At 73.6% G+C, this 56,036-nt stretch carries 52 protein-coding genes, 2 tRNA genes and 1 pseudogene (2 of these 55 only partly in view); 37 read left to right on the top strand and 18 right to left on the bottom strand.

Going from position 1 to position 56,036, the window contains the following annotated elements:
* From EMA09_RS09755 to nudC, 4 genes and pseudogenes are all read left to right on the top strand, one after another.
* Positions 1–443: the 3' end of an ATP-dependent DNA helicase gene (locus EMA09_RS09755; RefSeq protein WP_129840674.1), read on the top strand. Its footprint begins 2,812 nt before the window's first position; 443 of the gene's 3,255 nt are visible here — the last part of the coding sequence; its start codon lies beyond the left edge, outside the window; the stop codon is at positions 441–443.
* Positions 444–546: 103 nt separating this feature from the next.
* Entirely contained in the window at positions 547–1,209 is a 663-nt protein-coding gene (locus EMA09_RS09750) for a sensor domain-containing protein (RefSeq protein ID WP_240796329.1), read from the top strand.
* Between the two features lie 37 nt (positions 1,210–1,246).
* Positions 1,247–4,608 (top strand): annotated as a pseudogene (locus tag EMA09_RS09745) (ATP-dependent DNA helicase).
* A gap of 44 nt (positions 4,609–4,652) precedes the next feature.
* Positions 4,653–5,603 carry an NAD(+) diphosphatase gene (gene nudC / locus EMA09_RS09740; protein WP_129840672.1) on the top strand — a complete coding sequence of 317 codons (951 nt, stop codon included), beginning with the start codon at positions 4,653–4,655 and terminating at the stop codon, positions 5,601–5,603.
* 62 nt (positions 5,604–5,665) lie between these two features.
* Here the strand turns inward: nudC and EMA09_RS09735 are convergent, their stop codons facing one another.
* Complete coding sequence (locus tag EMA09_RS09735; RefSeq protein WP_129840671.1) at positions 5,666–5,920, bottom strand: mycoredoxin; 255 nt, start codon at positions 5,918–5,920, stop codon at positions 5,666–5,668.
* 132 nt (positions 5,921–6,052) lie between these two features.
* Between EMA09_RS09735 and EMA09_RS09730 the strand changes: the two genes are divergently transcribed.
* The 4 genes from EMA09_RS09730 (at position 6,053) to EMA09_RS09715 (ending at position 9,598) form a co-directional block, all read left to right on the top strand.
* Positions 6,053–8,326 carry an ATP-dependent DNA helicase UvrD2 gene (locus EMA09_RS09730; protein WP_240796328.1) on the top strand — a complete coding sequence of 758 codons (2,274 nt, stop codon included), beginning with the start codon at positions 6,053–6,055 and terminating at the stop codon, positions 8,324–8,326.
* Positions 8,327–8,468: 142 nt separating this feature from the next.
* Positions 8,469–8,786: a hypothetical protein gene (locus EMA09_RS28270; RefSeq protein ID WP_168220682.1), complete on the top strand. Its 318-nt coding sequence runs from the start codon at positions 8,469–8,471 to the stop codon at positions 8,784–8,786.
* 117 nt (positions 8,787–8,903) lie between these two features.
* The gene (locus EMA09_RS09720) at positions 8,904–9,263 is read left to right on the top strand and encodes a WhiB family transcriptional regulator (protein ID WP_129840669.1); all 360 of its coding nucleotides are present in this window, start codon (positions 8,904–8,906) and stop codon (positions 9,261–9,263) included.
* Entirely contained in the window at positions 9,260–9,598 is a 339-nt protein-coding gene (locus EMA09_RS09715; protein ID WP_129840668.1) for a hypothetical protein, read from the top strand. The genes EMA09_RS09720 and EMA09_RS09715 overlap by 4 nt, the downstream gene beginning before the upstream one ends.
* Before the next feature lie 98 nt (positions 9,599–9,696).
* Here EMA09_RS09715 and EMA09_RS09710 read toward each other — a convergent pair whose 3' ends face one another.
* Together EMA09_RS09710 and EMA09_RS09705 are read right to left on the bottom strand one after the other, a co-directional pair.
* Positions 9,697–11,097 carry an AarF/ABC1/UbiB kinase family protein gene (locus EMA09_RS09710; RefSeq protein WP_129840667.1) on the bottom strand — a complete coding sequence of 467 codons (1,401 nt, stop codon included), beginning with the start codon at positions 11,095–11,097 and terminating at the stop codon, positions 9,697–9,699.
* 88 nt (positions 11,098–11,185) lie between these two features.
* Positions 11,186–12,280, bottom strand: coding sequence for a ThiF family adenylyltransferase (locus EMA09_RS09705; RefSeq protein ID WP_129840666.1), 1,095 nt, complete (start codon positions 12,278–12,280; stop codon positions 11,186–11,188).
* Positions 12,281–12,631: 351 nt separating this feature from the next.
* Here EMA09_RS09705 and EMA09_RS09700 point away from each other — a divergent pair, with 351 nt between their 5' ends.
* From EMA09_RS09700 to EMA09_RS09685, 4 genes are all read left to right on the top strand, one after another.
* Positions 12,632–13,276: a M48 family metallopeptidase gene (locus EMA09_RS09700; protein WP_206305928.1), complete on the top strand. Its 645-nt coding sequence runs from the start codon at positions 12,632–12,634 to the stop codon at positions 13,274–13,276.
* Between the two features lie 103 nt (positions 13,277–13,379).
* Positions 13,380–15,017 carry a TerD family protein gene (locus EMA09_RS09695; RefSeq protein WP_129840665.1) on the top strand — a complete coding sequence of 546 codons (1,638 nt, stop codon included), beginning with the start codon at positions 13,380–13,382 and terminating at the stop codon, positions 15,015–15,017.
* 12 nt (positions 15,018–15,029) lie between these two features.
* Positions 15,030–15,713 carry an AIM24 family protein gene (locus tag EMA09_RS09690; RefSeq protein ID WP_129840664.1) on the top strand — a complete coding sequence of 228 codons (684 nt, stop codon included), beginning with the start codon at positions 15,030–15,032 and terminating at the stop codon, positions 15,711–15,713.
* Positions 15,714–15,732: 19 nt separating this feature from the next.
* On the top strand, positions 15,733–16,485 hold the full coding sequence (locus EMA09_RS09685) for an AIM24 family protein (RefSeq protein WP_129840663.1): 753 nt from the start codon (positions 15,733–15,735) through the stop codon (positions 16,483–16,485).
* Positions 16,486–16,520: 35 nt separating this feature from the next.
* Here the strand turns inward: EMA09_RS09685 and EMA09_RS09680 are convergent, their stop codons facing one another.
* Positions 16,521–17,057, bottom strand: coding sequence for an NUDIX domain-containing protein (locus EMA09_RS09680; protein WP_129840662.1), 537 nt, complete (start codon positions 17,055–17,057; stop codon positions 16,521–16,523).
* Entirely contained in the window at positions 17,054–18,508 is a 1,455-nt protein-coding gene (locus EMA09_RS09675; protein WP_129840661.1) for a zinc-dependent metalloprotease, read from the bottom strand. The genes EMA09_RS09680 and EMA09_RS09675 overlap by 4 nt, the downstream gene beginning before the upstream one ends.
* Before the next feature lie 146 nt (positions 18,509–18,654).
* Between EMA09_RS09675 and EMA09_RS09670 the strand changes: the two genes are divergently transcribed.
* From EMA09_RS09670 to EMA09_RS09660, 4 genes are all read left to right on the top strand, one after another.
* Positions 18,655–19,803, top strand: coding sequence for an SDR family oxidoreductase (locus EMA09_RS09670; RefSeq protein ID WP_129840660.1), 1,149 nt, complete (start codon positions 18,655–18,657; stop codon positions 19,801–19,803).
* A 54-nt stretch (positions 19,804–19,857) separates the two neighbouring features.
* Positions 19,858–20,316, top strand: coding sequence for a molybdenum cofactor biosynthesis protein MoaE (locus tag EMA09_RS09665; RefSeq protein WP_129840659.1), 459 nt, complete (start codon positions 19,858–19,860; stop codon positions 20,314–20,316).
* Between the two features lie 93 nt (positions 20,317–20,409).
* On the top strand, positions 20,410–20,583 hold the full coding sequence (locus EMA09_RS28265) for a hypothetical protein (RefSeq protein WP_168220681.1): 174 nt from the start codon (positions 20,410–20,412) through the stop codon (positions 20,581–20,583).
* A 25-nt stretch (positions 20,584–20,608) separates the two neighbouring features.
* A complete protein-coding gene (locus EMA09_RS09660) occupies positions 20,609–21,703 on the top strand; it encodes a PDZ domain-containing protein (protein ID WP_129840658.1) in 1,095 nt (364 codons plus the stop codon).
* Between the two features lie 39 nt (positions 21,704–21,742).
* On the opposite strand, the gene EMA09_RS09655 is transcribed toward EMA09_RS09660, so the two are convergent.
* Entirely contained in the window at positions 21,743–22,318 is a 576-nt protein-coding gene (locus EMA09_RS09655; protein ID WP_206305927.1) for a PPA1309 family protein, read from the bottom strand.
* Between the two features lie 129 nt (positions 22,319–22,447).
* Between EMA09_RS09655 and EMA09_RS09650 the strand changes: the two genes are divergently transcribed.
* On the top strand, positions 22,448–25,477 hold the full coding sequence (locus EMA09_RS09650; RefSeq protein ID WP_129843940.1) for a UPF0182 family protein: 3,030 nt from the start codon (positions 22,448–22,450) through the stop codon (positions 25,475–25,477).
* Between the two features lie 289 nt (positions 25,478–25,766).
* The gene (locus tag EMA09_RS09645) at positions 25,767–27,392 is read left to right on the top strand and encodes a tetratricopeptide repeat protein (protein WP_240796644.1); all 1,626 of its coding nucleotides are present in this window, start codon (positions 25,767–25,769) and stop codon (positions 27,390–27,392) included.
* A 23-nt stretch (positions 27,393–27,415) separates the two neighbouring features.
* Here EMA09_RS09645 and EMA09_RS09640 read toward each other — a convergent pair whose 3' ends face one another.
* Positions 27,416–28,015, bottom strand: a complete 600-nt coding sequence (locus EMA09_RS09640; protein WP_129840655.1) for a TetR/AcrR family transcriptional regulator — start codon at positions 28,013–28,015, stop codon at positions 27,416–27,418.
* 47 nt (positions 28,016–28,062) lie between these two features.
* Here EMA09_RS09640 and EMA09_RS09635 point away from each other — a divergent pair, with 47 nt between their 5' ends.
* From EMA09_RS09635 to EMA09_RS09620, 4 genes are read left to right on the top strand one after another with little or no spacing between them, the layout of a single operon-like run.
* The gene (locus EMA09_RS09635; protein ID WP_129840654.1) at positions 28,063–29,670 is read left to right on the top strand and encodes a carboxyl transferase domain-containing protein; all 1,608 of its coding nucleotides are present in this window, start codon (positions 28,063–28,065) and stop codon (positions 29,668–29,670) included.
* 30 nt (positions 29,671–29,700) lie between these two features.
* On the top strand, positions 29,701–31,707 hold the full coding sequence (locus EMA09_RS09630) for a biotin carboxylase N-terminal domain-containing protein (protein WP_129840653.1): 2,007 nt from the start codon (positions 29,701–29,703) through the stop codon (positions 31,705–31,707).
* Complete coding sequence (locus tag EMA09_RS09625) at positions 31,704–32,654, top strand: hydroxymethylglutaryl-CoA lyase (protein ID WP_129840652.1); 951 nt, start codon at positions 31,704–31,706, stop codon at positions 32,652–32,654. Before EMA09_RS09630 ends, EMA09_RS09625 begins: the two co-directional genes overlap by 4 nt.
* A 2-nt stretch (positions 32,655–32,656) precedes the next feature.
* The gene (locus tag EMA09_RS09620) at positions 32,657–33,814 is read left to right on the top strand and encodes an acyl-CoA dehydrogenase family protein (protein ID WP_129840651.1); all 1,158 of its coding nucleotides are present in this window, start codon (positions 32,657–32,659) and stop codon (positions 33,812–33,814) included.
* A 41-nt stretch (positions 33,815–33,855) separates the two neighbouring features.
* Here the strand turns inward: EMA09_RS09620 and EMA09_RS09615 are convergent, their stop codons facing one another.
* Positions 33,856–34,050 (bottom strand): hypothetical protein, encoded by a 195-nt coding sequence (locus EMA09_RS09615; protein WP_129840650.1) that lies wholly within the window; start codon positions 34,048–34,050, stop codon positions 33,856–33,858.
* Positions 34,051–34,055: 5 nt separating this feature from the next.
* Here EMA09_RS09615 and EMA09_RS09610 point away from each other — a divergent pair, with 5 nt between their 5' ends.
* Positions 34,056–35,192, top strand: a complete 1,137-nt coding sequence (locus EMA09_RS09610) for a hypothetical protein (protein WP_129840649.1) — start codon at positions 34,056–34,058, stop codon at positions 35,190–35,192.
* A 98-nt stretch (positions 35,193–35,290) separates the two neighbouring features.
* A complete protein-coding gene (locus EMA09_RS09605) occupies positions 35,291–35,752 on the top strand; it encodes a hypothetical protein (protein WP_129840648.1) in 462 nt (153 codons plus the stop codon).
* Between the two features lie 7 nt (positions 35,753–35,759).
* Here the strand turns inward: EMA09_RS09605 and EMA09_RS09600 are convergent, their stop codons facing one another.
* Positions 35,760–36,431, bottom strand: coding sequence for a hypothetical protein (locus EMA09_RS09600; protein WP_129840647.1), 672 nt, complete (start codon positions 36,429–36,431; stop codon positions 35,760–35,762).
* Positions 36,432–36,435: 4 nt separating this feature from the next.
* Positions 36,436–37,341 carry a LysR substrate-binding domain-containing protein gene (locus EMA09_RS09595; RefSeq protein ID WP_129840646.1) on the bottom strand — a complete coding sequence of 302 codons (906 nt, stop codon included), beginning with the start codon at positions 37,339–37,341 and terminating at the stop codon, positions 36,436–36,438.
* Between the two features lie 122 nt (positions 37,342–37,463).
* On the opposite strand from EMA09_RS09595, the gene EMA09_RS09590 reads away from it, so the two are divergent.
* From EMA09_RS09590 to glmS, 3 genes are all read left to right on the top strand, one after another.
* The gene (locus tag EMA09_RS09590) at positions 37,464–38,291 is read left to right on the top strand and encodes an oxidoreductase (protein WP_129840645.1); all 828 of its coding nucleotides are present in this window, start codon (positions 37,464–37,466) and stop codon (positions 38,289–38,291) included.
* Positions 38,292–38,360: 69 nt separating this feature from the next.
* A complete protein-coding gene (locus EMA09_RS09585; RefSeq protein ID WP_129840644.1) occupies positions 38,361–38,639 on the top strand; it encodes a hypothetical protein in 279 nt (92 codons plus the stop codon).
* Positions 38,640–38,680: 41 nt separating this feature from the next.
* Positions 38,681–40,501: a glutamine--fructose-6-phosphate transaminase (isomerizing) gene (gene glmS, locus EMA09_RS09580; RefSeq protein ID WP_129840643.1), complete on the top strand. Its 1,821-nt coding sequence runs from the start codon at positions 38,681–38,683 to the stop codon at positions 40,499–40,501.
* 348 nt (positions 40,502–40,849) lie between these two features.
* Here glmS and EMA09_RS09575 read toward each other — a convergent pair whose 3' ends face one another.
* Positions 40,850–41,371, bottom strand: a complete 522-nt coding sequence (locus tag EMA09_RS09575; protein WP_129840642.1) for a universal stress protein — start codon at positions 41,369–41,371, stop codon at positions 40,850–40,852.
* A gap of 732 nt (positions 41,372–42,103) precedes the next feature.
* On the opposite strand from EMA09_RS09575, the gene EMA09_RS09570 reads away from it, so the two are divergent.
* The 3 genes from EMA09_RS09570 (at position 42,104) to EMA09_RS09560 (ending at position 44,048) form a co-directional block, all read left to right on the top strand.
* Positions 42,104–43,216 (top strand): helix-turn-helix domain-containing protein, encoded by a 1,113-nt coding sequence (locus tag EMA09_RS09570; protein WP_129840641.1) that lies wholly within the window; start codon positions 42,104–42,106, stop codon positions 43,214–43,216.
* Positions 43,217–43,300: 84 nt separating this feature from the next.
* Positions 43,301–43,897, top strand: coding sequence for an oligoribonuclease (gene orn, locus EMA09_RS09565; RefSeq protein ID WP_129840640.1), 597 nt, complete (start codon positions 43,301–43,303; stop codon positions 43,895–43,897).
* 78 nt (positions 43,898–43,975) lie between these two features.
* Positions 43,976–44,048, top strand: a tRNA-His gene (locus EMA09_RS09560).
* 69 nt (positions 44,049–44,117) lie between these two features.
* Here the strand turns inward: EMA09_RS09560 and EMA09_RS09555 are convergent.
* Positions 44,118–44,756: a DUF2637 domain-containing protein gene (locus EMA09_RS09555; RefSeq protein ID WP_129840639.1), complete on the bottom strand. Its 639-nt coding sequence runs from the start codon at positions 44,754–44,756 to the stop codon at positions 44,118–44,120.
* 218 nt (positions 44,757–44,974) lie between these two features.
* Here EMA09_RS09555 and EMA09_RS09550 point away from each other — a divergent pair, with 218 nt between their 5' ends.
* From EMA09_RS09550 to rsgA, 3 genes are read left to right on the top strand one after another with little or no spacing between them, the layout of a single operon-like run.
* Positions 44,975–45,688, top strand: coding sequence for a M50 family metallopeptidase (locus tag EMA09_RS09550; RefSeq protein WP_129840638.1), 714 nt, complete (start codon positions 44,975–44,977; stop codon positions 45,686–45,688).
* A 51-nt stretch (positions 45,689–45,739) separates the two neighbouring features.
* Positions 45,740–47,092: a 3-phosphoshikimate 1-carboxyvinyltransferase gene (aroA, locus tag EMA09_RS09545; protein ID WP_129840637.1), complete on the top strand. Its 1,353-nt coding sequence runs from the start codon at positions 45,740–45,742 to the stop codon at positions 47,090–47,092.
* A 16-nt stretch (positions 47,093–47,108) separates the two neighbouring features.
* Positions 47,109–48,128: a ribosome small subunit-dependent GTPase A gene (gene rsgA / locus EMA09_RS09540; protein WP_129840636.1), complete on the top strand. Its 1,020-nt coding sequence runs from the start codon at positions 47,109–47,111 to the stop codon at positions 48,126–48,128.
* Positions 48,129–48,156: 28 nt separating this feature from the next.
* Here the strand turns inward: rsgA and EMA09_RS09535 are convergent, their stop codons facing one another.
* Positions 48,157–49,134 (bottom strand): beta-lactamase family protein, encoded by a 978-nt coding sequence (locus EMA09_RS09535; RefSeq protein ID WP_240796327.1) that lies wholly within the window; start codon positions 49,132–49,134, stop codon positions 48,157–48,159.
* 5 nt (positions 49,135–49,139) lie between these two features.
* A complete protein-coding gene (locus EMA09_RS09530) occupies positions 49,140–49,343 on the bottom strand; it encodes a hypothetical protein (RefSeq protein WP_129840634.1) in 204 nt (67 codons plus the stop codon).
* 299 nt (positions 49,344–49,642) lie between these two features.
* On the opposite strand from EMA09_RS09530, the gene hisN reads away from it, so the two are divergent.
* Positions 49,643–50,437 (top strand): histidinol-phosphatase, encoded by a 795-nt coding sequence (hisN, locus tag EMA09_RS09525; RefSeq protein ID WP_129840633.1) that lies wholly within the window; start codon positions 49,643–49,645, stop codon positions 50,435–50,437.
* A 120-nt stretch (positions 50,438–50,557) separates the two neighbouring features.
* Here hisN and EMA09_RS09520 read toward each other — a convergent pair whose 3' ends face one another.
* Positions 50,558–52,009, bottom strand: coding sequence for a catalase (locus tag EMA09_RS09520; protein ID WP_129843939.1), 1,452 nt, complete (start codon positions 52,007–52,009; stop codon positions 50,558–50,560).
* Between the two features lie 185 nt (positions 52,010–52,194).
* Between EMA09_RS09520 and EMA09_RS09515 the strand changes: the two genes are divergently transcribed.
* The 3 genes from EMA09_RS09515 to EMA09_RS09505 all read left to right on the top strand — a co-directional run bounded on the left by EMA09_RS09515 (position 52,195) and on the right by EMA09_RS09505 (position 53,748).
* Complete coding sequence (locus EMA09_RS09515; RefSeq protein WP_129840632.1) at positions 52,195–52,617, top strand: Fur family transcriptional regulator; 423 nt, start codon at positions 52,195–52,197, stop codon at positions 52,615–52,617.
* A 59-nt stretch (positions 52,618–52,676) separates the two neighbouring features.
* Positions 52,677–52,750, top strand: a tRNA-Met gene (locus tag EMA09_RS09510).
* Between the two features lie 107 nt (positions 52,751–52,857).
* Entirely contained in the window at positions 52,858–53,748 is an 891-nt protein-coding gene (locus tag EMA09_RS09505; protein WP_129840631.1) for an acyl-CoA thioesterase II, read from the top strand.
* Between the two features lie 68 nt (positions 53,749–53,816).
* Here the strand turns inward: EMA09_RS09505 and EMA09_RS09500 are convergent, their stop codons facing one another.
* The 3 genes from EMA09_RS09500 to EMA09_RS09490 form a co-directional block, all read right to left on the bottom strand.
* A complete protein-coding gene (locus EMA09_RS09500; RefSeq protein ID WP_129840630.1) occupies positions 53,817–54,797 on the bottom strand; it encodes a hypothetical protein in 981 nt (326 codons plus the stop codon).
* Positions 54,794–55,273 carry a hypothetical protein gene (locus tag EMA09_RS09495; protein WP_129840629.1) on the bottom strand — a complete coding sequence of 160 codons (480 nt, stop codon included), beginning with the start codon at positions 55,271–55,273 and terminating at the stop codon, positions 54,794–54,796. Before EMA09_RS09495 ends, EMA09_RS09500 begins: the two co-directional genes overlap by 4 nt.
* Positions 55,274–55,457: 184 nt before the next feature.
* Positions 55,458–56,036, bottom strand: partial view of a phosphatase gene (locus EMA09_RS09490; protein ID WP_129840628.1) — the 3' portion only. The gene runs 210 nt beyond the window's last position; the window shows 579 of its 789 coding nt (coding positions 211–789); its start codon lies beyond the right edge, outside the window; the stop codon is at positions 55,458–55,460.

Here is a 56,036-nt window from a genome sequence, read left to right as displayed (position 1 = left end):
CGGCGGGCCGGCACGAGGTGCGCATCCGGGGCGTGCTCGACCGTGTGGAGCGGGACACCGAGGGCCGGGCGTACGTCGTGGACTTCAAGACGGGCCGCCGCAGGCCGACACGGGCCGAGGTCGAGCACCATCCGCAGCTCGCCGTCTACCAGCTCGCCGTGCGGCACGGCGAGGAGGACGCGCGGCTCGCGGGCGCCGAGCTGGTGCACCTGCGTCAGGGCGCGCCGAAGAAGGAGGGCGGGGACGCGCTGCCCGCCGTGCAGCGGCAGCAGCCCCTCGGCGCGGACGGCGCCGACGGGGCGTGGATCGGCGACCTGCTGGCCACGGCTGCGGGCCGGGTGCTGGACGAGCGGTTCAGCCCGCGCGCCGGGCAGCACTGCGGGACGTGCGCGTTCCACGGCGCGTGCAGTGCGCGGCCGGAGGGGCGGCACGTCGTCGAGTGACGGCGTCACCCGGCCGGGGGTGGTGCCGGCACCACCCCCGGCCGGGTGCCTGGGCGGCTGTGCGGCGGCCCCCGCCGACGGGAGGCTGGGGACCATGACGACGATGACGCACACAGCGACGGCACAGGCGACGACGGCAGCACGTGAGGCGGTACGGGAGCCGGCCGCGCGGGGGGAGACCGGCGGCTTCGGCGGACGGCTCGGCTACCTCCTGCTCGGACTGCCCTTCGGCATCGCGGCGTTCACCGCGACGGTCGTCGCCCTCTCCCTCGGCGCGGCCGGCTTCGTCCTGGTCGCCGGCATGCCGGTCCTGATCGGCGCCCTGAGCCTCGCCCGCGCCCCGGCCGGGACGGAGCGGCGGCGCGTCGCACGGGTGACGGGCCGCCCCGTCCCCGAGCCCCGCTACCGCGAACCCGAGGGGCACGGCATGGCGCGGTGGCTCTCGGCCCTCGGCGACCCGCAGGCGTGGCGCGACGTCCTCCACGCGGTCGTCTCCTTCCCCCTGCGGGTGACGGGCTTCTGCTTCGCGCTGACCTGGACGCTGGGCGGCCTCGCGGAGACCCTGTACGCCACCTGGTCCTGGTCGCTGCCCAAGGAGCCGGGCGAGAACGGCCTGCTCGACCTGGCGTTCGGCATCGACTCCACGCTCGCCGACATCGCGTTCAACACCGCGATCGGCCTGCTGATCCTGGCCACCGCGCGGCCCGTGGTGCGCGGCATGACGGCGCTCCAGACCGGCCTGTCCCGCGCCCTGCTGGCCGGGTGACGAGGGCGCTGTCAGTGCCCGGGGTTAGGCTCCTGACGTGCCCGGTCCTGTCCTGGAACGGCCCGAGCAGCTCCGTGACCTGCTCGGCATCCCGTTCACCCGCGAGCAGCTTGCGTGCGTCACCGCGCCGCCGGCGCCCCAGGCGATCGTGGCGGGCGCCGGCTCGGGCAAGACGACGGTGATGGCGGCCCGCGTCGTCTGGCTCACCGGCACCGGCCAGGTCGCCCCCGAGCGCGTCCTCGGCCTCACGTTCACCAACAAGGCGGCCGGCGAGCTGGCCGAACGTGTCCGGGCCGCCCTCGCGCTGGCCGGCATCGGGGGCGTCCGGGACGAGGCGCCGCGCGGCGCCGGCGACCCGCCCGGGGACGAGCCCCCCGGCGAGCCCCAGATCTCCACCTACCACGCGTTCGCCGGGCGCCTCATCACCGAGCACGGGCTCCGCCTCGGCATCGAGCCCGCGGCACGGCTGCTGGCCGACGCCGGCCGTTTCCAGCTCGCCGCCGAGGTCCTGCGCACCGCGCCCGCCGACTTCGACCCCCCGAACGCCGGGTTCACCGCCCTCGTGACCGACCTGGTCGCGCTCGACGCCGAGCTGTCCGAGCACCTCGTCACGCCGGGGGCGCTGCGCGCGTTCGACACCGCCCTGCTCGCCGAGCTCGACGGCGCCCACCTCTCCAACGCCGAGCTGCGCCGCGTCCCCGAGGCCGCCGCGGGCCGCGCCGCCCTCCTGACCCTCGTCGAGGAGTACCGGCGCCGCAAACGCGCCCGCGACCTCCTCGACTTCGGCGACCAGATCGCCCTGGCCGCGACCCTCGCACGGGACGTCCCCGAGGTCGGCCGGGCACTGCGGGAGCAGTTCGGCGTCGTCCTGCTCGACGAGTACCAGGACACCTCCGTCGCGCAGCGCGTCCTGCTCGCCGGCCTCTTCGGCGACGGCACCGGCCACCCGGTCACCGCCGTCGGCGACCCCTGCCAGGCCATCTACGGCTGGCGCGGCGCATCCGTCGCCAACCTCGACGACTTCCCCGAGCACTTCCCCCACCGCGACGGCACCCCCGCAGCCCGCTTCAGCCTCAGCGAGAACCGGCGCAGCGGCGGCCGTCTCCTCACCCTGGCCAACGACCTGGCCGCGCCGCTGCGCGAGCGGCACCCCGCCGTCGTCCCCCTGCGCCCCGCCGACGGCGCCGAGCGGGCGGGGCGCGTCCGCTGCGCCCTGCTGCGCACGCACGCCGAGGAGCTGACCTGGCTCGCCGACTCCGTCGCCCACCTGGTCCGCACCGGCACCCCGCCCGGTGAGGTGGCCGTCCTGTGCCGTACCGCCACGGACTTCGCCGCCATCCAGCGCGAGCTGGTCGCCCGCGACGTCCCGGTCGAGGTCGTCGGTCTGTCGGGGCTGCTCCACCTGCCCGAGGTCGCCGACCTGGTGGCCGTCCTCGAAGTCCTCGCCGATCCCACGGCCAACGCCCCCCTCGTCCGGGTCCTGACCGGCCCGCGCTGGCGGATCGGCCCGCGCGACCTGGCGCTGCTCGGGCGCCGCGCCCGTCTCCTGGTCCGCCGGGGGCCGCTGCCCGGGGACGCCGACGCCGCCGCCGACGGCCGGCTGGCCGCCGCCGTCGAGGGCACCGACCCGTCCGAGATCACGTCGCTCGCCGACGCGCTCGACACGTTCGTCGAGGGCGGCCCGGCGCAGGAGGGCGCCGAGGGGGACGGGCTGCCGTTCTCCGCGGAGGCGCGGGTGCGGTTCGCGCACCTGGCGGCGGAGATCCGCGAGCTGCGCCGCTCCCTCGGCGACCCGCTGATGGACATCCTGCACCGGGTGCTCGGCGTCACCGGCCTGGAGGTCGAGCTGGCCGCGTCACCGCAGGCGCTGGCCGCGCGGCGCCGCGAGACCCTCGGCTCCTTCCTGGACCTCGCCGCCGCGTTCGCCGCCGGCCGTACCGGCACCGCCGTGGACGGGGAGGCCACCCTGCCCGCCTTCCTCGGCTTCCTGCGGGCCGCCGCGCAGTACGACAAGGGGCTCGACGGCTCCCTGCCCGGCGGCGAGAACACGGTGAAGGTCCTCACCGCCCACAAGGCCAAGGGCCTCGAATGGGACGTCGTGGCGATCCCCGGGCTCGTCGCCGAGGGCTTCCCGGCCAAGGCGTCGCGCGACTCCTGGCTCAGGCAGCCGCGCGCCCTGCCCCACCCGCTGCGCGGTGACGCCGCCACCCTGCCCCCGGCCCCGAGTGGACGTCCGCCGCCCACAAGGAGTACGTCGCCGCCGTCGCGGAGCACCTGGCGCTGGAGGAGCTGCGCCTCGGCTACGTCGCCTTCACCCGGCCGCGGACGCTGCTCCTCGGCTCGGGCCACTGGTGGGGGCCGAGCCAGAAGAAGCCGCGCGGCCCGTCGGACTTCCTCGAAGCGCTGCGCGGACACTGCGAGGCCCGGCCCGACCACGGCGAGGTCGAGGTGTGGGCCGATCCGCCCGCCGAGGACGAGGACAACCCGGCCCTGGCCGACGCCGACCGGGACCAGGAGTGGCCGCTGCCGCTCGACCCGGTGGCCCTCGCCCGCCGCCGCGAGGCCGCCGCCGCCGTGCTCGCCCGGCTGCGCGACGGCGCGCTGCCCGCTCAGCGCGCCGGGGCCGACAGCGGCGGTGACGTCCCGGCGGACGAGGGACCGGCCGAGGACCCGGACGACGGCCTCACCCCGGAGGAGCGCCGCACCGTCGCCTCGTGGGACCGCGACCTGTCCGCGCTCACCCGCGAGCTGCGCCAGGCCCGCGCCGTCACGCGTGACATCCCCCTGCCCGTCTCGCTGTCGGCCACCCAGGTGCAGCGCCTCGCCTCCGACCCGGAGGGTTTCGCCCGCGAACTGGCCCGCCCCATGCCCCGTCCGCCGCAGCCCGCCGCCCGGCGCGGCACGCGGTTCCACGCCTGGGTCGAGTCGCGGTTCGAGGAGCTGGCCCTGCCCATGCTCGGCCCGGACGAGCTGCCGGGCGACGACCCGGCGGACGACGAGGCGATCCGTGACGAGCGGGAGCTCGCCGCCCTGAAGGAGGCGTTCCGCCGCACCCCGTACGCCGGCCGCAGGCCCCACCGGATCGAGGCGCCGTTCCAGATCGAGCTGGCGGGGCGTGTCGTCCGGGGCCGCATCGACGCCGTCTACCGGGGGCCGAACGGCACCTTCGAGATCATCGACTGGAAGACCGCGCGCCGCCAGGACGCCGACCCGCTCCAGCTCGCGATCTACCGCCTCGCCTGGGCCGAACGCCACGACCTGCCGCTCTCCGCGGTGACCGCGGCGTTCCTGTACGTGCGCAGCGGCGAGCTGGTGCGCCCGAGCGTCCTGCCCGGCCGGCGCGGTCTTGAGCGGCTGCTCCTCGGTGAGGACTCCTGGGAGCCGAACGACCCCGGCTGACCCGCGACCACCGTGATCACCGCCGACGGATTAGGCTTTTCATCATGCGTACAACCCCGGCGTCTCCGGACAACGTCGTCCCGCCGATCCCGCTCACCGGCACCGGTGGCATCGACCGTGACGCGGGTCACCGCCTCGACGAGGCATGGCTGGCGGCGGCCTGGAGCCACCCCACGACGCGGGTCTTCGTCGTCTCCGGCGGTCAGGCGCTGATCGAGGACACCCCGGACGGCGGCACCGAGCTGGTGACGATGCCGTCCTTCGACGCGCCCCTCACCGAGGCCCACCGCTACTTCCTCGGCACGGACGCGGACGGCGTCAAGTACTTCGCCCTCCAGAAGGACTCCCTGCCCGGGCGCATGGACGAGGCCGCCAGGCCCGCGGGACTGCGCGAGGCCGCCCTGCTGCTGTCCGAGCGCGACAGCGAGCTGCTGGTCCACGCCGTCGCCCTGGAGAACTGGCAGCGGCTCCACCGCTTCTGCTCCCGCTGCGGCGAGCGCACCGTCATCGCGGCGGCCGGGCACATCCGCCGCTGCCCCGCCTGCGGCGCCGAGCACTACCCGCGCACCGACCCGGCCGTGATCATGCTGGTCGTCGACGACGACGACCGCGCGCTCCTCGGCCGGCAGCTGCACTGGCCGACCGGCCGTTTCTCGACGCTCGCCGGCTTCGTGGAGCCGGGCGAGTCGATCGAGCAGGCGGTGGTGCGCGAGGTGCGCGAGGAGACGGACGTCGAGGTCGGCGAGGTGCAGTACGTGGCGAGCCAGCCGTGGCCCTTCCCGTCCAGCCTGATGCTCGGCTTCATCGCGCGGGCCACGGACGCCCGGGTGCGGGTGGACGGCGAGGAGATCGACGAGGCCCGCTGGTTCTCGCGCGACGACCTGCGGGCCGCCATGGACGCCGGCGAGGTCCTGCCGCCGTCGGGCGTCTCCATCGCCGCCCGGCTCATCGAGCTGTGGTACGGCAAGCCGCTGGCGTCCGCCGCCCCCTGGTGACCCCGTGACAGCGCGCCGCCCGGCACCGGTCGAGCGGTGCCGGGCGGCCGGAGCGCCGGGTCTCAGGCGTGCAGGGCCTGCTTCACCTGTGCCAGGGACGGGTTGGTCATCGTGACCTCGGTGCCGCCCTCCGGGGCGACGACCACGGTGGGGACGGTGCGGTTGCCGTCGTTGGCCGCCTCCACGAGCGCGACCGCCGACGGGTCCTGCTCGATGTCGATCTCGGTGTACGCGATGCCCTCGCGGTCGAGCTGGCCCTTGAGCCGCCGGCAGTAGCCGCACCACGTGGTGCTGTACATCGTCACGGTCCCTGGCATCGTCTCGCGCTCCTTCATGTCGTCCGGTCGTCCCGGTTGCCTCCAGAAGAACACGCGGACCGGTACGACGATTCCTCGGGCCTGTGGACAACCCCGTGCCCCGCGCGGACGGGACCTGGCAGCATGGCGTACGTGACCACCGCACCGCACGCCTCCCCCTTCCCACCGTCCCCGCACTCCGCCGACGCCGTCCTCGACGGCCTCGACCCGGAGCAGCGCGCCGTCGCCACGACGCTCCAGGGACCGGTGTGCGTGCTCGCGGGCGCGGGGACGGGCAAGACGCGCGCGATCACCCATCGCATCGCGTACGGCGTGCACTCCGGCGTCTACCGGCCGGCGACCGTGCTGGCCGTCACGTTCACCCAGCGCGCGGCGGGCGAGATGCGCGGGCGGTTGCGGCAGCTCGGCGCGGGCGGCGTGCAGACGAGGACGTTCCACGCGGCGGCCCTCCGGCAGCTCCAGTTCTTCTGGCCACGGGCGGTGGGCGGCGATCCGCCCCGGCTGGTGGAGAAGAAGATCCCGCTGGTCGCCGAGGCGGCGTCGCGCTGCCGGCTGCGCCTGGAACGCCTCGAACTGCGGGACGTCACCTCCGAGATCGAGTGGGCCAAGGTGACCCAGGTCACCCCGGAGGACTACCCGGCCGCCCTGGTGAAGAGCGGCCGGGAGGCCCCGCGCGACCCCGCCCAGACGAGCCAGGTGTACGCGACCTACGAGCAGCTCAAGCGCGACCGGGGCGTCATCGACTTCGAGGACGTGCTGCTGCTGACGGTCGGCATGCTCACCGACCGGTACGACATCGCGGAGACGGTGCGCCGCCAGTACCAGCACTTCGTCGTCGACGAGTACCAGGACGTGAGCCCGCTCCAGCAGCGGCTGCTGCACCTGTGGCTCGGGGACCGGGACAGCCTGTGCGTCGTGGGGGACGCCAGCCAGACGATCTACTCCTTCACCGGCGCCACCCCCGAGTACCTGCTCACCTTCCGCACCCGCCACCCGGACGCCACGCTGGTGAAGCTCGTGCGCGACTACCGCTCCACGCCGCAGGTCGTCCACCTGGCGAACGGGCTGCTGGCGCAGGCGAGCGGCCGGGCGGCCGAGCACCGGCTCGAACTGGTCTCCCAGCGCTCGCCGGGGCCCGAGCCCGTCTTCGCCGAGCACCCGGACGAGCCGGCCGAGGCCGAGGCCGTGGCCCGCCGCATCCGCGAGCTGCTGACCCCGCGCGAGGAGGGCGGCGCGGGTGTGCCGGCCAGCGAGGTCGCCGTCCTGTACCGGGCCAACTCCCAGTCCGAGACCTACGAGCAGGCCCTCTCCGACGCCGGCGTGCCCTACCAGCTCCGCGGTGCCGAGCGGTTCTTCGACCGCCCGGAGATCCGGCAGGCGGTGCTCGCGCTGCGCGGCGCGGCCCGCGCCGGGGGCAACGACCGCGTCCTCGCCGACGCGGACGGCCTGGCCGGGCAGGTCGGCGCGGTCCTGGCGACCACCGGCTGGACGCCCGAGCCGCCGGCCGGCTCGGGCGCCGTGCGGGACCGCTGGGAGTCGCTGCGGTCGCTGGTGCGGCTCGCCGAGGACCTCGGGCGCGCCCGCCCCGACGCCGTGCTCGGCGATCTCGTGGCCGAGCTGGAGGAGCGGATCGCCGCCCAGCACGCGCCGACCGTCGAGGGCGTCACCCTGGCATCGCTGCACGCGGCGAAGGGCCTGGAGTGGGACGCCGTCTTCCTCGTCGGCCTGACGGACGGCATGCTGCCCATCACCCACGCCAAGACCCCCGAGCAGGTCGAGGAGGAGCGCCGCCTGCTGTACGTGGGCGTCACCCGCGCGCGGCACCACCTGTCCCTGTCCTGGGCGCTGGCGCGGTCGCCCGGCGGCCGGGCCGGGCGGCGCCCCAGCCGCTTCCTGGACGGTCTGCGGCCCGGGTCGGCGGCCGGTGGCGGGCGGGGCGCGTCCGGGAGCGTCGAGCGGGGCACGGGAGCACGCGGGCGCAAGCCGCGCGGCCCGGTGCCGTGCCGGGTCTGCGGCCGCACTCTGACGGAGGCCACCGAGATCAAGCTGCGGCGGTGCGCGGAGTGCCCGTCCACGATGGACGAGGCGCTGTTCGAGCGGCTGCGCGAGTGGCGTCTCGACCGGGCGCGGGAGCTGAAGCGCCCGCCGTACGCCGTCTTCACCGATGTCACGCTGATGGCCATCGCGGAGACGCTGCCGGGCACCGAGCGGCAGCTCGCCGGGATCTCCGGGGTCGGGCCGCACAAGCTGCGCCAGTTCGGCGCGGACGTGCTGGCGCTGTGCGCGGGTGAGCCGCTGCCCGCGCCGGACGCCGCGGACCCTGCTCCGGCCGGGGAGCCGGCCCCCGACGCGGGGACCGACGACGAGATGGTTGAACAAGTGACTTCAGAAACCCCGGAAAAATAGTTTGCGCCCGCCGGAGAAATCCGCATAGCGTGCTTCTCGCGGCACCGGGGGGAGGCTTTCCCCGCCCCCCGCGCCCGTGCTCTACTGAAGTGACCCCGGGTGGTACCCCCACCCCCCGAGACGCCTGAAGGAGGCGAGTCCAGTGGCAAGCATTCTGATCACCAAACTGACCGATCTGGGCCTCGCCGACGTGCGCGTCCCCGGCAGTGACGTCCGTTTTGCAGGCACCGGTGCGTCCGGCGCCGCAGCCGTCCGTCCGTCGTCCGTCGAGTCCCGTGTCGCCACGAGTGAGCGACCGATCAAGGCGTCCGCGGCAGCAGCGGTACGGCAGGCAGCACGCCCCGCGTATGCCGCCGCCCATGGCACGGACGCCGGACACCAGCTCTTCGGCCAGCAGAACACGCAGCTTCACACGATGTGGGCCCTCCGCGGGCTCGATCCCTGGAGTGATCCAGCCTGATCGGCGAGATCAGGTCGGCACCTTCCAGGGCCGCGGAACCCACATCGGGAACCGCGGCCCTTTTCGTTTCCCACGATCCGGCCACAAGCCGGTGACCACAACCGAACGACACGAGGACTGAACGTGCCACTCGCGCCGTACCCCCGACCCGACCTGACCTCCCCGCCCACTCCCGTGGAGAACCCCGTGACCCCGCTCTACACGCTGAACGAGCTCGACGAGGCGATCGACCGCCTCGACGACGGCGTGCCCTGCCGTTCCTACGACCCCGAGGTCTTCTTCGCCGAGACCCCCGAGGACGTCGAGTACGCCAAGTCGCTGTGCGGGACCTGTCCGCTGCGCGAGGCGTGCCTGGCCGGCGCCAAGGAGCGCCGCGAGCCCTGGGGGGTGTGGGGCGGCGAGCTGTTCGTGCAGGGCGTCGTGGTGCCCCGCAAGCGGCCGCGTGGCCGTCCCCGCAAGAACCCGGTCGTGGCATGAACGTCCCCGGCACCATCGGACGGCCGTTCCCTCACGGACCGAGAAGAGAACCCCTCATGAGACCGACGCGTACCGCGGCGGACGCCGCGCCCCACCGCGCGGAGCCCCGGCCCGCGCTCCCCGCACCGAACGGAACCCGAACCATGCACCTCATCCCGGAAGCCATGGCCCGCTCCCATATGGCCGAAAGAATCCTCGAAGCGGAGTCCCAACGCACGGCGTACCGCCTCGCGGCGGCCCGCCGGCTGGAGCGCAGGGCCGCCCGCCTCCACCGCCGGGCCGAGCAGGCGTCACTGCGCGCCCGCCGCGCCCTGGCCCGGGTCCTCATGCACTGAGGACCGGGGCGGTGGCACACCCACGGGCCGGGCGGCCCGGTCGGACAGCGACCGGGCCGCCCGGCCCTTCGCCGTCCGCGCGCCGCCCGGCCCGCCAGTCACTGCGCCGGGGGACCCGCCCGCTCGACGGGACCGTCCCCGGCCTCCTCCGGTCCGCCGCTCTCCGCGCCGTCGACACGGAAACCGGGGAGCCCGGCGAGGAGTTCGTCGCGCATCCGGACACGCGCCCCGAGCTGGCAGAGCACCCCGATGGTGCTGAGCGTCACCCGGTGGATCATCAGGTAGGACGGCGGCAGGTTCAGCCGGCGGCCCAACTGGTGTGCCGGGGACCGGGGATCGGCCAGGCGGGCCGCCTGCTCGCGCAGCCACGCCCGGCTGAAGGCGAACTCGGGCACGGCCGCCGGCTCGATGATCGGCAGGAGCCAGTCGAGCACGGCGTCCGGGTCCAGCTCCACCGACGGCTTCACGAACCCCTCGGCCGCGAGGCGCTCGTACACCTCGTCGGCGCGCCCGTCGAGCGTCATCCGCAGCGTGCGCCCGATGACGGGCGGCAGCCCGCCCGGCAGGCGGTTCACCGCGCCGAAGTCGAGGACCCCGAGGCGCGCGGGCGACTCCTCGTCCTCCCCGGGCACGAGCCGGAAGTTGCCCGGGTGCGTGTCGGCGTGCAGCAGGCCCGTCCTGGCGGTCCCGGAGAAGAGGAAGCGCGCCAGCAGTTGCCCCGCGCGGTCGCGTTCCTCCTGGGTGCCGTCGGATATGACCCGGGAGAGCGGCTCGCCCGTCAGCCACTCGGTGACGAGGACCTCGTCCCCCTGCCAGACCACCGCCGGCACGACGACGTCCGGGTCGTCGCGGTACGCCTCCGCGTACGCGCGCTGCGCCTCGGCCTCCAGGGCGTAGTCCAGCTCCTCGGCGACACGCTCCCGCAGCTCCTCGACGACGGGCTTGATGTCCATGCCGGGGACGAACGGGCCGAGCAGCCTGGCGAGGCGGCCGAGCTGGGTCAGGTCCGACAGCAGCGCCTCGCCCGCACCCGGGTACTGGATCTTCACCGCGACATCGCGCCCGTCCCGCCACACCGCCCGGTGCACCTGGCCTATCGACGCCGCGGCGGCCGGCCGGTCGTCGAACGACTCGAACAGGTCGCGCCAGTCGGGGCCGATCCGCTCCGCGAGGGCCGCGTGGACCGAGGCCGCCGGCATGGGCGGCGCGGCTTCCTGGAGCTTGGTGAGCGCCGCCCGGTACGGCCCCGCCATCGACTCGGGCAGGGCCGACTCGAACACCGAGAGGGCCTGGCCGAGCTTCATCGCACCGCCCTTGAGCTGGCCCAGGACGCTGAAGAGCTGGTCGGCCGTGCGCTGCTGCAGTTCACTGCCCACGAGTTCGGCCGAGCGCCCGCCGATGCGCCGGCCCAGGCTCCATGTCGCCCGGCCCGCGAAGCTCAGCGGCAGGGCCGCCAGCTTCGCCGTCCTGGTCACCGCCTTCCGGGGTAGATCAGTCATGTCGGTCCCCTCCAACTCCCACAGCCGCGCCCGCGCGGGAGCACCCGGCGGGCGCGGGCGGCCGTACCGGACACACCGCCCGGTCCACCTAACCGACATTGTGGACCCGCCCCCCTGCGCCCGGCCCCGCAGTATCCGCACCGGCCGCTCCGCAGGGGCACTCGGCGTGCGGCTCCACCGGAGCGGACGTCACCGTCAGCCCGGGCAGGGCCACTTCCAGGCGCCCGCCCGCGCCCGGCGGCCCGCCGCCGTCGAGGAAGGCCAGCGCCGCGCAGGCGGCCAGCCCCGCGACGGCGGTGGCGAGCGCACCGTCGCACGCCTGCGCCGGTGAGGCCCTGGCGTTCCGCCACTGCCCGACGAGCAGGGGCCACCCCGGCTCCCGCCGGGCCCGCGTCCGCAGAAGGCACCCCGCGCAGCCGGTCCTCCCCGGCAGGACGAACGGGCCGACGAAGCCCGTGGCCTCGACCACTCCCGCGTACAGGTGCGGGGTGCCCGCGGCGATGACCGCCCCTGCGGCGGCCGGGTCCGGCGCGTAGGCGGCCAGTCCGTCCCGCGGCGCGAAGATCACGAGCCGGGCGCCGTCGTCCGCCGGCCCGGTCCGCGCCGGGCGCCCCGGCCAGGGACTGGCCGCGCGGGCCAGTGCCCCGGCCGCCGCGCCACGGGGCTGCCCGGTGTGCTCGGGGCGGAGGCCGCCCGCCGCCGTGTCCGCCGGCTCGACGCGGCCGCCGTCGACGACCTCCACCCGGCCCACGCCCGCCCTGGCCAGCGCGACCGCCACCGCGGCGCCCACCCGGCCCGCGCCCCGCACCTGGACCCATGCCGTGCGCCGGGCGAGGAGGCGCCGCCGCCCCTCGCCCGCGGCCGGGTGCAGCAGCGACAGTGACGCGAGGTCCGGCCGCAGGGCGTCACCCGCCTCGGCGGCGGCCGCCCGGTCCGCGTCGGCGTCGGCGAGGACGCCGGCCTCGGCGAGCCGCCGTGTCACGCGGTCGGCGCCGTCCACTCCGAGCCCCAGGGCCTTGGCCATGGTCCGGAGCACGGACATCGGCCGGGTGCCGTCCAGCAGCGCGAGGAAACTCTCGGTGGCGGCGTCGAGCGGCCCGAAGAGCACGGCGTGCGCCGGGGTCACCCCGTACCGGACGGTCTGCCGGTCGCGCCAGCCGCGGCGCAGCGTCGGTTTGATCATCGGACGGGTCCCACCGCCCGCACCGCCCCCGCCGCCGTGCCCCGCGGTGCGCACCGCGCCGTGTCCCACCCGGTTCCCCGATCCGTGCGCCATCACTGCCCCCCTCGTCACCGCCGGGTCGATCCCGGCCGCCCGCCCCGCGCGATCGGCGGGGACGGGACCATCATGATCGGGTCCGAACGGTCACGTGTGATGTTTTCCACAGGAAGCGGAGAAGATCTTACAAATAGGGCGTTCCGGTGGCTTCCTGTCGGCCCTTCCGGCGGGTCCGCGCCGTGAACGCTCGCCGTCCGTGAGCATCCGGTGGCTCGGGCGTGCACATATCCGCCCCCCACCGGGTAACGTCGAAGTGTGCCCGCCGATCCGCTGAACAGCGCCGGCCCGCCGCAGACGAACCCGCCGGCGGGCGGGGCGATGCTGGCCGAAAGCGCCACCGGACCGCTTCCCGGCGCCCCCGCGGGCCGGCTCGACAGGGCCGGCCGGGTGGAGGTCAGGCGCAGCTCCCGGCGTCGCAGGACCGTCTCCGCCTACCGCGAGGGCGACCGCACGATCGTCATGATCCCGGCCCGCATGACGGCCGAGGAGGAGCGCCGCTGGGTCTCGGTCATGCTGGACAAGCTGGCCGCGCAGGAGGAGCGCCGCATGCTCGGCGACGACGCCCTCGCCGAGCGCGCCGCGGAGCTGTCCGAGCGCTACCTCCAGGGCCGCGCCCGCCCCCGCAGTGTGCGCTGGGTGACCAACCAGAACGCGCGCTGGGGCTCGTGCACCCCGGCGCTCGGCAGCATCCGGCTGTCCCACCGCCTCCAGGGCATGCCCGAGTACGTCATCGACTACGTCCTCCTGCACGAGCTGGCGCACCTCCTGGTGCCGGGGCACGGTCCCGGGTTCTGGCGGCTCCTCGACCGGTACCCGCGCACCGAGCGCGCCCGCGGCTTCCTGGAGGGCGTGGTCGGGGCCGAACGCCTGCCGTACGTGCCCTGGCCGCGCTCGGACTGAGTCCGCGCGCCCTTCGACCCACCGGTTGCCGGGCTCGCTGTCCGACCCAGGGGCTACCCTGTCGGACGCAGGCTGTTGGCGAGACGGGGGACGGTCGTTACGCATGGTGACGCAATTTCAGCGGGGGCAGAAGTCGCGCCTCAGTGACCTGACGCTCGGCACCGACCTCTACGTCGGTGTGCAGATCACCGGCCCCGGCATGGTCTTCGACATCAGCTGCTTCGGTCTCGACGCCGACGAACGGCTCTCCGACGACCGGTACTTCGTCTTCTACAACCAGCCGAAGTCCCCCGAGGAGTCCCTCCAGCTCCTGGGCGCGCAGGCCGGGGACACCGAGTCGTTCCGCGTCACCCTCGACCGGGTGCCCGCGGCCATCCACCGGCTCGCCTTCACCGCCACCATCGACGGCGACGGCACGATGGCGCAGGCCGCGCCCGGGTACCTCCGGATCGTCGCGGGGGGCGAGGAGGTCGCGCGGTACTCGTTCGACGGCTCCGCCTTCACCACCGAGCGGGCCGTCATGCTGGGCGACTTCTACCGGAAGGACGGCTGGCGGTTCGCCGCCGTCGGGCAGGGCTTCGACGGCGGACTCGCCGCCCTGCTGCGCCACTTCGGTGGCGAGGTCGAGGAGGAGGAGCCGGCCGCGCAGGCGGGTGCCGCGGCACAGCCGGTGCCGGGCTTCGCACCGCCCGGGGCCGCGCCCGAGCCCGTCGTGCCCGGTTTCGCACCGCCCGGCGGGGCTCAGCCCCCCGTCCAGGTCCAGCCTCCCGCCCAGCCGCAGCCCCCGGTACAACCGCAGCCGCAGCCGCCGGCTCCCGCACAGGTCCAGCCCCCTGCGCAGCCGCAGCCGCCCGTGCAGCCCCAGGCCACGCAGCCTCTCCCCGCGCAGACCGGCCAGCCGACGTACCCGCCGGCGGGGCACGTCCCGGCGCCGCCGCAGGCGCCGTACCAGCCGGTGCCGCCCCAGCAGCCCCCGCACCAGCCGTTCCCGCCGCAGCACACACCCCCGGCCGCTCCTTACGGAGCCCAGCCACCGGGCGGTTTCCACGGCGCGCCACCACCCGGGGCCGCGGCGGGCGGCGGGCTGCGCGGCGCGCTCCAGAAGTACGCCGGCACCGCCGAGCACGCCCGCTGGACCCAGCAGAACCCGCAGCTCGTCCGCGCCGACCTCGGCATCGACGGACAGCCCGTCCTCGCACGGCAGGGCAGCATGGTCCTCTACCAGGGCGACGTCGAGTTCGGCTACAAGGGCGCCGGGATCCGCGGCCGGATGACCCGCTGGGCCACCGGTGAGGGCATGCCGGCGCTGATGCGCTGCACCGGCACCGGGCGGGTCCACCTCGCGGAGGAGGCCGCCCGCCTGCACCCGGTCGAGTTGCAGGGCGACGCGATCGTCGTCGCCTCCCAGCACGTCCTCGCGTTCGACGAGTCCCTGTCCTTCGAGGTGCGCCGCATCGACGGGCACGGCATACCCGGCGGTTCCCTCTTCGCGCTCCAGTTCCAGGGCCACGGCACGCTCGTCCTCACCACTCACGGGGAGCCGCTCGTCCTGCCGGTCACCAACGCGACCTTCGCCGACGCCAACGCCGTCGTCGCCTGGTCCGCCGCCGCGCAGGTCCTGGTCGCCAACCAGGTCAGGGTCCGCCGGCAGGCGTTCCCCGGCCACACCGGGGAGACGACCCAGCTCCAGTTCCGCGGCGCCCCGGGGAACTTCGCCATCATCCAGCCGTACGAGATCTGACGGGAGCCCGTGATGGACCAGCGCATGATCGCGGGCCATGCCCCGACCGCACCCACCGCCCGCATGGAGAACCACGGGCCGTCCATCGCCCGGGTCGTCATGCGGTCCGGGAACGACCTGTTCGCCCGCACCGGGTCGATGATCGGCTACGAGGGCTTCGTCCAGTACGAGGCCAACCCCGCCGCCCTCGGCCGCGCCGTCGCCGGCCGGCTCAGCGGCGAGAACGTGCCGCTCATGCGGTGCCACGGCGACGGCCTGCTCTACCTCGCCGACTACGGCGCCCACGTCGTCTGCCTCGAACTCGCCGACGACACCCTCTCGGTCAACTCCGCCAACGTCCTCGCGTTCGACGCCCACCTCGAATGGGGCGTGCAGCGGGTCAAGGGCGTCGCCAAGTTCGCCGGGCAGGGCCTGTTCAACATCGGCATCTCCGGCACCGGCTGGGTCGCCGTCACGAGCCGCGGCATCCCGATCGTCGTGGACTGCGCCCAGGCCGGCCAGACGTTCGTCGACCCGGACGCCCTCGTCGCGTGGTCCACCGGGCTGCGGGTGGAGAGCAAGCGCAGCTTCAAGGCGTCGTCGCTCATCGGCCGGGGCAGTGGCGAGGCGTTCCAGCTCGGGTTCTCCGGCCAGGGATTCGTCGTCGTCCAGCCCAGCGAGGACAGCGCCGACCGGCTCGCTCAGCCGCAGAACTGACCGGGGGGACCTCACCGTCATGCAGAGTCCGCTGTTCAACCACACCGTCAATCAGACGCAGGACCGCTACGCCCTCCAGGGCGCACACATGGTGCGGGTCGCCCTCGCGGGTGACGACGTGCTCGCGCGGAGCGGCAGCATGGTGGCCTTCGAGGGGATCGTGGAGTTCGACCCCGAGTACCGTTCGCCCGCCCAGCAGGGCCGCGAGTGGGCCACGGGCGAAGTCCTGCCGCTGATGCGCTGCCACGGCCAGGGAGCCGTCTACCTCGCGAACCTCGCCCAGCACATCCACGTGCTCGACGTCGACCACGAGGGCCTCACCATCGACAGCTCCTACGTCCTCGCGCTCGACCCCCACCTCCACTGGGACGTGGTCGCCGTCGAGAGCCAGTACGGCATCGCGGGCGCCGGCGCGTACAACCTGCACATCTCGGGCCAGGGCCGGGTCGCCATCACCACGTCGGGCCGCCCCCTCGTGCTGCGGGTGACGCCCGAGAGCAACGTCAGCGCGGACGCCGACGCCGTCGTGGCCTGGTCGTCGTCGCTGCGGGTCCAGATGCAGGCCCAGACCAGCGCGAAGTCCGTGTGGCGCCGCCGGGGCAACACGGGCGAGGGCTGGGAGCTCAACTTCCTCGGCCAGGGCCATGTCGTCGTCCAGCCGAGCGAGTTGCTGCCGCCGACGCACACCTCGTTCGGCGAGCTGCTGGGCGGCCAGGTCCGGCAGAACACGACACCGGGCATGGGTCAGGGCGGCGCCTGGGGCCCGCGCTAGGAGGAGGCCCGCGCCCGGGTCCGGCGCGGCCCGCGCTACGCCGGCGCGGGCAGCAGGCGGCGGGCCGCGGCCGTCAGCGCGACCACCGACGGGTCGCTCACCGCGGCCACCTCTTCGTAGCCGAACCAGCGCAGGTCGAGCGACTCGTCGCTCATCACCGGAGCCGCCCCGGGCGGAGCCACCGCCGCGTACTGCACGTCCAGGTGGACCGCGCAGCGCGTCCGATGCCGGTCGAGCCGCACGGGCTCGGGGAGCAGCGTGAGCCCCGCGATGCCGGACTCCTCCGTGGCCTCACGGAGGGCGGCGGCCGCCAGGGTCGCGTCGGACCGCTCGCAGTGGCCGCCGGTCTGGAGCCACGCGCCGACCTTCGGGTGCAGCGTCAGCAGGACCCGGCCGCCCCCGGGGTCGACGACGAGGGCGCTGGCCGTGATGTGGCCCTCAGCGCAGGAGCGCCACATGCCGTCCGGGTGGGCCGCGAGATGGTCCGCGTACGCCCGGCGCAGCCCGTCCTGCTCCGTGTCGGGCGCGGACCAGGCGGCCAGGACACGGGACGCGTCCGCGTGCAGCGTCACCGCGTGCCCTCGCCGCCGTCGCCGTCCGTGCCCTCGCCGCCGTCGTCGTCCGTCGTGCCGTCCGTGCTGTCGGAGTCCTTGTCGAGCCGCGGGCCGCGCTCGCCCGCCGCGTCGCCCAGCATCCGGTCCAGCTCCGAGAAGTCGAGCTGCTCGCGGTGCACGAAGCCGTCCGGGTCGTCCAGGTCGCCGGCGGTCGGCAGCATGTCCGGGTGCGCCCACAGCGCGTCCCTGCCCTGCGGGCCGCGCGCGTCCGTCAGGGAGGCCCACAGCCGGGCCGCGTCCCGCAGCCGCCGCGGCCGCAGCTCAAGACCGATGAGCGTCGCGAACGTCTGCTCGGCCGGGCCGCCGGTCGCCCGCCGCCGGCGCAGGGTCTCGCGCAGGGCGGAGGCGGACGGCAGGTGCGGCTCGGCCGCGGCGTGCACCACCGCGTCGACCCACCCCTCGACGAGCGCGAGCGCCGTCTCCAGCCGGGCCAGGGCCGCCTTCTGCTGCGGCGTGTCCTCCGGCTGGAGCAGCCCCTGCTGCAGCTTCTCCTGCAGCTCCTCGGGGCGCGTCGGGTCGAGCTGCCCCATCAGGTCCTCGAGCCGCCCGGTGTCCACCTGGATGCCGCGCGCGTACCCGTCGACCGCGCCGAAGAGGTGGGAGCGCAGCCACGGCACGTGCGCGAACAGCCGCTGGTGCGCCGCCTCGCGGAGCGCCAGGTAGAGCCGCACCTCGCGCTCCTCGACGCCGAGCCCCGCGCCGAGGGCCGCGACGTTCTGCGGGAGGAGGGCCGCCTTGCCGGCCGGCGCGAGGGGCAGGCCCACGTCCGTCGACCCGACGACCTCGCCCGCGAGCACGCCCACGGCCTGCCCGATCTGCGTGCCGAACATGGCGCCGCCCATCGACCGCATCATGCCGAGCAGCGGCCCGGCCATGGCCTGCATGTCGCCCGGCAGGACGTTCCCCATGGCGGCGCCGACACGCTCGGCGACCGGGTCCACCAGTTCGCGCCACACCGGCAGCGTGGCCTCGACCCACTCGGCACGGCTCCAGGCGACCGCCGAGCCGGTGCCGGACGGGAACGTCGTCACACCGTCGAGCCACAGATCGGCCAGCCGCAGGGCCTCCTCGACGTCCGCCCGCTCCTGCGGGCCGACACTGCGGTCCTTCGAGCCGTCCTCGGCGCCCTGCGCGACCGCCTGGCGGGCGACGTTCCGGGCGAGCTCCCAGTTGACCGGGCCGCCCTCGTACGACAGCATCTGGCCGAGCTGCTGGAACGCCGCGCCGAGGTCCTGCGGACGCATCCCGCCCGGGCCGCCCCCGAGCCCCCCGAAGAGCGCGGCCAGCGGGTTGTCCGCCGGGCCGGGACCGCTCCGGCCCGCCCGGTCGTCGCCCTCGCCCTTCTTCTTGTCCGGCTCGTCGTCGCCGGGCTCCTGCGGCAGGCCGAATCCGAATGGGAAGTCACTCACGGGAATCCTCGGCTTCATCTGGTGGGGCGTGCGGTCGGAGGCTCCGACGTGCCTGTCATCACTTGGTGCGTGCCTCCAGCCTAGACACGTCTCAGGCAGGATGGGCGTGCGCACGTCGTACCAGAACCAACCGCTGGAGAGGTCCTGTGAGTTCCCCGGAGCCAGCCGTTCGCGCAGCGCGAAACGGCCCCGCAGCCCCGCTGACCGTCGCGGTCACGGGTGCCGCCGGCGGGGTCGGCGCCCTGCTCACCGAGCGGCTCGCGGCCGCCCCGGAGATCAGACGGGTGCTCGCCCTCGACGAGCGGATCGGCGACGCCGACGGTGCCGAGTGGCACACCATCGACGTCCGCGACCCGGCCATCGCCGACCTGCTGCGCACCTCGGGCGCGGCCCGCGACCGGGGTGCCCAGCCAGCCGGCACGCAGCCCGTCGACGTGGTGGTGCACCTCGCGCTCGACCTCGACCTGGAGTCGGACCCGGCCGCCCGTACGGCCTACAACGTCCGCGGCGCCCAGACGGTCCTCACGGCCGCTGCCGCCGCCGGGGTCCGCCGCGTCGTCCTGTGCACGTCCGCCATGGTCTACGGCGCCCTGCCCGACAACGACGTACCGCTCGCCGAGGACGCCGAACTGCGCGCCACCGCGGACGCCACCTGCGTCGGCGACCTCCTGGAGATCGAACGCCTGGCCGAACGCGCCCCGCGTGCCCATCCCGGCCTCAATGTCACGGTGCTCCGCCCCGCCGTCCTGGTCGGCGGCACCGACACCGCGCTGACCCGCTACTTCGAGTCGCCGCGGCTGCTCGTGGTCGCCGGATCCCGGCCGCGCTGGCAGTTCTGCCACGTCGACGACCTGGTCAGCGCCCTGGAGTACGCGGTGCTCGAGAAGGTCGACGGCGAGTTCGCGGTCGGCTGCGACGGGTGGCTCGAACAGGAGGAGGTCGAGGAACTGTCCGGCATCCGCCGCATGGAACTCCCCCCGGCCGTCGCCCTCGGCGCCGCCGCCCGCCTGCACCGCCTCGGCCTGACGCCGTCCCCGGCCGGCGACCTCGCCTACACGATGCACCCGTGGGTCGTCAGCGGCAGCCGCCTGCACGAGGCGGGGTGGCGCCCCTCCTGGACGAACGAGCAGGTGCTCGCCGAACTCCTCACCGAGGTCGCGGGCCGCCACACGGTCGCCGGCCGCCGTCTCGGCCGCAAGGACGCGGCCACCACGCTCGGCGCCGCCGGCGCGACCGTCGCCCTCGTGGGCACCGCGGCCCTCGTCCGCCGCGCGCGCCGCGCCCGCCGCCGCTGAACCGCCCCGTCCCCCCTCGCCGTCCCCGTCACACCGCCACCGAGGAGACCGTCCATGCCCGCCCCCGACACCGTCCGTCTGATCGCCATCCGTGACACGCCGCTGTCGGTGGACGAGGTGCTCGCGGCCGTCGCCGATCCCGCCGCCGGCGGAACCGCCTTCTTCAGCGGCACCGTCCGCGACCACGACGGCCCGCCCGGACACCCCGCCGTCACCTCACTGGACTACTCGGCCCATCCCGGCGCGCAGCGCGCGCTGCGCGAGGTCGCCGAACGCGTCGCGGCCGACTTCCCGGTCCGCGCCGTCGCCGCCGTCCACCGCGTCGGCCCGCTCGCCGTCGGCGACACCGCCGTCGTGGTCGCGGTCGCCTGCGCGCACCGCGGCGAGGCGTTCGAGGCGTGCCGCCGCCTCATCGACGACCTGAAGCGCGAGGTGCCCATCTGGAAGCACCAGACGTTCGCCGACGGTTCCGAGGAGTGGGTCGGGGCGGGGGCCTGCGCGCCGACCGGGTGAGGCCGGGTACGGTGCACCGGTCGGGTTGCGTAACCGGCGGACCGGGCGGAGCGTTGGGGTTACGTCGCCGATCGCCGAGGTGGGAGGTAGATCATGGCGGTTCTCGTTTGGCTGCTGATTCCCGTCGCCGGGGCCGTCGTCGCCGGCCTGTGGAGCGTGTGGGCCACGCGGCGGAGCACCAACGTCAAGGGTGTCCGCGACCATGCCGGCGTCCGCGGCTACGAGGCGTTCCGCGCCGCCATGGAACGAGCCCCGGCCGACGGCTGACAGTGCCGTCCCGTACTGTCGAGGCATGCCACGCCGCACCGCGACGCTGCTCACGTCCACCCTGCTGCTCATAGGACTGCTCTGCGCCGGTCTCCTGATCCACGTGCCGTACGGCGAGATGTCGCCCGGGCCCACGGTCAACACCCTGGGCCGGCACGACGGCGAGCCCGTCCTCACCATCGACGGCCACGAGACGTACGACGCGGCCGGCCACCTCAACATGACGACCGTCCGCGTCACCGGTGTCGACTACCGCATGAACCTGCTGGAGGCCGTCGGCGGCTGGCTGGCGGACGACCGTTCCGTCGTGCCGTACGACACGCTCTACCCGCAGGACGTGTCGGCCGACGAGGTCGAGGAGCAGAACGCGGAGGAGTTCAGCGCCTCCCAGGAGAGCGCGAAGGTCGCCGCGCTGGAGGAGATCGGGTACGACGTGCCGACGCAGACGATCGTCGGCGCCGTCCTGGAGGACAGCCCGGCCCAGGGCCGCCTGCACGCCGGTGACGCGATCCTCGCGGTGGACGGCACCCCCATATCCGAGCCGGCCGAGGTGGCCGAGCAGGTGACGGCCCACGAGCCGGGCGAGACGGTCGTGTTCACGGTCGTCCCGGCGGACGTGGCCGAGGCGGCGCACGACGCGGGGGAGCAGGCGTCCGACGCCGACGCGCGCGACGTCGAGATCACGACCGAGGCGGCCGACGACGACCAGCGGGCCGTCGTCGGCATCCAGGCGGGCGTCACGCACACCTTCCCGTTCGACATCGACATCAAGCTGGCGGACGTCGGCGGCCCGAGCGCGGGCCTGATGTTCTCGCTGGGCCTGGTGGACGTGCTGACCGAGGGGGATCTGACGGGCGGGGAGTTCGTCGCCGGGACGGGCACCATCGACGACGAGGGCACGGTCGGTCCCATCGGCGGCGTGTCGATGAAGATCATCGCGGCCCGGGACGCCGGCGCCACGTACTTCCTCACCCCGTCCGACAACTGCGCCACCGCGGCGGAGAACCGGCCGGACGGCCTGACCCTCGTCGAGGTCGACACGCTGCAGGACGCCCTCGACGCCCTCGCGGACATCCGCGGCGACCGCGCCGGCGACCTCCCGCTCTGCTCGGCCGGCTGACCGCCGCGCCCCCGCCGCGGCCGTCGGCCGGCCGGCGCGTCAGTCGTCCGAGAAAGTGGCGGCCAGGGCCTCCGCGAGGTTCGGCACGAGCCCGGCGCCCGTCAGCACCTCCGTGGGGGTGTCCTTCTCCCGCAGCCGCAGCGCCGATTCGCGGCGCCCGTCCCGGGTGACGGCCACCGTCATCCTGACCTCGCGCCGCTCCGGGTGCTCGGCGACCCACCGCGTCAGCTCGTCCTCGGACAGCCCCTCGGGGAGGGCGGCCTCGGCGGACGGCGGCAGCATCAGGCGCTCCAGGGTGAGCGCGCAGCCGGTCACGGCGTCCGGCCAGGCGATCGTCGCGAGGAACTCGTCCAGGGGCACGTCCGGCGGCAGTTCGTCCTGCTCGACCGGGGTCAGCTCCGTGGCGCCCGGGTCGTCGGCGACGTCGAGACGGTCGGCGAGCCCCGGTTCCTCGGCGCGGAGCCTGGCCGTGTCCACGAGGGCGAACAGCAGCGCGGGCCGGTCCCAGCCGAGCCCCGCCGCGTAGTCGTCGATCTCGAGAACGGCCCTGGTCAATGGGTCGGCAGTGGGGGGAAGAGATCCGGTTTCTCCGGGGGCGGTGTTGTCCATGGGCATATCGTGCCGTCTCATACCCCGAAAACGGGAACCGAGTAAAGCTTGAGTAAGTTAGTCGGGTGGGCCGCTGACCGGTCGGCCCGGCTTCAACCACTGCGAATCTTTGAGGTGCGCACCTTGGCTTTCCAGATGCCGGACCGGGGGTCGGGCCGTGGCTCCAACGGCCCGAACGGACCCCGAGGTCCCAGAGGTCCCGGCGGACCGGGCGGACCCCGGTTCAGCGTCGGGCGTCCCTCCAGGGGCGCGAAGACCCTGCTCATCACGGCGGCGATCCTGGCCGGACTGGCCATCGCGTTCGCCATGTTCGCACAGTTCTGGACCGACTGGCTCTGGTACCGCTCGGTGGACTACACCAGCGTCTACCGGACCCAGATGCTCACACGGGTCGTCATGTTCGCCGTCTTCGGGCTGGTGATGGCGCTCGCCGTCGGGTTCAACATCTGGCTGGCGCACCGGCTGCGGCCGCCGCTGAGCGCCATGTCCATGGAGCAGCAGAACCTCGACCGCTACCGCATGAGCATCGCGCCGTACAAGCGGTGGGTCGTGCTCGCGGTGGCGCTGGTGATCGGCCTGATCGCGGGCGGTTCGGCGTCCGGCCAGTGGCGCACGTGGCTCCAGTGGGTGAACGGCACGTCGTTCGGGCAGGAGGACCCGCAGTTCCACCGGGACGTGTCGTTCTTCGCGTTCGACTACCCCTTCTACCGCTTCCTCATCGGCTTCGGCTTCGCGGTCGTGGTGCTGTCCACGATCGCCGCCGCGCTCACGCACTACCTGTACGGCGGTGTGCGCCTCACGACGCCGGGCAGCCGCGTCACCCCCGCGGCCACGAAGCACCTGTCGGTGCTGCTCGGCCTGTTCGTCGCGCTCAAGGCGGTGGCGTACTGGTTCGACCGGTACGGACTCGCCCTCAAGGGCGGCGACTTCCGCAACGCGGAGGGCTGGACGGGCCTGCGCTACGTCGACGCGAACGCGTACCTGCCGGCCAAGACGATCCTCACCATCATCGCGGCGATCTGCGCGCTGCTGTTCTTCGCGGCGCTGTGGCGGCGCGGCTGGCAGCTCCCGGTCATCGGCCTCGGCCTGATGGTGCTGTCGGCCGTGCTCATCGGCGGCGTGTACCCGGCGCTGGTCCAGCAGTTCCAGGTCCGGCCGAACGAGCAGGCCAAGGAGACGCCGTACATCCAGAAGCACATGGACGCCACCATGGACGCGTACGACATCGCGGACGCGTCCATCGAGGACTACAGCGGCCAGAGCGAGGCCGGGGCGGACACACTGCGCGAGTCGGTGGGCGACACGGTGAGCATCCGCCAGCTCGACCCGAGCGTGGTCTCGCCGGCGTTCCAGCAGATCCAGCAGGTGCGCGGGTACTACAAGTTCCCCGAGACGCTGGACGTCGACCGGTACGACACGGCCGACGGTGAGCAGGACACGGTCGTCGGCCTGCGCGAGATGGACATCACGCAGATCCCCGAGCGCAACTGGATCAACGAGCACTTCCGCTACACGCACGGCTTCGGCGTCGTCGCGGCCAGCGGCACCTCGGTCCAGGACAACGGCCAGCCCGACTTCACCGAGCAGAACCTGCCGCCGGAAGGCAACCTCGGCGATTACGAGCCGCGGATCTACTACGGCGAGTACACGACGCAGTACTCCATCGTCGGCGGCCCGCAGCAGGAGATCGACTACGCGGGCGAGGACGGCGAGGTCGAGTACAGCTACGAGGGCGACTCCGGCGTCAACCTCGACAACTACCTCAACCGCGCCGCGTACGCCCTGACCATGGGTGAGCCGCAGATCCTCTACTCCGGTGCGATCGGCGAGGGTTCCCGGATCCTCTACAACCGCACGCCGAAGGAGCGCGTCGAGGCGGTCGCGCCGTGGCTGACGATCGACGGCGACCCGTACCCGGCGGTCGTCGACGGCCGCATCCAGTGGATCGTGGACGCCTACACGACGACCAACGGCTATCCGTACGCCTCGCGCACCACGCTGGGCGACGTCACGGAGACCTCGCTCACCGAGACGCAGGGCGACGTCATCGCGCAGGAGAACCAGGTCAACTACATCCGCAACTCGGTCAAGGCCACGGTCGACGCCTACTCGGGCGAGGTCGTGCTCTACGAGTGGGACGAGAACGACCCGGTCCTCGACACGTGGATGAAGGCGTTCCCCGGCACCGTCGAGCCGAAGGACAGCATCAGCGACGAGCTGCTCGACCACCTGCGCTACCCGCAGGACCTCTTCAAGGTGCAGCGCGACCTGCTGCAGCGCTACCACGTGGAGACGGCCGACCAGTTCTACAGCGGCTCGGAGCGCTGGGAGGTGCCGGACGACCCGACGCACGAGGGCCAGTCCGTGCCGCCGTACTACCTGAGCATGCGGATGCCGGACCAGGACCAGCAGGTCTTCTCGCTGACGACGACCTTCACCCCGCTCAACCGCGACACCCTGGCCGCCTACATGGCGGTCGAGGCGGACGCGAGATCCGACGACTACGGGAAGATGCGCATCCTCACGCTCCCGTCGAACACGACGGTGTGGGGTCCGCAACAGGTCCAGAGCAGATTCAACTCCGACCCCGACATCGCCACGGAGATCAACATCCTCCAGCGCGGCGACTCCGAGGTCGAGTACGGCAACCTGCTGACCGTTCCCCTGGAGGGCGGCCTGCTCTACGTCGAACCGGTGTACGTCCGCGGTGCGAGCACGAACTACCCGCTCCTGCGGAAGGTGCTGGTCACCTACGGCGAGGAGACCGCGTTCGAGGACAGCCTGTCGGAGGCGCTCGACGTCGTCTTCGGGGTCACTGAATCGGGTGAGGAACCAGCGCCGGACGAACCGGACGAGGAGGAGCCGCCGGCCGACGGCGGCACCGAGCTGGAGGACGCCATCCAGGAGGCGCAGGACGCCCTGGAGGACGCCCAGGACTCGTGGGAGGAGGCCCAGCAGCGTCTCGCCGACGCGCTGGACCGGCTCGCCGAGGCCCAGGGCAGCGACGCCGGTGACAGCGGCGGTGATTCCGGCGACACCGGCGATTCGGGCGGTGACGCCGACACCGGCGGCAACGGTGACAACGGCGACAACAGTGAGAACGGTGAGGAAAGCGAAGACACTCCCGACGGCGGCGCGGACGCCGGCGGGGGCGGCAGCGCCTGACATGTGACGCACTGGTGAAGGGTCCGGGGCCATCGCGGCTCCGGACCCTTCGTCACGTCCGGGGTGTGGCAACGTCAACCTTGGGCATCTGTTCGGCCGTTGCCCGGCGTCCGCGCTGACCTGGGTTGTCAGTGGCGGGCGTCATACTGCCTGTCGACTCCCGGGAAACCCCCGCCGGCGACGGTGTTTGGGTGTTTCCATATCGGGAAGTCGATAAACCGCTCAAGTGACTCACTGGCTGCGGTATACCAGGTGTACGCAGGTTTCAGGTGGTGCGACGATGGACCTTATGGGGGACATGGCGAGGTTCGAGAGCAGCCGCACGGCCGCGCGCGAGGGCGCGCGGCTGCTGCGCCTCGGCGACCTGGACCAGGCCGAGGCGCCGCTGCGCGCGGCCGCCGCGGACGGGGAGCGTTCCGCGGCGAACAACCTGGGAGTACTGCTGCACCAGTCCGGCCGCGGTGACGAGGCCGCCGAGTGGTGGCGCATCGCCGCCGTGGCGGGATCCGCGCCCGCCGCCCACGCCCTGGGGCGCCGGCACCGCGAGAGCGGTGACGAGGCGGCCGCCGAGTACTGGCTGCGGCAGGCCGCCGAATCGGGGCACGCGTCCGGCGCCTACGCGCTGGCCGACCTGCTCGACCACCGGGGCGCGCCGGAGGCGCGCGCCTGGTTCCGCGCCGCCGCCGAGCGGGGGCACCGCGAGGGCGCCTACCGGTACGCGGTCCTGCTCGCCGAGCGGGACGGCGCCGAGGCCGAGCCGTGGTTCCGGCAGGCCGCCGCGCGCGGGCACCGGCGTGCCGCGCTGCGTCTGGGCGGGCTGCTGGAGGAGCGCGGCGAGGTCGGGGAGGCCCAGCGCTGGTACCTGGAGGCGGCCGAGGCGGGCGAGGCCCGTGCGGCCAGCGCCCTCGGCTTCCTGCTGCGGGACGCGGGCGACGAGGTCGGCGCCGAGCGCTGGTGGTGGTGCGCGGCGCGTGACGGCGACGGCCCCGCGGCCAACGCCCTCGGCGCCCTGCACGCGGAGCGCGGTGAGCGCCAGGAGGCCCACCGCTGGTACCGCGCGGCCCTCGACGCCGGCGACATGAACGGCGCGTTCAACCTCGCGCTGCTGTGCGCCGGGCAGGGCCGCACGGAGCAGGCCGAGCAGTGGTACCGGCGCGCCGCGTACGCCGGGCACCGCGAGGCGGCCAACGCGCTGGCCGTCCTGCTGCTGCAGCGCGGCGACGCGGACGGGGCCGAGCCGTGGTTCTCCAAGGCGGCCGAGGCGGGCAGCATCGACGCCGCGTTCAACCTGGGCATCCTCCACGCGGGGCGCGGTGACACCGAGCGCGCGCGGCACTGGTACGAGCAGGCCGCGCACGACGGGCACGCCGAGGCGGCCCTGCAGGTGGCGGTCGAGCTGCTGCGCTCCGGCGACGACGCGGACTCCGCCCGTGCCGAGACGTATCTGCGGCAGGCCGCCGAGGGCGACAGCGTCGAGGGCGCGTTCCGGCTCGCGGTGCTGCTGGAGCGGCGCGGCGACGCCGAGTCCGAGGACTGGTACCGCCGGGCCGCCGAGCACGGTCACCGCCGGGCACAGGTCAAGCTCGGCATGTGCGCGGCCGCGCGGGACGAGGTGGACGAGGCCGCCCGCTGGTACCGGGCGGCGGCCGAGGCGGGCAGCCGCAACGGCGCGTTCAACCTCGGGCTGCTGCTGGCGCGCGAGGGCAGTGAGCCGGAGGCCGCGCTGTGGTGGCGCCGTGCCGCCGAGGCCGGGCACGGGCGTGCCGCGCTGCGGCTCGCGCTGATGGCCTCGCGCCGGGGCGACCTCGCCGAGGGCGGGAGCTGGTGCACGCGCGCCATGGAGCTGGGGCCGGACGAGGTGTCGCGCCGCGCCGCCCGCCTGCGGGACGCACTCCGGCAGGAGCTGACGGCCTGACGGCCGGGGCGGCGGCCGGCGGTTCAGCCGTCGGCCGCCGCGGCGAACGCGGCGTGCGCCAGCCGCCGCAGCAGCGCCGCCGTCCCCTCGCGGGACGGCAGCGCGCTCGGCCGTGACAGGTGGGGTGTCGAGTTCAGCAGCCCGAAGACGGCGTGCACGGTGGCACGCGCGAGCGGCTCCGGCAGGTCCCCGTGCACCCGCCGCACCACGCCCACCCACAGTTCGACGTACTCGCGCTGGAGCCGCCGCACCCGCTTGCGGTCGGCCTCCGGGAGGCGGTCGAGCTCCCGGTCGTGCAGGATGATCAGGGCGCGGTCGTCCAGCGCGAAGTCGATGTGCCCCTCGATCAGCGCGTCCAGCACCTCGGCGGCGGGCAGCCCCGCGTCCCTGGCCTCCCGCACGCGCCGCTCCCCGCCGTCCCGCAGCCGGCCGCTGATGCCGACCAGCAGCTCCGTCAGCATCGCGTCCTTGCCAGGGAAGTGACGGTAGAGCGCCGGGCCGCTGATGCCGACGGCGGCCCCTATCTCGTCCACCCCGACACCGTGGAACCCCCGTTCGGCGAAGAGGCGGGACGCCTCGCGCAGGATCTGCAGGCGGCGGGGGGAGGGGGCGTGAGTGGTCATGGTCAGGCATTGTAGACAGGCAGGTTAGCGAGCGTTAACCTGAGTCCATGCGGCAGGCAGCACCGGTGCTGAGCAGTACGGCCGACCCGACCTCCGGAGGGTGGGCCGCCAACGAGGCGGCCCACCGGGAGCTGGTCGCCCTCCTGCGCGCGAAGCTGGCCGCCGCCCGGCTCGGCGGCGGGGAGCGCGCCCGCGCCCGGCACACCGCGCGCGGCAAGATGCTGCCCCGCGACCGGGTGGACGCCCTCCTCGACGCGGGCTCCCCGTTCCTGGAGATCGCGCCGCTCGCCGCCGACGGCATGTACGACGGCGCCGCGCCCGCCGCCGGGGTGATCGCGGGCATCGGCCGGGTCAGCGGCCGGGAGGCCGTCGTCGTCGCCAACGACGCGACCGTCAAGGGCGGCACGTACTACCCGATGACGGTGAAGAAGCACCTCCGCGCCCAGGAGATCGCCCTCGACAACCGCCTCCCCTGCCTCTACCTGGTCGACTCGGGAGGTGCCTACCTGCCGCTGCAGGACGAGGTCTTCCCCGACCGTGACCACTTCGGCCGCATCTTCTACAACCAGGCCCGCCTGTCCGCCGCCCGCATCCCGCAGATCGCCGCCGTCCTCGGGTCCTGCACGGCGGGCGGCGCGTACGTCCCGGCGATGAGCGACGAGGCCGTCATCGTCCGCGGCCAGGGCACGATCTTCCTCGGCGGCCCGCCGCTGGTGAAGGCGGCGACCGGCGAGGTCGTCACCGCCGAGGAGCTGGGCGGCGGCGAGGTCCACACCAAGGTCTCGGGGGTCGCCGACCACCTCGCCGACGACGACGCGCACGCCCTGCGCATCGTCCGCACCATCGCCGCCACGCTCCCGCCGCGCGGCCCGCTGCCCTGGCCGGTCGAGCCGGCCGAGGAACCGGCCGTCGATCCCGCCGGCCTGTACGGCGCGGTCCCCGTCGACCCCCGCACGCCCTACGACGTGCGGGAGGTCATCGCCCGGCTGGTGGACGGGTCGCGGTTCGCCGAGTTCAAGGCGGGCTTCGGGACGACCCTGGTCACCGGCTTCGCGCACATCCACGGTCACCCGGTCGGCGTCGTCGCGAACAACGGAATCCTCTTCTCCGAGTCCGCCCAGAAGGGCGCCCACTTCGTCGAGCTGTGCGACCAGCGCGGCATCCCGCTCCTCTTCCTGCAGAACATCTCGGGGTTCATGGTGGGCCGCGCCTACGAGGCCGGCGGCATCGCCAAGCACGGCGCCAAGATGGTGACGGCGGTCGCCTGCGCCCGCGTACCCAGACTGACCGTCGTCATCGGCGGCTCCTACGGCGCGGGCAACTACTCGATGTGCGGCCGCGCCTACTCGCCCCGGTTCCTGTGGATGTGGCCCAACGCGAAGATCTCCGTCATGGGCGGCGAGCAGGCCGCCGCCGTCCTCGCCACCGTGCGCCGCGACCAGCGGCCCGACTGGAGCGAGGCCGAGGAGGAGGCGTTCAAGGCCCCCATCCGCGAGCAGTACGAGGAGCGCGGCAGCGCCTGGTACGCCACCGCCCGCCTGTGGGACGACGGGGTGATCGACCCGCTGGAGACGCGCACCGTCCTCGGTCTCGCGCTCACCGCCTGCGCCAACGCGCCGCTGGCCGAGGGCGGCTACGGCGTCTTCCGGATGTGACAGCCCGAGCACGTGAGGAGGACCGCGCCGATGTTCGACAGCGTGCTGGTCGCCAACCGCGGCGAGATCGCCGTCCGCGTCATCCGTACGCTCCGCCGCCTCGGGATCGCGTCCATCGCCGTCCACAGCGACGCCGACGCCGACGCCCGCCACGTCCGGGAGGCCGACACGGCCGTCGCCATCGGGCCGGCCCGCGCGTCCGACAGCTACCTGTCGGCCTCCCGCATCGTGGCCGCCGCCCTGCAGACCGGCGCGGCGGCCGTCCACCCCGGGTACGGCTTCCTCGCCGAGAACGCCGCGTTCGCCCGCGCGGTCACGGACGCCGGCCTGGTGTTCGTCGGGCCGCCGGCCGACGCGATCGAGGCGATGGGCGACAAGATCCGCGCGAAGGAGCTGGTCGCCGCCGGGGGCGTCCCGGTCGTCCCCGGCACGAGCGGCGCCGGCCTCGCCGACGCGGCGCGCGACCCCGGCTTCCCGCTCCTGCTGAAGCCGGCGGCGGGCGGCGGCGGCAAGGGCATGCGGCTCGTGCGGGAGGCGGACCGGCTCGCGGAGGAGATCGCCGCCGCCCGCCGCGAGGCGCTCGCCGCGTTCGGGGACGACACCCTCCTCGCCGAGCGCTTCATCGACCGCCCCCGCCACATCGAGATCCAGGTCCTCGCCGACCGCCACGGCGGCGTCGTCCACCTCGGCGAGCGCGAATGCTCCCTCCAGCGCCGGCACCAGAAGATCGTCGAGGAGGCGCCGAGCCCCCTCATCGACGCGGCCACGCGCGCCGCGATGGGCGAGGCCGCCGTCCGGGCCGCCCGCAGTTGCGGCTACACGGGTGCCGGGACCGTCGAGTTCATCGTGCCGGGCGACGACCCGGCGTCGTTCTGGTTCATGGAGATGAACACGCGGCTCCAGGTCGAGCACCCCGTCACCGAGCTGACCACCGGCCTCGACCTCGTGGAGTGGCAGCTCCGGGTCGCGGCCGGCGAGCCGTTGCCCTTCGGTCAGGACGAGGCCCCCGCCGCCCGGGGCCACGCCGTCGAGGCCCGCGTCTACGCCGAGAACCCCCGGCTCGGTTTCCTGCCGTCCTCCGGCCCCGTGCTCCTGCTGCGCGAGCCCGCCGGGGAGGGCGTCCGCGTGGACGCGGGCATCGCCGAGGGCGGGCGCGTCACCACCGACTACGATCCGATGCTCGCCAAGGTCATCGCCCACGGCCCCGACCGCGCCACCGCCCTGCGCCGCCTGCGCGCCGCCCTCGCCCGTACGGCCGTCCTCGGGCTCGACACCAACACCGGCTTCCTCCGCCGCCTCCTCGCCCACCCCGACGTGGCCGCCGGCACGTTCGACACCGGCCTCATCGAACGGCAACGCGCCGCCCTCGCCCCGCCCCCCGTCCTCGACGAGGTGTACGCGGCCGCCGCGCTGCTGCGCCTCGCCGCCCTCACCCCGCCGCCCGCGCCCGGCGGCTGGACCGACCCGTTCGGCGTCCCGTCCGGGTGGCGGATGGGCGGCGACGCGGCGTGGACCGTCACCGAGGCGCGCGTCGCGGGCGGCGAGCCCGTCACCGTCCGCGTACGGCCCGGCGAGGTGCGGATCGGCGACGCCCCGCCCGTACCGGCGCGCCTCCTGCCGTCCCCGGACACCGACGGCACGCTGCGCGTCGCGTACGACGGCGTCACCCACACGTTCCACCACGCCGACGCGCCCGGCGGCCCGTGGCTCGGCCGCGACGGCGAGGCGTGGCAGGTCCACGAGCACGATCCCGTCGCCTCGGCCGGCGACGGCACGGCGGCCGGCGCCGGCAGCCTGCGGGCGCCCATGCCGGGCACCGTCACCGTCGTCCGCGCGGCGGCCGGGGAGCGGGTGCGCGCGGGGCAGAGCCTGCTCGTCGTGGAGGCGATGAAGATGGAACACGTCGTCACCGCGCCGCACGACGGGACCGTCACCGAACTGTCCGTCACCGCCGGCGCGACGGTGGCCATGGACCAGCCGCTCGCCGTCGTCACCCCCGACACCGGCACCGGCACGGAGGGAGAGCCGCCCCGATGAGCCCCGCCCCCGCATCCCTTCCGACACCCACGCCCGACCCCGCCCTGCCCGCCCGCGTCCGCGTGCACGAGGTCGGGCCGAGGGACGGCCTGCAGAACGAGCGCGCCGTCGTCCCCGTCGAGGTGAAGGCCGAGTTCATCCACCGCCTGGCCGACGCCGGTCTCACCACGATCGAGGCCACCAGCTTCGTGCGCCCCGACCGGGTCCCGCAGCTCGCGGACGCCGAGGACCTGTGGCCGCGCCTCGCCGACCTGCCGGGCGTCCGGCTGCCCGCCCTCGTGCCCAACGCGCGGGGCCTCGACCGCGCCCTCGCCCTCGGCGTCCGCGAGGTCGCCGTCTTCGCCAGCGTCACCGAGTCGTTCGCCCGGGCGAACCTGGGCCGATCCGTGGACGCGTCGCTCGACATGTTCGCGCCGGTCGTCACCCGCGCGACCGACGCCGGCGTCCCCGTGCGCGGCTACCTCTCCATGTGCTTCGGCGACCCGTGGGAGGGCGAGGTCCCGATCCCGCGCGTCGTCGCCGTCGCGCGCCGCCTCCTCGACCTGGGCTGCGCCGAACTGTCCCTCGGCGACACCATCGGCGTCGCCACCCCGGGCCGCGTCACCGCGCTCCTCGCCGCGCTGGGCGACGCCGGCATCGGCGCCGAGCGCCTCGCGGTCCACTTCCACGACACGTACGGCCAGGCCCTCGCCAACACCCTGGCCGCCCTCCGGTACGGCGTCACCACCGTCGACGCCTCCGCCGGCGGGCTCGGCGGCTGCCCGTTCGCCCGCTCGGCCACCGGCAACCTCGCGACCGAGGACCTGCTGTGGATGCTGCGCGGCCTCGGCATCGAGACCGGCGTCGACCTCGACCGGCTCACCGCCGCAAGCCTGTGGATGGCCCGTCACCTGGGCCGCCCCAGCCCCTCGCGCACCGTACGCGCGTCCGCACCCGAGGAGGCCTGACGATGCCCCTGGACCACCGTCTCAGCCCGGAGCACGAGGAACTGCGGCGGACCGTCGAGGCGTTCGCGCACGACGTCGTCGCCCCGAGGATCGCCGAGCACTACGAACGGCACACCTTCCCGTACGAGATCGTCCGCGAGATGGGGCGCATGGGCCTGTTCGGGCTGCCGTTCCCCGAGGAATGGGGCGGCATGGGCGGCGACTACCTGGCGCTGTGCCTGGCCCTGGAGGAACTCGCGCGCGTGGACTCGTCCATCGCCATCACCCTGGAGGCGGGCGTGTCGCTGGGCGCGATGCCGCTGTACCGCTTCGGCACGCCCGAACAGAAACGGACCTGGCTGCCGCGGCTGTGCAGCGGGGAGATCCTCGGCGCGTTCGGCCTGACCGAGCCGGACTGCGGCTCCGACGCCGGCGGCACCCGCACCACGGCCGTACGGGACGGCGACACGTGGGTCATCAACGGCAACAAGAGCTTCATCACCAACTCGGGCACCGACATCACCGGGCTCGTCACCGTCACCGCCCGCACGGGCGGCCCCGGCGGGCCGATCTCGGCCTTCGTCGTCCCGGCCGGCACGCCGGGGCTCACCGTCGCGCCCGCGTACTCCAAGGTCGGCTGGAACGCGTCGGACACCCACGGCCTGTCCCTGACGGACGTCCGCGTCCCGGCGGACAGCCTCCTCGGCGAGGAGGGCCGGGGGTACGCGCAGTTCCTCCGCGTCCTGGACGAGGGCCGGGTCGCGATCGCCGCGCTGGCGACCGGCCTGGCCCAGGGCTGCGTGGACGAGTCGGTGCGCTACGCGCGGGAGCGCGCGGCGTTCGGCCGTCCGATCGCGGCCCACCAGGCGATCCAGTTCAAACTGGCCGACATGGAGGCGCGCGCCCACACCTCGCGCGCCGCCTGGCGCGACGCGGCCGCCCGCCTGCTGGCGGGCGAGCCGTTCAAGAAGGCGGCGGCGATCGCGAAACTCCACGCCTCCGACGCGGCCGTCACCAACGCGCGCGAGGCGACCCAGATCCACGGCGGCTACGGCTTCATGAACGAGTACCCGGTGGCCCGCATGTGGCGCGACGCCAAGATCCTCGAAATCGGCGAGGGCACGAGCGAGGTGCAACGGATGGTGATTGCGCGCGAGTTGGGACTGGCATACGCTGCGTGACGTAGCAGTCGAACGCTGGCCCATGGGGGGGAATCGGCGTGTCAGCACCCGCTCAGGAGCCGGGGCCGGGCGCCCCGGACCTCGCCGTCGACGACACCGCTCTCCGGGCCGTCGAGGAGACGGCGTCCGAGCTGAGCCGTGTATCCGGCATCGGCACCCAGGCGTCCGGCAGCACGTACGAGGCGGTGCAGGACCTCCGGGCCGCCGGACTCTCCTCGGGGGACGCGCTGCACCACACGATGTGGCGCTCCACGCAGCAGGCCCTCAATCTCGGCCGCGACTGCTCCGCGATCGCCGGACACCTCGGCGGCACCGGGACCGCGTTCAGCGGCCTCGACGGCGAGATCGGCGCGGAGCTGAGGGATCCCGGCCGGGCTCCGACCAGTTCGCACGATGCGCAACGCCTCGCCGCAGGCGGCCCGTTCCCGTCAGCCGCAACCCGGAGGCCGCCACCGAGTTCTTCAACGAGACGGAACCGCAGGACAACGCGCGGTACCTCCTGCAGGACCGCGTCTACGACATCAACGACACGACCCAGGAGGGCGGCACGGAGGCCGCCTACGGGGCACTGTCCGACGCACTGACGGCCGCGACGACGGGCATCGATCCGAACAACCCGGCGACCTTCTCCGCAGCCCACCACCCGGCCCAGGTGACCGCACTGAGCCGCGCCACGGAATTCCTCTCGGGAATGGGCGACGACTTCCCGGAGGAACTCCGGGAACCGATGGCCCAAATCCTGATCAACCAGGGAGCCGCCGTGCACGAATCGGCGTCAGACCTGGACAACACGGCGCCCATCGACCCGTACCAGCTCTTCAACGTGGTCGAACAGATATCGCGGAGCGAGGAATCGTACGCGGTGCCGGGCCAGGGCATGCACCAGGTGCTGGCCGATTCCATGGACGACACGACTACCTACGAGGGGCTTCACCTGAATCCGGAGGACACGTTGCATCGCGCCGGACGTACCGTGGGTTTCCTGGAGCAGGCCAGATATGAGGCCATCGCGGAGCAGGCCAGGGATGACCTGGACAGCAGCATCAGGATCGCGAGGATCGAGAACGCCGCCATCAACGCGACCCTGCGGTTCGTTCCCTACGCGGGTAAGTACGTGGCTCCGAGCAGCTCCGTGATAGCCGGCGAGTGGCTGAGCGACGAGATCCACTCCATCGAGGAGAACTGGTCCCTGTCCGATCACGCAGTGAGTGATCTCAGGAAAAGCCAGTTGGTCGAACTGGCCAATATCTGGTATGCCGCCCATGGCGACTTCGCTGACTCCACGCCCGGGTTCTCGGCGAATGACGGAGCGGTGCACGAGATCAATGACGCGGCTGACATGGCCCGGGGCACGAGTGAAGGGGAACCTCAGCGGTGATGGCATGGGCAACTGGGAGAGGGCGGTTCGCCGGAGTTCTCTCGTTGGGGTTGGCGTCACTCCTCGTGGGATGCGGGGCGGAAGGGCAGGATTACACGGTGCCCGAGACCGTGTGCGGTGCGTCTGTCGATGGTGATGTGTTGTTGCCGTTGCTTCCCGGTGGCAGTGAGTTCTTCGAGGAGGAGAGGACCACCGCCATGGGTGACCGATACGAGGTCTGCGGTGTCGGGGTCGATGACCGGCTCGTTCTCGGTTTCGATCTGTTCCCCTACTCCGAAGGCGGGGATCCGGTCGAGACCGTGCAGGCTCACGCGCGTGACGTTGTCGAGACGATCGACATAGCCGGGAACAGTGCCGCCATCTGGAGCGACGGTGTCATGACGTTCATCCGGTGTCGTGCCGAGGAGACACAGGAAGGCGGGCCATATATCAGCCTCGAGATCTCGGCGCACCGGAATGTCGTGGTGATCGAGGATGACGCGGAGCGTCAGCGGGCACTCGAAGCGTTCGCCGAGAGTTATGTCGCCGGGGTCGAGGAAGCGCGCGGCTGCGACGTCTGAGCGGGTGTCAGCCCGAGGCCGATTCCGGGTCGACCGGGTCCTGCGGGGCGCCGTCGCCCGTGGCGGGGAGGTCGCCGCGCTCGACCGGTTCCGTCGTCGTCGCTTCGGGCAGGACGGCCGTCAGTTCCGCGTCGTCCGCTTGGTGGGCCGCCGTCAGCGCCGTGCGCAGTGTGCCGGTGTCCGCGTCGGACTCCGTGGCCGCCACCGACACGAGGTGCGTGCCGTCCAGCCGGGAGAGGGTGCGCGTGCCGTCCTCCGTCGTGACCAGCCAGGCGCCGTCCTCGTCCGCCTCGCACGCGGCGCTCATGTCGCCCGCCGCCGCCCGCAGGGCCGGGCACGGGTCGCCGTCCGCCGCCGTGTCGGGCGCGTGGTCCACCATGAGGTGCAGGACCGCGCCGCCGTCGTCCGTGTAGCTGCTCTGGAAACCGTCCGCGTTGAGCGGGCCGACCGACTGGACGGCCAGGGTGAAGCCGGGCGCCTCCGTCACGTACACCATGTCCACGGTCGTCTCCAGCGCAAGGGCGCGCTCGACCAGCTCCTCGTGCGGCGCGGCGTCGGCGGCGGTGTCCGCCGCGGGGGTGCCGTCGTCGGCGGGCTCGTCGCCGCAGGCGGTCAGGCACAGCGGCAACAGCGGTGCGGCGGCCAGCAGAAGGGCCGCGCGGCGGCCGGTGCGTGTCATGCCGTCATCCTCCCCGACGCGCCTCCGTCACCAGACGGCAGGCCCGCGCGTACGCCCGCACCAGTGGGCGCGTGTCGTCCGCGCGCCACGCCAGGGCCAGGCGGCACGGCGAAAGGCCCGTCACCGGCCGGGTCACGACGCCGCCGCGGGTGAGCAGTGGCGCGTTGCCCTCGGCGAGGAGGACGACGCCCCGGCCGTCCACCAGGGCCTCGTACGTCTCGTCGGGACCCGACACGACCGCGCCGACGCGGACCGGCCGGCCCGCCCGTTCCTCCGTCGCGAGCCAGAAGTCGCGCAGCCCGCCGGCCGCCTCGGGCAGGGCGAGGAACGGCTCGTCCCACAGGTCGGCGCACGCGAGCCGCTCCCGCGCCGCGAGCGGGTGCCCCTCCGGCAGGGCGACGAGCCGGGGCTCTTCGGCCACCACGAGCCACGCGTACCTGGCCGGATCGCGCAGGGGCAGCCAGACGAACGCCAGGTCGCTCCCGCCGTCGGCGAGCCCCGCCGTGCCGTCCTCCCACCCCACCTGCCGCAGGCGCAGCTCCGCGCCCGGGTGCTCCGCCGTGAACCGCGACCGCACGGCCGGCAGCAGCCCGCCGCGGCCGGGTCCGGTCGACATGCCGATCACGACCGTCGCGCGCTGCGCCGCCCTGGCCTCCTCCACGGCCGCTGCCGCCGCGTCCCACACATCCAGGAGACGCCGCGCGTGCGGCAGCAGGGCCTCCCCGGCCCCGGTCAGCCGGACGCCGCCCGGCTCGCGCAGGAAGAGCGGCGCGCCGAGCTGCCGCTCCAGGGCGCGGATCTGTTTGCTGAGGGCCGGCTGCGACACGTACAGCCGGGCGGCCGCCCGCGTGAAGTGCAGCTCGTCGGCGACCGCGACGAAGTACCGGAGGTCCCGCCCGTGCACGTCCATGCCCGATGGTTATCACCGCAGGTATTGGACCGGCAAGAGCCGCCGGGCGGAGAGTGGAGCACGCGACGGGGACGCCGTCGCCCACCGCGCGGGGAGCGCGCAGCACCGATCGGGGAACCATCGTGGACAAGGTCTGGCTCGTCACCGGCGCGACCAGCGGCTTCGGCCGCGCCATCACCGAGGCGGCCGTCGCCGCCGGCGACGTCGTGGTCGCCACCGCCCGCCGCCCCGCGGCCCTGGGCGACCTGGTCGCCGCCCACCCCGACCGGGTGGAGGCCCTTCCGCTCGACGTGACGGACGCGGCGGCCGTCACCGAGACCGTCGCCGGCGTCGTCGCCCGCCACGGCCGGATCGACGTGCTCGTGAACAACGCCGGCCGCACCCACGTCGGCGCCTTCGAGGAGACGACGCAGGAGGAGCTGCGCGACCTCTTCGAGGTCCATGTCTTCGGCCCCGCCGCCCTCACCAGGGCCGTGCTGCCCCACATGCGGGAGCGTCGCTCCGGTGCGATCGTCCAGCTCAGCAGCTTCGGCGGGCAGACATCGTTCGCCGGCTTCGCCGCGTACAGCGCGACGAAGTTCGCCCTGGAGGGCATGTCCGTCGCGCTGGCCGACGAGGTGCGCGACCTCGGCATCACCGTGCTCGTCGTGGAGCCCGGCGCGTTCCGCACCGGACTGTTCGCGAACGGGAGCACCAGCACGCCGCTGCCCGCGTACGAGGCGAAGGTCGGCCCCACCCGCCGCATGGTCGAGACCGGGGACGGCACCCAGCCGGGCGACCCCGCCAAGGCCGCCGCCGCGATCCTCGCCGCCCTCGACGCCGACCGCCCGCCCCTGCGACTGCCCCTCGGCGGCGACGGTGTCGACGCGATCCTCGCCCACCTCGACACGACCCGCGCCGAGCTGCACGCCTGGGAGAAAGTGGCCCGCGCCACCGCTTTCGACGCCTGACCGACACGCCGCTGCCCGATATCGGGCAGGAATGTTGCGAAAGTGGGTCCGGGTCCGCACTATCGAGAGGTGCTCGAACGCCGTACGCCGCTCCATGACGACCTCGTGGACCACCTGGTGCGCAGCACACCGCTCTCGCGCGGTGAGGCTGCCCGGGTGGTTCTCGACGTTCTGGCGTACTTCGACGAGTCACCCGAGGAATTCGTACGGAGACGCCATCGCGAGCTGCGGGCCGCCGGACTGACCAACGAGGTCATCTTCGAACGCATCGCGCAGGAGCTGCCCCGCCGGGCGGTGGCGCCGCCACCGCTGTCGCTGCGGCAGCTCCGGCGGATCGTGTACGGATAGCAAACGGACAGCCGGCCCCACGGGCCGCGGGAGGAACGTCTATGTGTGGAATCGTCGGTTACATCGGCAAACGGGATGTGGCGCCGCTCCTGCTGGAAGGGCTCCAGCGCCTGGAGTACCGGGGCTACGACTCGGCCGGTGTCGCGATCCATAGCAGCGGGAAGAACGGCGGTCTCAAGGTCGTCAAGAACGCCGGCCGCGTCCGCGAGCTGGAGGCGAAGATCCCCGCCCGCTTCGCCGGGACGGCGGGCATCGCCCACACCCGGTGGGCCACCCACGGCGCCCCCAACGACATGAACGCCCACCCGCACGTCGACGCGCTCGGCGAGGTCGCCGTCGTCCACAACGGCATCATCGACAACTCGGCCGAGCTGCGCGCCAAGCTGGCCGCCGACGGCGTGGAGCTGGCCTCGGAGACCGACACCGAGGTCCTCGCCCACCTCGTCGCCCGCGCCCAGGCCGACACGCTGGAGGACAAGGTCCGCGAGGCCCTGCGCCACATCGAGGGCACCTACGGCATCGCCGTCCTGCACGCCGCCTTCCCCGACCGGATCGTCGTCGCCCGCAACGGCTCGCCGGTCGTCCTCGGCATCGGCGAGAAGGAGATGTTCGTCGCCTCCGACGTGGCCGCCCTGGTCAGCCACACCCGGCAGGTCATCACGCTGGACGACGGCGAGATGGCCACCCTGAAGGCCGACGACTACCGCACCTTCACCACGGACGGCAGCCGTACCGCCACCTCCCCGACCACCGTCGAGTGGGAGGCCGAGAGCTGGGACATGGGCGGCCACGACACGTACATGCACAAGGAGATCGCCGAGCAGGCCGAGGCGGTGGACCGGGTGCTGCGCGGCCGGATCGACGACCGGTTCGCGACGGTGCGTCTCGGCGGCCTGAACCTGGACCCCCGGGCCGCCCGCGCCGTCCGCCGCGTCAAGATCCTCGGCTGCGGCTCCGCCTACCACGCCGGCCAGATCGGCGCGCAGCTCATCGAGGAACTGGCCCGCATCCCGGCCGACGCGGAGCCGGCGAGCGAGTTCCGCTACCGCAACGCCGTCGTGGACCCCGACACGCTCTACATCGCGACGAGCCAGTCCGGCGAGACGTACGACACCCTCGCGGCCGTGCAGGAGCTGAAGCGCAAGGGCGCCATGGTCCTCGGTGTCGTCAACGTGGTGGGCAGCGCCATCGCCCGCGAGACGGACGGCGGCATCTACGTCCACGCCGGCCCCGAGGTGTGCGTCGTGTCCACGAAGTGCTTCACCAACACCGCCGTGGCCTTCGCCCTGCTCGCGCTGCACCTCGGCCGCATCCGGGACCTGTCGGTCGCCGACGGCCGGCGCATCATCGAGGGCCTGCGGAAGCTGCCGGAGCAGATCGGCGAGATCCTGCGCGGCGAGGAGCGGATCGCGAAGCTTGCCGCGGAGCTGGCGGAGGCCAGGAGCATGCTGTTCGTGGGGCGGGTGCGGGGCTTCCCGGTCGCGAAGGAGGCGTCCCTGAAGCTCAAGGAGGTCTCCTACATCCACGCCGAGGCGTACCCGGCGTCCGAGCTGAAGCACGGCCCGCTGGCGCTGATCGAGCCGGCCGTGCCGACCGTCGCGATCATCCCGAACGACGAACTCGTCGACAAGAACCGCGCCACCCTGGAGGAGATCAAGGCCCGCAGCGGCCGGATCATCGCGGTCGCGCACGAGGAACAGGCCAAGGCCGACGACACGCTCGTCGTGCCGTGCAACGAGCCGGAGCTCGACCCCATCCTCATGGGCATCCCGCTCCAGCTCCTGGCGTACCACACGGCCCTCGCCCTCGGCCGGGACATCGACAAGCCCCGCAACCTGGCGAAGTCCGTCACCGTCGAGTGAGCTGACGGGCGCCGGACGGACGGCGGCCCCCGGGAAGCGCGTGCCACCATACGCGCGCCCGGGGGCCGCCCTGTGCGCCGGCGTCGCCCATTACGCCGGCTCGGATAAGCCGCGACCGGGTCCGTCACCTCCCGGCCGGCGGCCCAAAGCGATAACCGGTACCGGTTCTGTCGAGCCGCTGACCCTCTTATGCCCATCACAAACGCACAATCCACCTGCGGGGGCCGACAAATTCGGTGAATGCTCGGTGCGCCCCGCGCGAGGACCCCGCCCGGCGGGCACGCCCGACCGCCCCGCCCGTCCGGGGGAGGGGCGGCGCGCGGCCGGGGGCGGCCCGGAGACCTGCCGTTACGGGATGACGATCACGGGCCGCCGCGCCCTGCGCGCGAGCCGCCCCGACACGGAGCCGAACAGCCGGCCGAGCAGGCCGTGCGTCGTGCCGACGACGATCGCGTCCGCCGCGAACTCGTGGCCGACGTCCTCCAGCTCGTGGCAGATGTCCCCGCCACGCTCCAGGAGCAGCCACGGCACGTCGGACAGGTGCTCGGCGCAGGCCAGCTCGAGCCCCAGGACCTCGGTGCGGTGGTCGGGCACGTCGATCAGGGCGGGCGGCTCGCAGCCGGCCCAGACGGTGGTGGGCAGCCGGTTCGCCACATGGACGATGATCAGACCGCAGGAGGAGCGCCTGGCCATGCCGATGGCATACGCCAGGGCGCGCTCGCTCGACGTCGAGCCGTCGAACCCGACGACCACCCCGTGCTGGAACGCGGGATCGCGCGGCGAGCACGAGTCCGCCCCCGGATCGGGCGAGGTGAAGGGATCGACGACGCGCCTGCGATCCGCTGGTTCGGGGAACTCGTATCCAGCCATCGGGAGCCTCAGCGGTGAGTCAGTGAGGAAACCTCGTGTGTGCCGATGAAGGTGGGACGCGGCGAAACGGAGAACATTCTTCTCACTTCCACTGGTTCCACCTCCCAGGGTACGGCGTTGGATACCTCGTGCCCAGGGCCGATGAGCCCAACCCCGGACCGCGGCTCCGGACCGTGACCGAGCAGCATGCCGCACGTCCCCCGGCGACGCAAACCTTTCGGGTACGCCGCGACACGGGCGCTGTCCGAGCGTGACCGTGCGCCGGGGGCGCCGCCGCACCGCGCGCGCCATGACCCCCCGGCCTGCGCCTATGCGCCGGGCACGCGCCCCCGGGGCGGGAACGCCGCCGCCGGCGGTCGCCGCGGTGGCTCCGAGTGCCTGCCCGCCCCTGCGTTTTTCGGCCAACTTCCGCAGGTCCGCCGCACCGTGCGCACCCGTCCGGGCAACACCCGGGGCATGCCCGGCACATGGGGCACGCACGCCCGTCCGGGCCATCCCGGGGCCGCACGCGGCCGGCCGGCGGGGAGAGGCCCACTTCCCCCAACTCGCTGTCCGTGTAACGCTTCCGATCGATTGCTTCGCGCCACGTTGTCATGTCGATTTAGCGCCGAGTGATGAACTTGTCCCGCCGACCCCGCCCGACACAGTAGATTCGATCTTGGCAATCACGTCGGGGGAAACGTGCAGGACCGAGAGGATGCGACGACCGAGGGAACTAGGGAACTGAGGAGCATGAGCCAGGACCCAACGCACGGCCCCGAGCCAGCCGTCAAGCTCGCTGCCCGACGCCGCCGCGAAGTCGTCGCGGTGCTGCTGTTCAGCGGCAGTCCCATGTTCGAAAGCTCCATCCCGCTGTCCGTCTTCGGCGTCGACCGCCAGGACGCCGGGGTGCCGCGCTACCGGCTGCTCGCCTGCGCGGGAGAAGAGGGGCCGCTGCGCACCACCGGCGGCCTGGAACTGCGCGCCCCGTACGGCCTCAGCGCGGTCGCGCGGGCCGGCACCGTCATCGTTCCCGCCTGGCGGTCGATCACCGGGCCGCCCCCGGCCGCCGCCCTGGCGGCCCTGCGGCGCGCGCACAGCGAGGGCGCCCGCATCGTCGGTCTGTGCACGGGGGCGTTCGCCCTCGGCGCCGCCGGCCTGCTGGACGGCCGCCCGGCCACCACGCACTGGATGTACGCCCCCACGCTCGCCAAGCGCTACCCGTCGGTCCACGTGGACCCGAGGGAGCTGTTCGTCGACGACGGCGACATCCTGACGTCGGCCGGCACCGCCGCCGGGATCGACCTGTGCCTGCACATAGTGCGCCAGGACCACGGCGCCGAGGCGGCCGCCGCGCTGGCCCGGCGCCTGGTGCTGCCCCCGCGCCGCGGCAACGGCACCGGCGACCAGGACCGCCACCGGCACCTCGATCGGTCTTTACCCGAGGACATCGGCGCCGACCCGCTGGCCGAGGTCGTCGCGTGGGCGCTGGAGCACCTGCACGAGCAGTTCGACGTGGAGACGCTCGCCGCCCGCGCGTACATGAGCCGGCGCACGTTCGACCGCCGTTTCAGGTCGCTGACGGGCAGCGCGCCGCTCCAGTGGCTGATCACGCAGCGCGTGCTCCAGGCGCAGCGGCTCCTCGAGGTCTCCGACTACTCGGTGGACGAGGTCGCGGGCCGCTGCGGCTTCCGGTCCCCGGTGGCGCTGCGCGGGCACTTCCGCCGGCAGCTCGGGGCCTCGCCCGCGGCCTACCGGGCGGCGTACCGCGCGCGCCAGCAGGACGCGGCCGGCGCGCGCGGCAAGCCGGGGCACGAGGCGTTCGCCGCCCGTGTCCCGGGGCAGCGCACCCGCCCCCCGGCGTGACGGCCCCGCCGCGCGGGCGGCGGGGCGCGGACGCGGCGGACCGGGCGACCGGCCCGTCGCGTTCCGCGACGTAAGGTTGTTCGCATGAACGACCGCATGGTGTGGATCGACTGCGAGATGACGGGGCTCTCCCTGACCGACGACGCGCTGATCGAGGTGGCGGCGCTGGTCACCGACTCGGAGCTGAACGTGCTCGGTGAAGGGGTGGACGTCGTCATCCGCCCGCCCGACGCCGCGCTCCGCTCGATGCCGGAGGTCGTCAGGACCATGCACACGGCCTCCGGGCTGCTGGACGAGCTCGCGGACGGCACGACCCTCGCGGAGGCCGAGGAGCGGGTCCTCGCCTATGTCCGCGAGCACGCCCCGGAGGCGGGCAAGACCCCGCTGTGCGGCAACACGATCGGCACCGACCGCGGCTTCCTCGCCCGGGACATGCCGCGGCTCGAATCGCACCTCCACTACCGTGTGATCGATGTCTCATCGGTGAAGGAGCTGGCCCGCCGCTGGTACCCGAGGGCGTACTTCAACAGCCCCGAGAAGGGCGGCAACCACCGCGCGCTCGCGGACATCCGCGAGTCCATCGCGGAGCTGCGCTACTACCGCGAGACCGTCTTCGTGCCCCAGCCAGGACCCGATTCGGACACGGCCCGCCGCATCGCCGCCGAGCACGTCGTCCGCTGACGCGGGCGGTGCCGGGGAGCGGAGCGAGCGGCCCCGGGAACCCTGTACACTCGTGACCGGTCGCTGCGGCGACAGATGGTGGGCGTAGCTCAGTTGGTAGAGCACCTGGTTGTGGTCCAGGTGGCCGCGGGTTCAAGTCCCGTCGCTCACCCCGAGGATGAAGGCCCTCACCCGGAAGCCGGGTGAGGGCCTTCATCATGTGCGGGGGCCGGCCCCGTCCTCAGAGGGCCGGCGCGGTGGACCGCTGGCGGGGCACGGCGTGGCGCGGCGGGCTGATCAGCGTGATCTGCCGCACGATCTGGTGGAACGCCAGCAGCGCCGACACGGGGGGCAGGCCCGCGACACCGATGGAGATCAGGTCCGCCGGCGCCTGCGCGACGCACAGCGCCACCGCGATGCCGGAGAAGAGGACGACCACGGCCCACGAGTGCAGGGACTTCCGCTGGTGCAGGGCGGCGCGGAGGATCGACAGGGAGGCGACGAGCCAGGGGCCGTAGATCAGCAGCGGCCACCAGGCGGTGAGGGTCTGGGAGGCGCCCGGTGCCGCGGCGGCGCGCAGCGGCTCGTACGAGATGAGGCCGCCCAGCACGCTGAGCATGGCCATCAGCGCGGTCGCGGCAGCGGCGGTCAGGAGGCTCGCCCAGCGCAGCCAGCGGACCCGCGCGGTCGGCGTGTCCCACTGGAAGCGGTGCCGTCGCCTGCGGTGCCGTGCGGTGACCGGGGCGCGGGGGCACGGCGGGTCGATCGGGGTCTGGAGGAGTTCGGAAAGACGGGTGGTGTCGTCGAGGACGTCCCAGTCGGGCGAGTCGGTCCTCAGTTCCGGGGGGATCAGCAGATTCGTTTCCGCGTCGTGCAGCATCGGTACGTCATCTCCGTCTCGGTGGTGTCACAAGCCATCAACGACACGTTTGGACCGGTGGATGTGATGCATTGGGGTGACATGGCGCGGGGGAGTGGGTGTCGTGGCGACTGATTGACCCCGCGAGCGGGTAGGGCGGCGTGCCCCGCGCTGGGTATGTCCGGACGTAGGATCGTCGGCCCGGCGTCGGCCGTCCGGGGGAAGGGAGTGGGGGAGACATGGACATCGCGGACCTCGGCGAGCTGTGGGACCGGGTCACCGGCACCCAGTCCGCGCCCGAACGGTGGCTCGTCGTGGCCGCCGCCGTCGTCGCCTGTGCCGCCGTCCTGCCCGTCGGCGTCTGGCGCTGGACCCGCGCCACCATCACGATCGCCCACGAGGGCGGGCACGGCCTGGTGGCCCTCCTCACCGGCCGCACGCTCCAGGGCATCCGGCTGCACTCCGACACCTCCGGCCTCACCGTCTCCCGCGGCCGGCCCACCGGCGTCGGCATGGCCCTCACCGCGGCGGCCGGCTACACCGCGCCCTCGCTGCTCGGCCTCGGTGGCGCGTTCCTGCTGGCCGCCGGGCGCACGACGGCGCTCCTGTGGGGCGCGACCGCCCTGCTCCTCGCGCTCCTCGTGATGGTTCGCAACGCTTACGGAGCGCTCACCGTCGTCGTCACCTGCGCCGTCTTCCTCCTCGTGTCCTGGCTCACCGGACCGGACGTGCAGGCGGCGTTCGCGTACGTCGTGGTGTGGTTCCTGCTGATCGGCGGCGTCCGGCCCGTCCTCGAACTGCAGGGGAAACGGGGCAGGGGCGCGGCCCCCGACTCGGACGCCGACCAGCTCGCCCGCCTCACCCGGGTCCCCGCGCTGCTGTGGGTGCTGCTCTTCCTCCTCGTCGCCGCCGCGTCACTCTTCGCAGGCGGCAGCCGGCTGCTGGCGCTCTGACGCCGGGCACGCTCGGAGGGGCGGGGCCGGCCGCGCACTAGAGTGAGGGGCATGACCGACCAGCACAGCGAAACCCTCGCACTTTGGCCCGCGCCGTCCGCCCCCGGCGCGGTCGACGCCACCGTGACGGTGCCCGGATCGAAGTCGGTCACCAATCGCGCCCTGATCCTGGCGGCCCTCGCCGCCGACCCCTCGTGGCTGCGCCGGCCCCTCCGCTCCCGGGACACGCTGCTGATGGCCGACGCCCTGCGGTCGCTCGGCATCGGCATCGAGGAGACGGTCGCTTCGAACACCGCAGTCTCCGGGATGCCGAGCGGCCGCGGCGAGGCGTGGCGCGTCATTCCGGCCACCCCGCAGGCCCCCGTGACCGTGGACGTCGGCAACGCGGGCACGGTCATGCGGTTCCTGCCGCCGCTCGCGGCCCTGGCCGAGGGCGCCGTCCACTTCGACGGCGACCCGCGCTCGCACATCCGGCCGCTCGGCGCGCTCATCGAGGCGCTCAGGGCGCTCGGCGCCCGCATCGACGACGGCGGCCGGGGCGCGCTCCCGATGACGGTGCACGGCGCCGGCTCCCTCGACGGCGGGTACGTCGAGGTGGACGCCTCGTCGTCGTCCCAGTTCATCAGCGCGCTGCTGCTGTCGGGACCCCGCTTCAACCAGGGCGTCGAGGTCCGGCACACCGGCGGGAGGCTGCCGTCCCTGCCGCACATCCGGATGACCGTCGACATGCTGCGCACGGCCGGCGCGCAGGTGGACGCCCCGGACTCCGGCGGCGAGCCGGACATCTGGCGCGTCACCCCGGGCGCGCTCCTCGGCCGCGACCTGGTCATCGAGCCCGACCTGTCGAACGCGCAGCCGTTCCTCGCCGCCGCCCTCGTCACCGGCGGGCGCGTCACGATCCCCGACTGGCCCGTCCGCACGACGCAGGCGGGGGACGCGCTGCGGGACATCTTCACCCGCATGGGTGGCGTCTGCGTCCTGGACGACCGCGGGCTGACCCTCACCGGCAGCGGCCGGGTCCACGGCATCGACGCCGACCTGAGCGAGGTCGGCGAGCTGACGCCCGGCATCGCCGCCGTGGCCGCCCTCGCCGAGGGCGAGTCGGTGCTGCGCGGCGTCGCGCACCTGCGGCTGCACGAGACGGACCGCCTGGCCGCGCTCACCAAGGAGATCAACGCCCTCGGCGGCGACGTCACCGAGACCGAGGACGGGCTCCGCATCCGGCCGCGCCCGCTGCGCGGCGGCGTGTTCCACACCTACGAGGACCACCGGCTCGCCACCGCGGCCGCCGTCCTCGGCCTCGTCGTGAAGGACGTCGAGGTCGAGAACGTCGCGACCACCGGCAAGACCATGCCGGACTTCCCCGACCTGTGGCAGCGCATGCTCGACGGGGACGCGGCCTAGGCACGGGCGGGCCGCGATGCGCCGCTACGGCAAGAACCCCGACGAGGACGACATCCGCGTCCGCCCCAGCCGCCGGGGCAGCAGGCCGCGCACACAGCGCCGGCCCGCGCACGAGGACGCGGAGGCCGGCCTCGTCCTGACCGTGGACCGGGGGCGGGTCACCTGCCTCGTGGACGACCGCACGGTCACCGCGATGAAGGCCCGCGAACTGGGGCGCAAGAGCGTCGTCGTCGGGGACCGGGTGGCGGTCGTCGGGGACCTGTCGGGCCGCAAGGACACGCTGGCGCGCGTCGTGCGCGTGGAGGAGCGGTCGTCGGCGCTGCGCCGCACGGCCGACGACGACGACCCGTTCGAGCGCGTGGTCGTCGCCAACGCCGACCAGCTCGCCATCGTGACGGCCCTCGCCGACCCGGAGCCGAGGCCACGGCTGATCGACCGCTGTCTCGTCGCGGCGTACGACGCGGGGCTCGACCCGCTGCTGATCCTCACGAAGGCGGACCTGGCGCCGCCCGCCACGCTGCTGGACACGTACGCGCCCCTGGGCATCCGGCACGTGGTGACGAGCGCCGAGGAGTTCGACACGGGCGGCGAGGCCACGACGGCCGTCGCGCGGGTGCGGGAGCTGCTCGCCGGCCGTACGACGGCGTTCGTCGGGCACAGCGGCGTCGGGAAGACGACCCTGGTGAACGCGCTGGTCCCGGAGCGGCGGCGCGCCACCGGCGAGGTGAACGCGGTGACGGGCCGGGGCCGCCACACGACGGTGTCGGCGCTGGCGCTGCCGCTGCCGGGGATGCCGGGCTGGGTCATCGACACGCCGGGGGTCCGGTCGTTCGGCCTGCACCACGTGGACCCGTCACGGGTGATCCACGCCTTCCCCGACCTCGAACCGGGGACGGCGGAGTGCCCGCGCGCGTGCAGCCACGACGAGCCGGACTGCGCGCTCGACGCCTGGGTGGCCGACGGTCACGCGGATCCGGCGCGCCTGCACTCGCTGCGCCGCCTGCTGTCCACGCGCGAACGCCGCGAGGGCGACTGACCGGCGGCGCGGCCGGCCGTGAGCCGGGTCACCGGGCGCCGTCGTCGCGGTGCTCGGCGAGGAGGGCGAAGCCGGGGCGGTCCACCGGTGCCGCGGTGGCCGAGAGGACGACCGCCCCCGTGCCCGCCGCGCGGTCGAGCCCCAGCCAGGAACGGAAGCCGCCCGTGCCGCCGTTGTGCCAGGTGACCGGCCGGCCGCGCACGGACAGGGTGATCCAGGCGGCACCGATCCCGGCGCCCCTGCCGAACGGGGCGACCGGGTCGAGCGCGGCGGTCCCCGGGGCCGTGCCGTCGAGCAGGGCGGCCGTGAGACGGGCCATGCCGGTGATGGAGGCCCGGACGCCGCCCGCGGGACCGAGCGCCTCACCGGTCCACGGCTGCCTGGGTCGGCCCCGCCGGCTGCGGCCGGGCAGCGCGCCGGGGGCGAGCCCGTCGGCCGTCGCGGGGACGTGGAGGCGGTCGATGCCGAGCGGAGTGGTCAGGCGGCGGTCGAGCAGTTCGGCGTAGGTCGTGCCGGCGGCGCGGGCGAGGGCGTGACCGAGCAGTTCGAACCCGAGGTTGGAGTAGCGGGGGCGCGGCTCGCCCAGGGGAACGGTCCTGGCCTGGTCGAGGAGTTGCCCGAGGCTCTCGCCGTAGGGGTTCGTGCCGTGCCGCCACAGGGCGAAGGCGCGCCGCCACGGGTGGGCGGACTTGGGGAGCCTCGGCAGGCCCGACCGGTGGGTGCTCAGGGAGCGCAGCGTCACTCCGGCGGCCGGGGCGTCGCCGAGCGGGAGCAGGTCCCCGAGTGTCGATTCCGCACCGATCTCGCCGCGTGCCAGCGCTTCGGCGTACAGCAGCCCGGTGATGCCCTTGGATATCGAGCCGATCTCGAAGTCGGCGTCGAGAGGGGCGCCGAGGCCGGCCGTCGTGGTGCCCCGGGGGGTGACGACGGCCGCGGCGGCGACCGGATGCCGCGGACCCAGCAGCGTCCCGAGCCGCGCGGCGAGCCGTTCATCGCCGTGGCGCACCGGCGTCACGACCGGCCGCCGAACGGCCGCCGCGCACCGTGCTTCTTGTGGACGGCCTGCTCGGTGACGCCCAGGCGACATGTCCGGCGTACCGGGACGGCTCCGGCGTGCTCCGTCTCGGCCCTGAGCCGCGCCACGCCGGCCGGCCCCACCAGCGGATCGTCGTCGGCCACCGATGCGGCGGCCCGGGTCGACTGTCGGACATCCATGCGGTCAACTCTGGCTGACCGCGGGCCTGCTGGTCGAGGGGGAGGCGGTGGAGGCGATCGTGATGGAGCGGGGGTCCGCGGTCAGGGAGGCGCGCAGGTCCGGGCCGGACATGATGCACGGGAACGGCGTTGCCCGCCATCACGGCCAGGGCGCCCGGGGTGGCCTCCTCACGCGTCCGGCGGATCCCAGCCATCGGGGACACCGGATCGCCCGTGAAATACCGACGATCGGATGATCCGTCGAACGGCGGGACGGGTGGTGCCGCGCGTCCGGCGGCGCTGCCGGGATACTGGGGGGCATGCCCGAGTACCACGATGATCTGCGCCTCGCCCATGTCCTCGCCGACGCCGCCGACGCCGCGACCATGGAGCGCTTCAAGGCCCTCGACCTCAAGGTCGAGACCAAGCCGGACCTGACGCCGGTCACCGAGGCCGACCGGGCCGCCGAGGAGTTGATCCGCTCCGCGCTGCACCGGGCACGCCCCCGGGACGCGGTGCTGGGGGAGGAGTTCGGCAGCGAGGGCACCGGCCCGCGCCGCTGGATCATCGACCCGATCGACGGCACCAAGAACTACGTGCGCGGCGTCCCCGTGTGGGCGACCCTCATCGCCCTCGTCGAGCGCGGCGAGGCCGGTGACCGGCCGGTCGTCGGCATCGTCTCCGCCCCCGCGCTCGGCCGCCGCTGGTGGGCCGAGACCGGCGCCGGCGCCTACACGGGACGCAGCCTCTCCTCCGCGACCCGGCTCCAGGTGTCGCGCGTGGCCAAGCTGGACGACGCGTCCTTCTCGTACTCGTCCCTCAGCGGATGGCAGGAACGCAACCGGCTCGGCGCCTTCCTCGACCTGACGCGCGCCTGCTGGCGGACGCGGGCCTACGGCGACTTCTGGTCGTACATGATGGTCGCCGAGGGCGCCGTCGACGCGTGCGCGGAACCCGAACTGTCGCTGTGGGACATGGCGGCGCCGTCGATCGTCGTGCAGGAGGCGGGCGGCCGCTTCACCGGCCTCGACGGTGTGGACGGGCCGTTCGGCGCCGACGCCGTGGCGTCCAACGGACTGCTCCACGACGAGGTGCTGCGCCACCTCGGCACCTGACGCGGGCCGCGCACAACGAACAGGCCCGGGGCGGCCGGTGTCACCATCACGTGTGACACCGGCCGCCCCGGGCTTTACGGCAAGCCGCGCTCGGCGGCCCCCGCCGGGGTGGGCGTGGGCTCAGCCGCGGAGGGCCTGGACCGCGACCTGGAGCCGCTTGCCGTAGTCCTCGTCCGCCTTGCGGAAGTTCTCGATGGCCCGCTCGGCGATGTCCTCACGGGAGACCTGGGCGATGCTGCCGGCCAGGTTCGCGATCAGACGCTCCTTCTCGTCCTCCGTCATGAGGCGGTACAGGTTGCCCGCCTGGACGAAGTCGTTGTCCTCGGCGTGCAGCGGCGTCGGGTGGTCGCCCGTGCCGCCCTGGACGGGGACGGACTCCCACAGCGGGCGGTCGGTCTGCACCGGGCCGCCGAAGCTGTTGGGCTCGTAGTTCTTCGCGCCGCCGTGCCGGCCGTCGTACATGAAGCCGTCACGGCCGTGGGTGCGGGCCTCGGTGGCGTGCGGGCGGTTCACCGGCAGGTGGTCGGCGTTGATGCCGACGCGGTAGCGGTGGGCGTCGCCGTACGCGAAGAGGCGGCCCTGGAGCATCTTGTCGGGCGAGGGGCCGATGCCCGGCACGAAGTGGTGCGGGGAGAAGATCGACTGCTCGACCTCGGCGAAGACGTTCTCCGGGTTGCGGTTCAGCTCCAGCTTGCCGATGGTGATCGGCGGGTAGTCCGCGTGCGGCCACACCTTGGTGAGGTCGAACGGGTTGAACCGGTACGTGGCCGCGTCCGCCGCCGGCATGATCTGGACCTGCACCGTCCAGCTCGGGAACTCGCCGCGCTCGATGGCCTCGCGCAGGTCGCGCTGGTGGCTGTCGGGGTCCTTGCCCGCCAGGACCTCGGCCTGGTCGGCCGGCAGGTTCTTGATGCCCTGGTCCGTCTTGAAGTGGTACTTGACCCAGAACGCCTCGCCGGCCTCGTTCGTCCACTGGAAGGTGTGGGAGCCGAAGCCGTCCATGTGGCGGTAGGTCGCGGGGATGCCGCGGTCACCGAACAGCCACGTCACCTGGTGCACCGACTCCGGCGACAGGCTCCAGAAGTCCCAGACGTTGTCCGCCTCCTGCGAGCCCGTGTACGGGTCGCGCTTCTGGGTGTGGATGAAGTCCGGGAACTTGATGGCGTCACGGATGAAGAAGACGGGCGTGTTGTTGCCGACGAGGTCGTAGTTGCCCTCCTCGGTGTAGAACTTCAGCGCGAAGCCGCGCGGGTCGCGCACCGCGTCGGCGGCGCCGAGGTTGCCCGCGACCGTGGAGAAGCGCAGGAAGACCTCGGTCTCCTTGCCGACCGCCGAGAGGAACTTCGCCCGCGTGTACGGCGTGACGTCGGCGGTGACGGTGAAGGTGCCGTACGCGCCGGCGCCCCGCGCGTGCACGACGCGCTCCGGGATGCGCTCCCGGTTGAAGCGGGCGAGCTTCTCGATCAGGAGCTGGTCCTGGATCAGCACCGGGCCGCCCGGTCCTGCGGTCTGGCTCTGCTGGTTGTCCGCGACGGGGGCACCCGACTCGGTGGTGAGCGGGCCCGCTGCGATCTGGTCGGTCATTTACCTGTCACGCCCTTCAAGCTCTTACAGGTCTCGTGCGCCGGCCGGCCGGACCATCGCGGGTGGCCGTCGCGTGAAACCGATCCTATATTGGACAATATCTAAGTCAAGACGACTGCTGGAATCGTACCGGGTCATTGGGCAAACCGGACGTCACGGCTAGGGTGGACGACATGAGTGACCTCCTTGAGCGACTGCGGGAACGCGGCTGGCGGCTGACCGCCCAGCGGCGGGTCATCGCCGAGGTGCTGGACGGCGAGCACATCCATTTCACGGCGGACGAGGTCCACGCGCGGGCCGTCCGGCGGCTCCCGGAGATCTCCCGGGCGTCCGTCTACAACACGCTCGGCGAGCTGGTGGCGCTCGGCGAGATCATCGAGGTCACGACCGAGGGCGGCCGCGCCAAGCGGTACGACCCCAACGCCCACCAGCCCCACCAGCACCTCGTGTGCTCGGCCTGCGGCACCATGCGTGACGTCCACCTCACGAGTGACCCGATGGCGTCCCTCCCCGAGGGGGAACGATTCGGCTTCACCGTCTCCGACGTCACCGTCACGTACTACGGCCGCTGCCCGTCGTGCGCCGCGGAGGCGTGAGGGCCGCCGACCCGATTTGCACCGACGGCGAGGCGCGGGCTATGGTTGAGACACAACGACGCGGGGTGGAGCAGCTCGGTAGCTCGCTGGGCTCATAACCCAGAGGTCGCAGGTTCAAATCCTGTCCCCGCTACTCGAAGACGAAGGCCCTGATCCGGTTTCCGGATCAGGGCCTTCGTGCTGCCCGTGTCCAGGGGGCCGCCGGTGCGGCGGTTCGTCCGGGGAGGGCAGAATCATCCCATGGACGCTACTCTCCAGTACCTTCTCGACCTGCTCGATCTCGAACGCATCGAGGTCGACATCTTCCGGGGCGCGAGCCACGCGTCCGTGATCCCCCGGGTCTTCGGCGGGCAGGTCGCCGCGCAGTCCCTCGTCGCGGCCTGCCGCACCGTCCCCGAGGAGCGGCTCCCGCACTCCCTGCACTCGTACTTCCTGCGGCCGGGCGACCCGGGCGCGCCCATCGTCTACACCGTGGACCGCATCCGCGACGGCCGCTCGTTCACGACGCGCCGGGTCGTGGCCGTGCAGCACGGGCAGGCGATCTTCCACCTGTCCGCGTCGTTCCAGCAGGCCGAGGACGGCCTCGACCACCAGGTGGAGATGCCCGAGGCGCCGGACCCGGAGGGGCTGCCGACGGCCGAGGAACTGCTGCCCCGCTACGCCGACCGGTTCTGGGACCCGGGCGTCGTGGACCTGCTGCTGGAGGCCCGCAAGGCGATCGACCTGCGGTACGTCGCCGACCCGCCGTTCGCGACGCCGGGCACGCCCAGGGAGGCGCGGTCACAGGTGTGGTTCCGCCTCGACGGGAAGCTGCCCGCCGAGCACGACACCCCCGTCACGCACCTGGTCCTCGGCACCTACGTGTCGGACATGAACCTGCTGGACTCCGTCCTGCTCGCCCACGGCCGGGGCGGCTGGATGACCGGGGACATCGTGGGGGCGAGCCTGGACCACGCGATGTGGTTCCACCGCCCGTTCCGCGCGGACGAGTGGCTGCTGTACGACACGGACTCGCCGACGTCACAGGGCGGCCGCGGCCTGGCCCACGGCCGGATCTTCACCCGCGACGGACGGCTCGCCGTGTCCGTGATGCAGGAGGGCCTGATGCGGGTCCCACGCTCCCTGGGCTGACCCCGCCGGCGGGCCGGAGGCGGAGCCGGCCCGTCGGCCGCCTCCGCCGGGGCGCGCGCCTCGCGTTCCTACCCGGCGGAGTCGTGGGGGGAGAGGTCCAGCAGGAGATAGCTGCGATGCTCCCGCCCACCTGCCGAACGAGCGGTGAGGACGTGTACGTCGGCTGTCACGCGCCGTTCCGCGTGTGCGGCGAGCAGGGAGGTCACCTCGTGCTTGGGTGCACGGATGACGATGACCGATCCCTCCGCTTCGATCTCGATGGAACCGCGCAGCTTGCTTCCGCCCACGACGGTACCGGTCAGGCGATCGGTGGCGTCTTCCATATGCGCGCTGCTGAGGACCGTCCGACAACGTTCGGCGCTGCGCGAAGTGAAGGTGGACCTGCGTGAACTCGCGCCGGTCTCCCAGTTGAGCGTGGCGTTCGTGCCGTGGGAGGCGAGCACGTCGGACAGTTCGGACAGATGCTTCATCGCACGGCGGCCCAGGGGCAGAGCGGATTCAAGTACCGCGTCTTCCGCGCCGTCCCCGATGCTCGCGCGGTCGGCCACATCAAGGATTCTGTGCATGGCCCGGTCGAGGACCGTGTCGCCGTCCACGCCGGGGATCTCGGCCTGGCCCTGTTCCGGGCCACTCGCCAGGACCATGCCGTAGGAGGAGGCGAACACCGCGCCGGAGAACAGCCGGGTCTTTCTCTGGATCTCCTTCGGGATGGGGCCGAACTCACGAGTCGGACGCAGCTCGTCCAAGGCGTACGCGATCGACTGGACGGCGTTCTGCAGTGCGCGCAGCCAGTCCCCCAGCAGAGCGGACTCCACCTGATGGGCACGGACGCCTTCGCCGTCGAGAGAGAAACGCAGCACGGGGTGGCCCGGGGCATGCTCCGCTGATCCCCCGGAGAGCGAGCGTGCCAGTTTGCGCAGCTGTGCCGACCTGAGCTCGGACAGGGACCGGGGAGCAGGCCCGCCCGTCGGATTGGCCCGCCGCGCCGCGAGCCAGGAACGCATGGCTTGCGGGTCCGTGATGTCGGGCAGTTCGTGGGGGGAGCTCATAGCGCCACCTCCACGTAGCCTCTGCGCCGACTCGGGCTGTCGCGATGTCTCTGCCAGATCTCATCGTAGAGGCCGAGCGCTTCGAATACTTCACTGTCCTGCGGGGCCATGGCCCCGAGCACTCCGAGGTCCTGGAACTCCTTGGTCGCGGGCAGGCGCAGTATGTAGGCATCGATGCGCATGCCGTGCTTCACGCACCACTCCCGATCGCCGAGATTGGCCAGGTCCGCGAGATCGTCCGGTTCAGTGACCGCTCCGTACGCTTCCGGGGCGATCAGGTAGGTCAGGTCGATGTCGCCGGGGTCATGCTTCCCGCTCACGAAACTGCCAGCCAGCCAGATGCGGCTCACTGAACCGAACACACACTCGATCAATGCCCGGTGTGTGCACAACTCATGCCAGAGACCCGGCCGCGTGGCCGAGCCCCGATAGATGTCTGCCCGGACGAAAGCACCTTCGGCCTCATCCCAGGTCATGGGGAAACGGCCGGGCGGCGGGCACTGTGTGACCGGATCGAAGGGCGGGGCGGGGGGCATGTGGCTCCAGGGGCATCCGGGTGACGCCAGCACTCTATGTGATCATGTCGATACGTGTCAGCCCGGTAGTGGGATGTGGTGCGCATCGGAATCGGAAGCTGGCGGATGCCCGTCGTTGGGCGGCTCAGGTCAGGCCGGCTGCGTGGAGGAGGTAGGCCGTCATCGGTTCGTAGAAGCGCGGGTTCGCCACGTGGTCGTCCAGGGGGACGCAGAGGGTGAGGGTGCCCTCGGCCTCGCCCAGGAAGAGAGCGGGGTCGTTGGAGTCGGCGTAGCCGATCGTCTCGATGCCCGCCTGGGCCGCGCAGCCGGCCCAGCCGTGGTCGGCGATCACGAGGTCGGGCAGCTCCTCGCCCTCCAGCGGGAGGGCCGTCAGGATCTCCGCCATCGGGCGCGGCGAGTGCGTGTGCCACAGCGACGCGCCCCGCTCGTACATCGCCACGCCGGCGAGCTGCGCGACGACGCCCTCGTCGGCCGTGAGCCCGAGGGGCACGCCCACCATGTCGCAGCCGGCGGCCTCCAGCGCGGCGGCGGTGGCGGCGTGCACGCCGAGCAGGCCGCCGGGGTGGCCCGTGGCGACGAGGACGCGGCGGCGCTCGTCGGCCGCCTTGCGCAGGAGCGCGGCCGTGCGGTCCAGGGCGTCCACGGTGAGGGCCGGGTCGATGGTGTCCTGCCCGTGGCGGTGCTCGGGGTCCTCGTTGACGCC

The sequence above is a fragment of the Streptomyces sp. RFCAC02 genome, assembly GCF_004193175.1.
Lineage (GTDB): Bacteria > Actinomycetota > Actinomycetes > Streptomycetales > Streptomycetaceae > Streptomyces.
Note: the sequence above shows the minus strand (reverse complement) of the source record. Positions and strands in the feature narration are given on the sequence as shown.

What these genes read in the sequence shown, in the direction of transcription:
- EMA09_RS09570 (WP_129840641.1), top strand. Translation starts at nt 42,104, where the DNA reads ATGAGCCAGGACCCAACGCACGGCCCCGAGCCAGCCGTCAAGCTCGCT.
- EMA09_RS09640 (WP_129840655.1), bottom strand. Translation starts at nt 28,015, where the DNA reads ATGACCACTCACGCCCCCTCCCCCCGCCGCCTGCAGATCCTGCGCGAG.
- orn (WP_129840640.1), top strand. Translation starts at nt 43,301, where the DNA reads ATGAACGACCGCATGGTGTGGATCGACTGCGAGATGACGGGGCTCTCC.
- EMA09_RS09650 (WP_129843940.1), top strand. Translation starts at nt 22,448, where the DNA reads ATGCCGGACCGGGGGTCGGGCCGTGGCTCCAACGGCCCGAACGGACCC.
- EMA09_RS09505 (WP_129840631.1), top strand. Translation starts at nt 52,858, where the DNA reads ATGGACGCTACTCTCCAGTACCTTCTCGACCTGCTCGATCTCGAACGC.
- EMA09_RS09600 (WP_129840647.1), bottom strand. Translation starts at nt 36,431, where the DNA reads ATGACACGCACCGGCCGCCGCGCGGCCCTTCTGCTGGCCGCCGCACCG.
- EMA09_RS09685 (WP_129840663.1), top strand. Translation starts at nt 15,733, where the DNA reads ATGCAGAGTCCGCTGTTCAACCACACCGTCAATCAGACGCAGGACCGC.
- EMA09_RS09555 (WP_129840639.1), bottom strand. Translation starts at nt 44,756, where the DNA reads ATGCTGCACGACGCGGAAACGAATCTGCTGATCCCCCCGGAACTGAGG.
- EMA09_RS09515 (WP_129840632.1), top strand. Translation starts at nt 52,195, where the DNA reads ATGAGTGACCTCCTTGAGCGACTGCGGGAACGCGGCTGGCGGCTGACC.
- EMA09_RS09705 (WP_129840666.1), bottom strand. Translation starts at nt 12,280, where the DNA reads ATGATCAAACCGACGCTGCGCCGCGGCTGGCGCGACCGGCAGACCGTC.
- EMA09_RS09500 (WP_129840630.1), bottom strand. Translation starts at nt 54,797, where the DNA reads ATGAGCTCCCCCCACGAACTGCCCGACATCACGGACCCGCAAGCCATG.
- EMA09_RS28265 (WP_168220681.1), top strand. Translation starts at nt 20,410, where the DNA reads ATGGCGGTTCTCGTTTGGCTGCTGATTCCCGTCGCCGGGGCCGTCGTC.
- EMA09_RS09655 (WP_206305927.1), bottom strand. Translation starts at nt 22,318, where the DNA reads ATGCCCATGGACAACACCGCCCCCGGAGAAACCGGATCTCTTCCCCCC.
- EMA09_RS09635 (WP_129840654.1), top strand. Translation starts at nt 28,063, where the DNA reads ATGCGGCAGGCAGCACCGGTGCTGAGCAGTACGGCCGACCCGACCTCC.
- EMA09_RS09630 (WP_129840653.1), top strand. Translation starts at nt 29,701, where the DNA reads ATGTTCGACAGCGTGCTGGTCGCCAACCGCGGCGAGATCGCCGTCCGC.
- EMA09_RS09715 (WP_129840668.1), top strand. Translation starts at nt 9,260, where the DNA reads ATGAACGTCCCCGGCACCATCGGACGGCCGTTCCCTCACGGACCGAGA.
- EMA09_RS09575 (WP_129840642.1), bottom strand. Translation starts at nt 41,371, where the DNA reads ATGGCTGGATACGAGTTCCCCGAACCAGCGGATCGCAGGCGCGTCGTC.
- EMA09_RS09495 (WP_129840629.1), bottom strand. Translation starts at nt 55,273, where the DNA reads ATGACCTGGGATGAGGCCGAAGGTGCTTTCGTCCGGGCAGACATCTAT.
- EMA09_RS09735 (WP_129840671.1), bottom strand. Translation starts at nt 5,920, where the DNA reads ATGCCAGGGACCGTGACGATGTACAGCACCACGTGGTGCGGCTACTGC.
- EMA09_RS09665 (WP_129840659.1), top strand. Translation starts at nt 19,858, where the DNA reads ATGCCCGCCCCCGACACCGTCCGTCTGATCGCCATCCGTGACACGCCG.
- EMA09_RS09660 (WP_129840658.1), top strand. Translation starts at nt 20,609, where the DNA reads ATGCCACGCCGCACCGCGACGCTGCTCACGTCCACCCTGCTGCTCATA.
- nudC (WP_129840672.1), top strand. Translation starts at nt 4,653, where the DNA reads ATGCGTACAACCCCGGCGTCTCCGGACAACGTCGTCCCGCCGATCCCG.
- EMA09_RS09695 (WP_129840665.1), top strand. Translation starts at nt 13,380, where the DNA reads ATGGTGACGCAATTTCAGCGGGGGCAGAAGTCGCGCCTCAGTGACCTG.
- glmS (WP_129840643.1), top strand. Translation starts at nt 38,681, where the DNA reads ATGTGTGGAATCGTCGGTTACATCGGCAAACGGGATGTGGCGCCGCTC.
- EMA09_RS09620 (WP_129840651.1), top strand. Translation starts at nt 32,657, where the DNA reads ATGCCCCTGGACCACCGTCTCAGCCCGGAGCACGAGGAACTGCGGCGG.
- EMA09_RS09750 (WP_240796329.1), top strand. Translation starts at nt 547, where the DNA reads ATGACGCACACAGCGACGGCACAGGCGACGACGGCAGCACGTGAGGCG.
- EMA09_RS09550 (WP_129840638.1), top strand. Translation starts at nt 44,975, where the DNA reads ATGGACATCGCGGACCTCGGCGAGCTGTGGGACCGGGTCACCGGCACC.
- EMA09_RS09595 (WP_129840646.1), bottom strand. Translation starts at nt 37,341, where the DNA reads ATGGACGTGCACGGGCGGGACCTCCGGTACTTCGTCGCGGTCGCCGAC.
- hisN (WP_129840633.1), top strand. Translation starts at nt 49,643, where the DNA reads ATGCCCGAGTACCACGATGATCTGCGCCTCGCCCATGTCCTCGCCGAC.
- EMA09_RS09530 (WP_129840634.1), bottom strand. Translation starts at nt 49,343, where the DNA reads ATGGATGTCCGACAGTCGACCCGGGCCGCCGCATCGGTGGCCGACGAC.
- EMA09_RS09625 (WP_129840652.1), top strand. Translation starts at nt 31,704, where the DNA reads ATGAGCCCCGCCCCCGCATCCCTTCCGACACCCACGCCCGACCCCGCC.
- EMA09_RS09690 (WP_129840664.1), top strand. Translation starts at nt 15,030, where the DNA reads ATGGACCAGCGCATGATCGCGGGCCATGCCCCGACCGCACCCACCGCC.
- aroA (WP_129840637.1), top strand. Translation starts at nt 45,740, where the DNA reads ATGACCGACCAGCACAGCGAAACCCTCGCACTTTGGCCCGCGCCGTCC.
- rsgA (WP_129840636.1), top strand. Translation starts at nt 47,109, where the DNA reads ATGCGCCGCTACGGCAAGAACCCCGACGAGGACGACATCCGCGTCCGC.
- EMA09_RS09645 (WP_240796644.1), top strand. Translation starts at nt 25,767, where the DNA reads ATGGGGGACATGGCGAGGTTCGAGAGCAGCCGCACGGCCGCGCGCGAG.
- EMA09_RS09710 (WP_129840667.1), bottom strand. Translation starts at nt 11,097, where the DNA reads ATGACTGATCTACCCCGGAAGGCGGTGACCAGGACGGCGAAGCTGGCG.